General features: G+C 68.7%; 51 protein-coding genes (2 of these 51 cut by a window edge). 17 read left to right on the forward strand and 34 right to left on the reverse strand.

Annotation, left to right across the window (positions count from 1 at the left end):
- A protein-coding gene (locus tag AC07NF_RS00460) for a TonB-dependent receptor plug domain-containing protein (RefSeq protein WP_494632554.1) crosses the window boundary here: on the forward strand, window positions 1–3,083 show its 3' portion. The gene continues 553 nt to the left of window position 1, outside the view; 3,083 of the gene's 3,636 nt are visible here — the last part of the coding sequence; its start codon lies off the left edge, out of view; it ends in the stop codon at window positions 3,081–3,083.
- Between the two features lie 14 nt (window positions 3,084–3,097).
- Window positions 3,098–5,782 carry an exo-rhamnogalacturonan lyase family protein gene (locus tag AC07NF_RS00465; protein ID WP_494632553.1) on the forward strand — a complete coding sequence of 895 codons (2,685 nt, stop codon included), beginning with the start codon at window positions 3,098–3,100 and terminating at the stop codon, window positions 5,780–5,782.
- Here AC07NF_RS00465 and AC07NF_RS00470 read toward each other — a convergent pair.
- From AC07NF_RS00470 to AC07NF_RS00510, 9 genes are all read right to left on the reverse strand, one after another.
- Window positions 5,762–6,448: a DUF6250 domain-containing protein gene (locus tag AC07NF_RS00470; protein ID WP_494632552.1), complete on the reverse strand. Its 687-nt coding sequence runs from the start codon at window positions 6,446–6,448 to the stop codon at window positions 5,762–5,764. The genes AC07NF_RS00465 and AC07NF_RS00470 overlap by 21 nt on opposite strands.
- Window positions 6,445–7,827: a rhamnogalacturonidase gene (locus AC07NF_RS00475; RefSeq protein ID WP_494632551.1), complete on the reverse strand. Its 1,383-nt coding sequence runs from the start codon at window positions 7,825–7,827 to the stop codon at window positions 6,445–6,447. Before AC07NF_RS00475 ends, AC07NF_RS00470 begins: the two co-directional genes overlap by 4 nt.
- Window positions 7,824–8,735: an alpha/beta hydrolase gene (locus AC07NF_RS00480; protein WP_494632806.1), complete on the reverse strand. Its 912-nt coding sequence runs from the start codon at window positions 8,733–8,735 to the stop codon at window positions 7,824–7,826. Before AC07NF_RS00480 ends, AC07NF_RS00475 begins: the two co-directional genes overlap by 4 nt.
- A gap of 34 nt (window positions 8,736–8,769) precedes the next feature.
- Window positions 8,770–9,993 (reverse strand): rhamnogalacturonan acetylesterase, encoded by a 1,224-nt coding sequence (locus AC07NF_RS00485; protein ID WP_494632550.1) that lies wholly within the window; start codon window positions 9,991–9,993, stop codon window positions 8,770–8,772.
- Between the two features lie 99 nt (window positions 9,994–10,092).
- Window positions 10,093–10,929: a helix-turn-helix transcriptional regulator gene (locus AC07NF_RS00490; RefSeq protein WP_494632549.1), complete on the reverse strand. Its 837-nt coding sequence runs from the start codon at window positions 10,927–10,929 to the stop codon at window positions 10,093–10,095.
- Between the two features lie 7 nt (window positions 10,930–10,936).
- Window positions 10,937–11,920, reverse strand: a complete 984-nt coding sequence (locus AC07NF_RS00495) for an alpha/beta fold hydrolase (protein WP_494632547.1) — start codon at window positions 11,918–11,920, stop codon at window positions 10,937–10,939.
- The gene (locus AC07NF_RS00500) at window positions 11,917–12,078 is read right to left on the reverse strand and encodes a hypothetical protein (RefSeq protein WP_454716853.1); all 162 of its coding nucleotides are present in this window, start codon (window positions 12,076–12,078) and stop codon (window positions 11,917–11,919) included. The genes AC07NF_RS00495 and AC07NF_RS00500 overlap by 4 nt, the downstream gene beginning before the upstream one ends.
- 191 nt (window positions 12,079–12,269) lie before the next feature.
- Window positions 12,270–13,271, reverse strand: a complete 1,002-nt coding sequence (locus AC07NF_RS00505) for a flippase-like domain-containing protein (RefSeq protein ID WP_494632545.1) — start codon at window positions 13,269–13,271, stop codon at window positions 12,270–12,272.
- On the reverse strand, window positions 13,268–14,470 hold the full coding sequence (locus AC07NF_RS00510; protein ID WP_494632543.1) for a glycosyltransferase family 4 protein: 1,203 nt from the start codon (window positions 14,468–14,470) through the stop codon (window positions 13,268–13,270). Before AC07NF_RS00510 ends, AC07NF_RS00505 begins: the two co-directional genes overlap by 4 nt.
- A 395-nt stretch (window positions 14,471–14,865) precedes the next feature.
- Between AC07NF_RS00510 and AC07NF_RS00515 the strand changes: the two genes are divergently transcribed.
- Window positions 14,866–15,630 (forward strand): phosphocholine cytidylyltransferase family protein, encoded by a 765-nt coding sequence (locus tag AC07NF_RS00515; protein WP_494632542.1) that lies wholly within the window; start codon window positions 14,866–14,868, stop codon window positions 15,628–15,630.
- Window position 15,631: 1 nt separating this feature from the next.
- Here the strand turns inward: AC07NF_RS00515 and AC07NF_RS00520 are convergent, their stop codons facing one another.
- The 5 genes from AC07NF_RS00520 to AC07NF_RS00540 are packed head-to-tail and all read right to left on the reverse strand — an operon-like array spanning window position 15,632 to window position 20,265.
- Window positions 15,632–16,495, reverse strand: a complete 864-nt coding sequence (locus tag AC07NF_RS00520) for a nucleotidyltransferase family protein (RefSeq protein ID WP_494632541.1) — start codon at window positions 16,493–16,495, stop codon at window positions 15,632–15,634.
- Window positions 16,399–17,553, reverse strand: a complete 1,155-nt coding sequence (bcerS, locus tag AC07NF_RS00525) for a ceramide synthase (RefSeq protein ID WP_492811650.1) — start codon at window positions 17,551–17,553, stop codon at window positions 16,399–16,401. The genes AC07NF_RS00520 and bcerS overlap by 97 nt, the downstream gene beginning before the upstream one ends.
- Window positions 17,553–18,614 (reverse strand): LptF/LptG family permease, encoded by a 1,062-nt coding sequence (locus AC07NF_RS00530; protein ID WP_492811648.1) that lies wholly within the window; start codon window positions 18,612–18,614, stop codon window positions 17,553–17,555. Before AC07NF_RS00530 ends, bcerS begins: the two co-directional genes overlap by 1 nt.
- The gene (locus AC07NF_RS00535) at window positions 18,611–19,831 is read right to left on the reverse strand and encodes an LptF/LptG family permease (protein ID WP_492811646.1); all 1,221 of its coding nucleotides are present in this window, start codon (window positions 19,829–19,831) and stop codon (window positions 18,611–18,613) included. The genes AC07NF_RS00530 and AC07NF_RS00535 overlap by 4 nt, the downstream gene beginning before the upstream one ends.
- Complete coding sequence (locus AC07NF_RS00540; protein ID WP_492811644.1) at window positions 19,828–20,265, reverse strand: HIT family protein; 438 nt, start codon at window positions 20,263–20,265, stop codon at window positions 19,828–19,830. The genes AC07NF_RS00535 and AC07NF_RS00540 overlap by 4 nt, the downstream gene beginning before the upstream one ends.
- Window positions 20,266–20,326: 61 nt before the next feature.
- On the opposite strand from AC07NF_RS00540, the gene AC07NF_RS00545 reads away from it, so the two are divergent.
- Window positions 20,327–20,833: a DUF2141 domain-containing protein gene (locus AC07NF_RS00545; protein WP_494632536.1), complete on the forward strand. Its 507-nt coding sequence runs from the start codon at window positions 20,327–20,329 to the stop codon at window positions 20,831–20,833.
- Here the strand turns inward: AC07NF_RS00545 and AC07NF_RS00550 are convergent.
- The gene (locus AC07NF_RS00550; RefSeq protein ID WP_494632531.1) at window positions 20,823–21,710 is read right to left on the reverse strand and encodes a metallophosphoesterase family protein; all 888 of its coding nucleotides are present in this window, start codon (window positions 21,708–21,710) and stop codon (window positions 20,823–20,825) included. The two genes, AC07NF_RS00545 and AC07NF_RS00550, sit on opposite strands and share 11 nt — an antisense overlap.
- Before the next feature lie 77 nt (window positions 21,711–21,787).
- Between AC07NF_RS00550 and AC07NF_RS00555 the strand changes: the two genes are divergently transcribed.
- Genes AC07NF_RS00555 through AC07NF_RS00565 form a run of 3 tightly spaced genes read left to right on the forward strand, consistent with a single transcriptional unit; the run spans window position 21,788 to window position 24,707 of the window.
- Window positions 21,788–22,915: a CDP-alcohol phosphatidyltransferase family protein gene (locus tag AC07NF_RS00555; RefSeq protein WP_494632530.1), complete on the forward strand. Its 1,128-nt coding sequence runs from the start codon at window positions 21,788–21,790 to the stop codon at window positions 22,913–22,915.
- Window positions 22,834–23,829: a diacylglycerol/lipid kinase family protein gene (locus AC07NF_RS00560; protein WP_492811636.1), complete on the forward strand. Its 996-nt coding sequence runs from the start codon at window positions 22,834–22,836 to the stop codon at window positions 23,827–23,829. The genes AC07NF_RS00555 and AC07NF_RS00560 overlap by 82 nt, the downstream gene beginning before the upstream one ends.
- Window positions 23,826–24,707 (forward strand): hypothetical protein, encoded by an 882-nt coding sequence (locus AC07NF_RS00565; protein WP_494632528.1) that lies wholly within the window; start codon window positions 23,826–23,828, stop codon window positions 24,705–24,707. Before AC07NF_RS00560 ends, AC07NF_RS00565 begins: the two co-directional genes overlap by 4 nt.
- A 60-nt stretch (window positions 24,708–24,767) precedes the next feature.
- On the opposite strand, the gene spt is transcribed toward AC07NF_RS00565, so the two are convergent.
- The 7 genes from spt to lptC form a co-directional block, all read right to left on the reverse strand.
- On the reverse strand, window positions 24,768–25,982 hold the full coding sequence (gene spt / locus AC07NF_RS00570) for a serine palmitoyltransferase (RefSeq protein WP_492811634.1): 1,215 nt from the start codon (window positions 25,980–25,982) through the stop codon (window positions 24,768–24,770).
- Between the two features lie 3 nt (window positions 25,983–25,985).
- Complete coding sequence (locus AC07NF_RS00575) at window positions 25,986–26,237, reverse strand: acyl carrier protein (RefSeq protein WP_291873422.1); 252 nt, start codon at window positions 26,235–26,237, stop codon at window positions 25,986–25,988.
- A gap of 77 nt (window positions 26,238–26,314) precedes the next feature.
- Window positions 26,315–27,259, reverse strand: coding sequence for a ceramide reductase (cerR, locus tag AC07NF_RS00580; protein ID WP_492811633.1), 945 nt, complete (start codon window positions 27,257–27,259; stop codon window positions 26,315–26,317).
- Window positions 27,252–28,970 (reverse strand): fatty acyl-AMP ligase, encoded by a 1,719-nt coding sequence (locus AC07NF_RS00585; RefSeq protein WP_494632523.1) that lies wholly within the window; start codon window positions 28,968–28,970, stop codon window positions 27,252–27,254. Before AC07NF_RS00585 ends, cerR begins: the two co-directional genes overlap by 8 nt.
- Window positions 28,933–30,309, reverse strand: coding sequence for a lipopolysaccharide biosynthesis protein (locus tag AC07NF_RS00590; protein WP_494632519.1), 1,377 nt, complete (start codon window positions 30,307–30,309; stop codon window positions 28,933–28,935). Before AC07NF_RS00590 ends, AC07NF_RS00585 begins: the two co-directional genes overlap by 38 nt.
- Window positions 30,306–31,430, reverse strand: coding sequence for a CDP-glycerol glycerophosphotransferase family protein (locus AC07NF_RS00595; RefSeq protein ID WP_494632518.1), 1,125 nt, complete (start codon window positions 31,428–31,430; stop codon window positions 30,306–30,308). Before AC07NF_RS00595 ends, AC07NF_RS00590 begins: the two co-directional genes overlap by 4 nt.
- A 1-nt stretch (window position 31,431) precedes the next feature.
- A complete protein-coding gene (gene lptC, locus AC07NF_RS00600) occupies window positions 31,432–32,064 on the reverse strand; it encodes an LPS export ABC transporter periplasmic protein LptC (RefSeq protein WP_492811628.1) in 633 nt (210 codons plus the stop codon).
- Window positions 32,065–32,218: 154 nt separating this feature from the next.
- On the opposite strand from lptC, the gene AC07NF_RS00605 reads away from it, so the two are divergent.
- Genes AC07NF_RS00605 through AC07NF_RS00615 form a run of 3 tightly spaced genes read left to right on the forward strand, consistent with a single transcriptional unit; the run spans window position 32,219 to window position 35,237 of the window.
- Window positions 32,219–33,283 (forward strand): LLM class flavin-dependent oxidoreductase, encoded by a 1,065-nt coding sequence (locus AC07NF_RS00605; RefSeq protein ID WP_494632517.1) that lies wholly within the window; start codon window positions 32,219–32,221, stop codon window positions 33,281–33,283.
- The gene (locus AC07NF_RS00610) at window positions 33,280–33,903 is read left to right on the forward strand and encodes a cysteine hydrolase family protein (RefSeq protein ID WP_494632515.1); all 624 of its coding nucleotides are present in this window, start codon (window positions 33,280–33,282) and stop codon (window positions 33,901–33,903) included. Before AC07NF_RS00605 ends, AC07NF_RS00610 begins: the two co-directional genes overlap by 4 nt.
- On the forward strand, window positions 33,903–35,237 hold the full coding sequence (locus tag AC07NF_RS00615) for a zinc-binding metallopeptidase family protein (protein ID WP_494632512.1): 1,335 nt from the start codon (window positions 33,903–33,905) through the stop codon (window positions 35,235–35,237). Before AC07NF_RS00610 ends, AC07NF_RS00615 begins: the two co-directional genes overlap by 1 nt.
- Here the strand turns inward: AC07NF_RS00615 and AC07NF_RS00620 are convergent.
- Window positions 35,210–36,550 (reverse strand): DsbA family protein, encoded by a 1,341-nt coding sequence (locus tag AC07NF_RS00620; RefSeq protein WP_494632510.1) that lies wholly within the window; start codon window positions 36,548–36,550, stop codon window positions 35,210–35,212. The genes AC07NF_RS00615 and AC07NF_RS00620 overlap by 28 nt on opposite strands.
- A gap of 86 nt (window positions 36,551–36,636) precedes the next feature.
- Between AC07NF_RS00620 and AC07NF_RS00625 the strand changes: the two genes are divergently transcribed.
- Both AC07NF_RS00625 and AC07NF_RS00630 read left to right on the forward strand, forming a co-directional pair.
- Window positions 36,637–38,289, forward strand: coding sequence for a sulfatase-like hydrolase/transferase (locus AC07NF_RS00625; protein WP_494632508.1), 1,653 nt, complete (start codon window positions 36,637–36,639; stop codon window positions 38,287–38,289).
- Window positions 38,277–39,287 carry a formylglycine-generating enzyme family protein gene (locus AC07NF_RS00630; protein WP_494632506.1) on the forward strand — a complete coding sequence of 337 codons (1,011 nt, stop codon included), beginning with the start codon at window positions 38,277–38,279 and terminating at the stop codon, window positions 39,285–39,287. Before AC07NF_RS00625 ends, AC07NF_RS00630 begins: the two co-directional genes overlap by 13 nt.
- Here the strand turns inward: AC07NF_RS00630 and AC07NF_RS00635 are convergent.
- Both AC07NF_RS00635 and AC07NF_RS00640 read right to left on the reverse strand, forming a co-directional pair.
- On the reverse strand, window positions 39,284–39,763 hold the full coding sequence (locus AC07NF_RS00635) for a DUF1330 domain-containing protein (protein WP_494632503.1): 480 nt from the start codon (window positions 39,761–39,763) through the stop codon (window positions 39,284–39,286). The two genes, AC07NF_RS00630 and AC07NF_RS00635, sit on opposite strands and share 4 nt — an antisense overlap.
- Window positions 39,764–39,834: 71 nt before the next feature.
- Complete coding sequence (locus AC07NF_RS00640; RefSeq protein WP_494632502.1) at window positions 39,835–40,767, reverse strand: haloalkane dehalogenase; 933 nt, start codon at window positions 40,765–40,767, stop codon at window positions 39,835–39,837.
- A gap of 101 nt (window positions 40,768–40,868) precedes the next feature.
- On the opposite strand from AC07NF_RS00640, the gene AC07NF_RS00645 reads away from it, so the two are divergent.
- The 3 genes from AC07NF_RS00645 to egtB all read left to right on the forward strand — a co-directional run bounded on the left by AC07NF_RS00645 (window position 40,869) and on the right by egtB (window position 45,106).
- The gene (locus tag AC07NF_RS00645) at window positions 40,869–41,966 is read left to right on the forward strand and encodes an MBL fold metallo-hydrolase (RefSeq protein WP_494632500.1); all 1,098 of its coding nucleotides are present in this window, start codon (window positions 40,869–40,871) and stop codon (window positions 41,964–41,966) included.
- 59 nt (window positions 41,967–42,025) lie between these two features.
- On the forward strand, window positions 42,026–42,646 hold the full coding sequence (locus tag AC07NF_RS00650) for a TetR/AcrR family transcriptional regulator (protein WP_492811611.1): 621 nt from the start codon (window positions 42,026–42,028) through the stop codon (window positions 42,644–42,646).
- Window positions 42,647–42,943: 297 nt separating this feature from the next.
- Window positions 42,944–45,106 (forward strand): ergothioneine biosynthesis protein EgtB, encoded by a 2,163-nt coding sequence (gene egtB / locus AC07NF_RS00655; protein ID WP_494632498.1) that lies wholly within the window; start codon window positions 42,944–42,946, stop codon window positions 45,104–45,106.
- Window positions 45,107–45,198: 92 nt separating this feature from the next.
- Here the strand turns inward: egtB and AC07NF_RS00660 are convergent, their stop codons facing one another.
- Together AC07NF_RS00660 and AC07NF_RS00665 are read right to left on the reverse strand one after the other, a co-directional pair.
- The gene (locus AC07NF_RS00660; protein WP_492811609.1) at window positions 45,199–45,459 is read right to left on the reverse strand and encodes a con-10 family general stress protein; all 261 of its coding nucleotides are present in this window, start codon (window positions 45,457–45,459) and stop codon (window positions 45,199–45,201) included.
- On the reverse strand, window positions 45,443–45,580 hold the full coding sequence (locus AC07NF_RS00665; RefSeq protein WP_291873387.1) for a hypothetical protein: 138 nt from the start codon (window positions 45,578–45,580) through the stop codon (window positions 45,443–45,445). Before AC07NF_RS00665 ends, AC07NF_RS00660 begins: the two co-directional genes overlap by 17 nt.
- A gap of 118 nt (window positions 45,581–45,698) precedes the next feature.
- Here AC07NF_RS00665 and AC07NF_RS00670 point away from each other — a divergent pair, with 118 nt between their 5' ends.
- Entirely contained in the window at window positions 45,699–46,367 is a 669-nt protein-coding gene (locus AC07NF_RS00670) for a DUF1345 domain-containing protein (RefSeq protein ID WP_492811608.1), read from the forward strand.
- On the opposite strand, the gene AC07NF_RS00675 is transcribed toward AC07NF_RS00670, so the two are convergent.
- From AC07NF_RS00675 to AC07NF_RS00695, 5 genes are all read right to left on the reverse strand, one after another.
- Window positions 46,364–47,128, reverse strand: a complete 765-nt coding sequence (locus AC07NF_RS00675) for an EF-hand domain-containing protein (RefSeq protein WP_494632495.1) — start codon at window positions 47,126–47,128, stop codon at window positions 46,364–46,366. The genes AC07NF_RS00670 and AC07NF_RS00675 overlap by 4 nt on opposite strands.
- 140 nt (window positions 47,129–47,268) lie before the next feature.
- The gene (locus tag AC07NF_RS00680) at window positions 47,269–48,663 is read right to left on the reverse strand and encodes an ATP-binding protein (RefSeq protein WP_492811606.1); all 1,395 of its coding nucleotides are present in this window, start codon (window positions 48,661–48,663) and stop codon (window positions 47,269–47,271) included.
- Window positions 48,660–49,439, reverse strand: a complete 780-nt coding sequence (locus AC07NF_RS00685) for a response regulator (RefSeq protein ID WP_454716819.1) — start codon at window positions 49,437–49,439, stop codon at window positions 48,660–48,662. The genes AC07NF_RS00680 and AC07NF_RS00685 overlap by 4 nt, the downstream gene beginning before the upstream one ends.
- A gap of 182 nt (window positions 49,440–49,621) precedes the next feature.
- Window positions 49,622–50,332: an MBL fold metallo-hydrolase gene (locus tag AC07NF_RS00690; RefSeq protein WP_494632491.1), complete on the reverse strand. Its 711-nt coding sequence runs from the start codon at window positions 50,330–50,332 to the stop codon at window positions 49,622–49,624.
- 81 nt (window positions 50,333–50,413) lie between these two features.
- The gene (locus tag AC07NF_RS00695; protein ID WP_492811604.1) at window positions 50,414–51,997 is read right to left on the reverse strand and encodes an amino acid permease; all 1,584 of its coding nucleotides are present in this window, start codon (window positions 51,995–51,997) and stop codon (window positions 50,414–50,416) included.
- 179 nt (window positions 51,998–52,176) lie between these two features.
- Between AC07NF_RS00695 and hrpB the strand changes: the two genes are divergently transcribed.
- Complete coding sequence (hrpB, locus tag AC07NF_RS00700) at window positions 52,177–54,618, forward strand: ATP-dependent helicase HrpB (protein WP_494632489.1); 2,442 nt, start codon at window positions 52,177–52,179, stop codon at window positions 54,616–54,618.
- A 282-nt stretch (window positions 54,619–54,900) separates the two neighbouring features.
- Here the strand turns inward: hrpB and AC07NF_RS00705 are convergent, their stop codons facing one another.
- Window positions 54,901–55,692 (reverse strand): TrmH family RNA methyltransferase, encoded by a 792-nt coding sequence (locus AC07NF_RS00705; protein ID WP_494632488.1) that lies wholly within the window; start codon window positions 55,690–55,692, stop codon window positions 54,901–54,903.
- 5 nt (window positions 55,693–55,697) lie between these two features.
- Window positions 55,698–56,531: the 3' portion of an RsmD family RNA methyltransferase gene (locus AC07NF_RS00710; RefSeq protein ID WP_494632486.1), read on the reverse strand. The gene runs 78 nt beyond the window's last position; only the last 834 of its 912 coding nucleotides appear in the window; the start codon falls outside the window, past its right edge; it ends in the stop codon at window positions 55,698–55,700.

A 56,531-nucleotide genomic window follows, 5' to 3' on the forward strand; every position in this document is an offset into this window, starting at 1 on the left:
GCACGGGCCTCGACTTCAAGAAGCCCTTCATCTCGGTGCGCGGCGCGGCCGCCGGCAACACCCTGTCCAAGAAGTACGGTCCCGAGATCGGCGTCGTCGCCACGCGGAAGTTCTTCGACGACCGCCTGGGCGTGATGGGAAACATCAACTCGACCAAGCGCTACAACGACAGCCACGCCCTCAACAGCGCCGGTTCGAACAACCAGCAGGGCTATACGCGCTTCGCCGACTTCGACAATTCGCCCGACAAGACCTGGGCCTTTAATCCCGCGGCGACCAATGGTCCCGACGCTAGCACGCCGGTCGGCACCTGGGCCCTGGCCAGCGGTTCGGGCAATTTCAACGCCCCGACGCCGCTGGACATCGTCACCAAGTCGGCCAACGCCAAGACCAAGGCCGACTGTCTGGCGGCCTTCCCGCTGCTGACCGACGCCCAGCTGAATACGATCTCGCCGGGCACCAGCAACGCCAACCGCCAGGCGGCCCAAGCGGCGATGATCAACTCGCAGATCAGCTGCCTGAACCAGTGGAACGACTACGCGCCCAACCTGATCCGCGACCAGAACTGGTCGCAGTATGAGAAGCGGTTGGAGTGGGACCTGCGCCTGGACTACCGCGTCACCGACAACCTGACGATCTTCGGCAAGTATCAGGTCGCCAACCGCAGCCAGCATGAGGACAACCGCCAGCGCACGCGCGGCGGCATCACCTCGCTGGGCGTGGCCACCGCCAATCAGGTGACCTCGCCGCTGGTGACCAACACCTTCTATCCGACCGGCACGATCAACCCGCTCTCGCCGGTCGCCGGCTCGGGCTACTACATCTACAACAGCGGGATCCCGACGGGGGTGTCGGCGATCGACACGACGCCGGGGACGGTGGTCACCAACAACTCGTTCCCGATCTACGGCATCGCCGCCAACGTCATTCCGAGCTCGGTGAAGGTCGATAGCGCCCACCACCTGACCTCGTTCGACATCACCAATGCCGCCATCGGCATCGACCACATCGAGAACACCCAGGACTGGAAGACCAACTACCTGACCTACGGCGCCGACTACAATCGCGGGCCGCTGAACGTCGAGTTCCGGGGCGGCCGCACCGAGGCCAGCTACACACGCTACGACCGTCGTTTCGCGCGCAGCTACACCTACGGCAACGCCACCATGACGGCGTTGGAAAACGGCATCTGGGACATCAAGACCCCGGCCGGTTTCGACGAAACCAACATGACGAACTTCGTGCAGATGCTGGCCCCGACGGCGCCGGGCATGGCCAGCTACAGCGCCTTGTCGCGCCTGCAGTGGAACCCGCGGATCGTCGAGAGCGGCGAGGACCAGTACAAGCTGGACGTCAGCTATCTGACCGACGGCAAGATCCCGTTCTTCACCCGCTTCAAGATCGGCGGCTTCTATCGCGAAGCCAACACCGACTCGTGGGGCGCCGGCGGCTACACGCCCTCGGCCGGGGTGTTCGTGCCGACCATGGCGCTGCGCAGCGACGTCCGCGCCTGCGAGAACACGCCCACCACGACGGCGGCCAATGCCTGCGTCTACGGCTATGCGCCCAACCCGACCACGGGCAACACCTTCCTGTACGGCATCGAGACGGTGCCGCAGGCCAAGCTGATCTCGATCTTCCAGAACAGCCTGCAGGACAACTCGGGCGCCTTCATGAAGGGCTATGAGGGCACCAAGGGCCTGACGGTCTGGGACAGCATCGACGTTCCCAAGGCCTTCAGCGAACTGGCCAGCGCCGCCAACTACAACTTCGATTGCGTGAAGTCGTGCAAGGGCAGCGACGGCAAGGTCTACGACCAGCCGGTCAACAAGGCGCTGGAGAAGTACACGTCCTGGTACTGGATGGCCGAGTTCGAGCAGCAGCTGCCGCTGAACATGGAGCTGAACGGCAACCTGGGCATGCGCATGCTGAAGACCCAGGTGTCGGGCTCGGGCTATGTGGGCCTGACCTATACGCTCAAGACTCCGGCCTTCAACGCCGCCGACCCGACCAATCCGTTGGGATTCACTAGCGCCACCTTCACCAAGCCGGTCAGCATCAACCGCGAATATACGGGCTGGATGCCGGCCTATAACGCGGCCCTGTGGACCATCCCGGACAAGCTGGTGATCCGCTATTCGTGGGCCAAGACGATCGCCCCGCCGCCGCTGAACCGCCTGTTCCCGGCCGGCTCGTGCACCTATGACGAACGCCGCGAAGGCTTCCAGGACAGCGACGGCAGCGAGCAGGACATGGCCTGCGCCAACACCTTCGGCAATCCGGACCTCAAGCCCTATACGGCGACCAAGAACAACACCTCGATCGAGTGGTATCCCAACCGCGACACCTCGTTCAGCCTGGCCTACTACCGCCAGAAGGTGCGGATCGGCGCGCCGGTCCAGGTGCCGCTGAAGAACGGCAACATCTTCGCCGGCAGCGACGAGGTTGTTCCGGGCACCAACAAGAAGCTGTCCGACTACGAGTTCGGCGTGAACACCTTCATCAACGGTCCGGGCTATGTGCAGTCGGGCTGGGAGTTCGTGGCGCGGACGGCCTTCACGTTCCTGCCGTGGGAGTTCAAGCACACGGGCGTCGACTTCAACATCTCGACCACCAAGTCGGGCACGGCGGCGGCCTATATCGATCCGCTGACCGCGGAGTCGCTGGATCCGGCCGGCCAGTCCAAGTACTTCGCCAACCTGGTGCTGTGGTACGACGACAACGTCACCAAGATCCGGATCGCCTACCAGACCCGCGACCGGGTGCTGACCTGCATCTCGCCGTGCACCTCGACGGCCAGCTCGCCGGTCCGCAATTCGCCGAACACCAATGTCGGCAACTTCGTGGGCTTCCCGTACAATCCGGGCGAGCCGCTCTATTCGGAAAAGTACGAGTACCTGGACGCCAAGATCTCGCGGAAGATCAATCCGAACCTCGAGATCTATGCCGAAGGTCGCAACCTGCTGAACGCCGCGCGTCTCAGCGTCGGCTCCGAGCGGGCCGGCTTCGCCAACGCCCCGAACCCCTGGTCGGTGCAGTACGGCGGCTCGCGCTTCGCGATCGGCTTTGTCTACAAGAACTAGTTGGGAGTAGCTGCGTGACGGTATCGCGACGGGGTTTGCTGGGTTCGAGTTTGGTGATCCCCGTCGCGGCGCTGGCCGGAGGAGGTGTGGCGCAGGCCGCCAAGTCTCCGCCAGCCGCGACCGACTTCCACTGGCTGGGTGACGCCCCGCCGACCGCGCCCGGCGCGGCGGTCTGGGGCGCGCCCTGGCCACGCGGGGCGGTCAAGCCCAAGACGACCCTGACGGCGATCGCCGCCGACGGCCAGGCTCTGCCTCTGCAGACCTGGCCTTTGGCTTATTGGCCCGACGGTTCGCTGAAGTGGACGGGTCACGCGCTGGCGGGACCGGCTCCCAAGGGTTTCCAGGTCAAGCCGGGTAAGCCAATTACTCCTTCTAAGTCTGTCGCGGTGCGTGAGACGCCGGAGCGGATCGAGATCGCCGCCGGCGATCTCATCTGCCGGTTCGCGCGGACGGGTGGAGCGCTGATCGAGAGCGTCAGCCTGGCCGGCCGCGAGACCCTACGCGGCGGACGCCTCGTTGCCCTGAACCAGAACACCCCGCCCGGCGACCTGTCGCCGCGCGAGACCCAGGTCTTCGACGGCGCGATCGATGCGGTCACCATCGAGCAACGCGGTCCGGTGCGGGCGGTGGTCCGTTTCGAGGGCCGCCATCGCGGCGTGGGCCGGGACTGGCTGCCGTTCACCCTGCGCGTGGCGGTCGACGCCGACGGGCGGCTGACCCTGACCCACAGCTTCACGTTCGATGGCGACGGGAACAAGGACTTTATCGCGGGCCTGGGGATCCGTTTCGACGTCCCGCTGACCGACGAACTGCACAACCGCCATGTCCGCTTTGCCGGGGAAGGCGAGGGGATGTGGGGCGAGGCCGTCCGCAACATCCCCGGCTGGCAGCCGACCAAGTTCGCCTTGGCCGCCAAATTCCAGGACCAGCTGCGCGGCGAGCGCGTGCCGGACCTGGCTTCGATGGACGCCAAGACCCGCGACCAGTTGCTGACCGTGCCGGCCTGGAACGGCTACCGCCTGTTCCAGGGCGACGCCGACGCCTTCACAGTCGACAAGCGGACAAGCACCAAGAGCAGCTGGCTGCGCGCCGACCACGGCGGCCGCGCGCCGGGCCTGGGCTATGTCGGCGGCGTCTCGGGCGGGGTTGCGTTTGGCCTGCGCCACTTCTGGCAACGTCATCCGACGGGCCTGGAGATCGACGGCGCGACGACCGACGCCGCCACCGTGACCCTGTGGCTGTGGTCGCCTCAGGCGGGGGCCATGGACCTGCGCCACTACAGCGACAAGGCCCACGGCCTGGAGATCCAGTACGAGGACGTCGAGGAAGGCCACAGCACCCCGCTGGGGATCGCCCGCACCAACCAGGTCTTCCTGTGGCCCGTGGCTGCCACCCCGACGCGCGCGGCGCTGTCGGCCATGGCCAAGGCGACCACTGAGCCGGCCCTGCCGGTCGCCGCGCCGACCTACTACCAGAGCGTCGGCGCGTTCGGCGGCGTCTTCACCCCGGTCGACACCTCGACGCCGGTGAAGGCCAAGCTGGAGGCCGCCCACGAGCGCCTGCTGGGCTTCTATCAGCACGAGATCGAGCAGCGCCGCTGGTACGGGTTCTGGGACCACGGCGACGTGATGCACACCTACGACCAGGACCGGCACGTCTGGCGCTACGACGTCGGCGGCTATGCCTGGGCCAATAGCGAGCTGGTGCCGGACCTGTGGCTGTGGACCGCCTTCATGCGCACCGGCCGCGCCGACCTGTTCCGCATGGCCGAGGCCATGACCCGCCACACCGGCGAGGTCGACGTCCACCACCTGGGTCCGTTCAAGGGCCTGGGCTCGCGGCACAACGTCAGCCACTGGGGCGACGGCGCCAAGGAGGCGCGGATCAGCCAGTCGCTGCTGCGCCGTCACTACTATTACCTGACCGCCGACGAGCGGACCGGCGACCTGATGGCCGACCTGTACGACGGCGACCACGCGCTGCTGGCCGTCAATCCGGTGCGCAAGGTCGCGGCCAAGACCAAGTACCCGACCCAGGCCCGCAGTGGCCCGGACTGGTTCGCCTTCGCCAGCAACTGGCTGGTGGCCTGGGAGCGGACTGGGGATGCCAAGTGGCGGGACAAGATCGTCAAGGGTCTGGACGCCATCGCGGCCTCGTCCCACGGCATGTTCACCGGCCCGCCGTTCGGCTACGACCCGGCGACGGCGACCCTGTACGACCTCGGCACGGCCTTCACGACCAGCTACCACCTGGTGACGATCATGGGCGGGGCCGAGCTGGTGTTCGAGCTGGACGGGCTGATCGACGATCCGGCCTGGAGCAAGGCCTGGGTCCGCTTCTGCGCCTACTACAACGCGCCCCTGGCCGAGCGGCAAGCCGCCTTGGGACCAGCAGCCATCGACCGCCACTTCGCCTATCCCGTCTGGCACGCGCGCCTGACGGCCTGGGCGGCGGTGAAGCTGAAGGATCCGGTGCTGGCCAAGCGGGCCTGGACCGAGTTCCTGGCCAAGACCAAGACCGGCCAGGAAAACAGCCCCGAGCCGATCACCCGCGTGACCGGGACGGCGGTGCTGAACCCGATCGACGAGATGGAAGGCGTCTCGACCAACCAGTCGGCGCAGTGGGCGTTGAACCTGTTCGAGCTCTTGGCCCTGGTCGGCGACGCCGCGCCGGACAGCCTACCGGCCGGCTGGGAGTAGGCTGAAGACCTCGAACTGACGGACCCGCAGATGGCTCTGCGTGGTCCGCAGACCGAACCAGCCTCGGGTGTACGGCTCCAGGTCCTGGTGCTCGAACAGCCGGCGGCCGTCGCTCCAGTACTCGATGCGCTGGCCGTCGGCGATCAGACGCACGGTCGTCCAGCGGTTGGGTGTCAGCAGTTCGTCGGCCGCCGAGTGGTCGTGCTGCGGCAGCATCGGCCGATCGCCGGCGCGGCCGACATAACGCCGAAAACGGGTGCTGGTGTTCGTATTGCCGCCGTGGCCGACATAGTAGGTCTTCAGCGTGTCGTAGTCGGCGAAAGCGCCTGAGCGCGGGTGGTCCAGCGGCGAACCGCCATTGGCCTCGCGCGCCATCCAGAAGCAGTTCAGGTCGCTGACCCGGTCAAACGGCCCACCTTCCGAGACGGCCTGGGCCTGGTAGGTGATCGCGACCGGCCCGATCAGCTCCGGCTTGAACCAGGCGGTGAAGCCGGCCGGGGCGACGATGTCCAGAACACCACCCATGGTGGTCAAGGTCGCCGGCTTCTCGGCCTCGATCGCCCAGCGCTTCAGGTCGCGGACGCCGTCGGCATGCAGCCGCTTGCCCTGGCCCGCGAACGGCGTGGCGGCCAAGCCCGCTAGCACAGTGCGGCGGTCCAGGATCATGCATCGACCTCGCGAACGTTCTCGAGCAGACGCTCGGGACGGGCGTCCGGGGTCGTGGTCTCGATGGTCAGGTTGTCGATCTTCAGCCCGTCCACGTGCCGCGCCCACAGGCCATGGACCGGGGAGGGGCCGAACATGCTGGGCTCGGGATAGGCCTGCGGCAGGTCGCCCGGCCGTCGCTCCGCCCACTCCGCCGGCCCGCCGCCGCGATAGGACAGGCGGATGTTCGACAGGGTCACGTCCTGGATCGGCGAGTCCGGCAGGCCCGCGATCGTCGCGGCGTAGTCGGGCAGGACGTCGAAGGCCTCGATGTCGCGCAGCACGATGTTGCGCATCGCGCCCAGCGGCGTGCCCTCCGGCCCGCGCCGCCGATCGCCGACCCGCAGAAAGATCGGGGCGGTGGTCACCTCCTGCAGATGCAGGCGTTCGCAGACGATGTTCTCCATCGTGCCGCCGTCAACGACCTCCAAAGCGAGGCCGCGCGAGCGGACGAAGCGGCAATCTCGGATCGAGATGTCCTTGAAGCCGCCATTGGATTCCGTGCCCAGCTTGATACGGCCGGTGACGCGGTCCTGGTCGGGCGAGACCAGCTGGGTCCGGCCGAAGGTCCCGTCCAGCAAGGTGCCGAGATCAAAGCCGCTGACCTCGCAGTGCTCGATGGTCACGTCCTCAGTCGGGATCAGTTCGCCAAGCGCCAGGGAGCTCTTCAGCACGATGGCGTCGTCATTGGGCGTGTTGACCCGGCAGCCGCTGACCAGCACGCGCCGACAGGCGTCGATGTCCAGGCCGTCGCGGTTGGTGTCGACCACCAGGTCGCGCAGGGTCAGGTCCTCACAGCCCGTGGCCAGCACCGCGAAGTGGCCACCCTGGAAGATCGTCAGGCCCTCGATCCGCACCCGCTTGGCGCGCTTGAGGGCGATGGCCTTGTTGCCGAGGCCCGCCATGGCCTCGACCTGCGGCGACAGCTCGGCCATCGCTTCGGCCGAGAGGCCGGCCATGCTGAGCGGGAACTCGCCGGCCTGTTTCGTCCAGCGCGAGCCGGGACCTTCGCGGGTCAGGCCAGCGCCGTCGATGCGACCGGGACCCAGTATGGCGACATCCTCGACGTCCTCGCCCCAGATCAGGCTGTTGCGCCAGTGAGAGTGTCCGAAGTCCTGCCACAGGTCGTGCGGATTGGGCTCGGCGGCGTCATAGGTCCCGCCATGCAGGGCCGGATCGGCGGCCTCCAGCACGCAACCCTCTTCCAACTTCAGCGTCACGCCGCTGAGCAGGCGGATCGAGAACGACAGGTGGCGGCCGGCCGGCAGCACGACCTCGCCGCCGCCGCGCGCGTGGGCATGGACGATGGCGGCGTTGATCGTGTCGGTGATCAGCTTCACGCGTAGAGGCCGTGGCGCTTGAAAAAGGCGTCCAGGGCCAGGGCGACCGGCGCGATCTGGCCGCTGCGATCCTTCAGCCCGAAGCCGTGGCCGCCGACCTCCTGCAGGTGCATCTCGACCGGGATCTTCCTGGCGCGAAGGGCCTGCCACATCAGCATGCTGTTCTCGACCGGCACGGTCTTGTCATCGGCCGCCGCGGCGATGAACACCGGCGGCGTATCGGCCGGGGTGTTCAGCTCGACCGAGATCGCCTGGCGTTGGGCGTCCGTCGGGTTCGCGCCCAGAAGCTGCTTCAGCGATTGCCCGTGGGCGTAGGGCAGGGTTCCAGTGATCACCGGATAGAACAGACCGGCCGCGAACGGCCGGGTCGGCAGTTTGTCGGCCTCGTCGACCGGTGCGTAGGTCTCGCGGGCGAACTGGGTCGCCAAGCGCGCGGCGACGTGGCCGCCGGCCGAGAAGCCGATCGCCGCCACCTTGGCTGGATCGACGCCCAGCGACGGGGCGCGAGCACGGATCAGGCGCATGGCCCGCTGGGCGTCCTGCAAGGCGACGTCGGGACCGGCCGCCCAGCCGTCGGCGGGCAGGCGGTAGTCCATGACGAAGGCGGTAATCCCCAGGCTGGCCAGCCAGGCGTCGATCGATCCGCCGTTCTTGCCCACCGCCACGCGCACATAGCCGCCGCCGGGGATCATCAGCACCGCCGCGCCGTTCGGTTTGGCGGGCCGGCGCATGGTCAGCCAGGGCTTGGTCACGTTCAGGAAGGCCGTGTCGTTCGGATCGCCGCCGGGCGTGCGCAGGATCACGCTTTCGGTGACGGTGACCTTTTCGCCGCCGGGCGCCGCGCCGGGCCACAGGTCGACAGTCTCGACAGTGCTCTCGGCGGCGCGCGCCAGGGTCGGGGCCGCCATCAGCCCGGCGGCGAGGCCCAGCAGGGCGCGGCGGTCAGTTTCCACGGGGTATTTCCTGGCTGGACGCGGCGCTGGCGGGCACGGCGAAGGTCTCGGGCGAGGGCGGCTTGGCCGGATCGAAGGCCGGCACGTCCGTGGCGAGATGGGCGGCCAGGTCCGGAACATTGGCCCGGATGCCCTCGACCACGCAGCGCGCCAGCTGATAGGCGCCGTAGTTGTTGTGGTGGGTAGCGTCCTTGCCGCTGTCGTTGAAGGCCTTCCAGGCGTTGTCGGGGCCCAGGGCCTCGTAGAAGGCCGCGCTCATCGTGTGCAGGTCGATCAGCGGAACGTTCAGCGCCTGGGCCGTCTCGCGCACCGCCTGCGGATAGTCGCCGTGGGTGTTCACGATCTTGCCGGCCTCGTCGAATTTGCGGCGGTGCATGGAGGTGACCAGCACCGGCGTCGCGCCGCGTAGGCGCGCTTCGCCGACATAGGCGCGCAGATAGTCGCGATAGGTTGTGGCGGCCTCGACATAGGTCTGGGGCCAGTTCGGCTTCTGGTCGTTGTGGCCGAACTGGATCAGCAGCCAGTCGCCGCGCTTGATCTTGCTGAGGATCTTGTCGAAGCGCCGCTCAACCAGGAAAGCCTTGAGCGTCTCGCCGGACTCGGCCTGGTTGGAGACCGACAGGTCGGGCTTGAAGAAGCGCGGCAGCATCTGGCCCCAGCCGGCGGCGGGCTCGAAGCGCTGGTCGGTGACGGTGGAGTCGCCGGCCAGGAACACGGTCGGCACGGTGACGGCCTCGATCTTTAGCCGGCGCACGGCGGCGGTAGAGCCGCAGAACTCCAGGGTCAGCTTGTCGTCCCAGTCATAGCTGCCGTCCTCGCGCGCGTTCAGCGCCACGCGCTTGCCGCCCGGGGCGTTGGGCGGCGGCGGGGCCAGCTCGGGGCGGCGGACATTGACGACGATGGTCCGGGTTTCGGTCTTGCGGGCCGGGATGCGGACGGTCTCCAGCATCAGCCGCCGGGACTCGGCCTTGACCGTGGTCTCGGACGCCTTGTCGCCGCCCAGGTCCAGGGTGATCCGATAGTCGCCCTCGGGGACCTTCACCGAGAACAGCTTGCCGGGGCCCGGCTCGAAGCCGTGGCCGATGGCGGGGTCGTAAGCCCCGATGGACGTGGTGGTGAAATCGAAGGCCCACACGGGAGCGTCCTCCCTGGCGAGCGCGGCGCTCGGCGCGAGAACGAGGCCAGCCAGCAGCGTGCGCCGATCCAGGATCATGCCGCCTCCCTATCGCGTGCAGAGTCCGAGCGCTTTGGTAACGCCGCTGGGGGAGGGGTTCAATGTCAAAATGCAGGATATTATCCTGTCATGTGGGATTTATAGGGCGCTGCGAACGGAGCGCTGAAACTGGGCCGGCGTGCGATCGTAGTGCTGCTTGAACGCGGCGCTGAAGTGGCTGTGGCTGGAGAAGCCCAGGTCCAGGGCCAGGTTGGTCAGGTGGTCGTACTGGTCCAGCAGATCCAGCGCCCGCGCCAGGCGCAGCCGTAGCTGATACCGATAGAGGGGCACGCCCTCGACCTGTTGGAAGACTTGGGTCAAGTAGACCGGTGATACACCCACCTCGTCGGCGATCTCGGCCAGGGTCCAGCGGCGACCGAGGTCGGAGGCCAAAACCAGCTTGGCGCGGTCGACCAGCTTGGTGCGGCCCCAGCTGCCGGCGCTGGCGTGCGAGGTCCGTTCGCCGAGAGCCCGGCGCACCAGGGTGAGCGACAGGGTCTCGGCCTCCAGGGTCTCGATCGTCCCGCGCGTCAGGCTGTGGCGCAGCAGGGCGACCAGGGCCTGGGCGCGCGGGTCGATGCCGCGCCGCTGGGACTCGAAGGCGACCTCCGGCCCGCCGCGCGTCTGGTCCTTGGGCGCCAGTTCGGCCAACATGTCGGGGCTCAGCGACAGCGAGAGGCAGGCGTCGCCGCCGTCGACCGGATGGCTGACCCGGAAGCCCTCGTCGCCATTGAAGAACATCACCTGGTTGGGCTCGGCCACCGCGTCGCGGTCGCCGCCCAGGTGGTGCATGAAGACGCCGCGATAGGGGAAGACCAGGTGCGCGCCGTGGGCGCATTCCTCGCCGCTCTTGTGCCGGCACGCGCCGTCGCAGACCACGTCGTACAGCGACACGGTCGGCGTATCGAGCAGCTGCTGGACTGCGTATCCGCTCATGGCTTCCCTACGCGACCTTCCACAGCAGCCGCGCTTCCTCGGCGACGATATGGGGATACTCCTCGGGGAAGAACAGTTTGGCTTCCGCGATCCGGCGGATGTTTTCGACGCGGGGCAGAGTTCGGGCCAGGTACTCGCCGTCCGCCGGCGGAAAGATCGGGTCGCTCTGACCCCAGATGATCCGCACTGGGATGTCCAGCTGGCGCAGCGACGCCTCGACCCCGGCCAGCGGGTTGGGCTTCAGGCCCAAGGCGTAGCGGTTGGCCAGGTCCTTGCGCTCGATCGACTGCAGGATGGGGCCGAGGTACTGCTTCAGCGCCGCGTCGGTCGGGTGGGCGGGATTGGAAAAGCACATGCCGCCCAGGCCGTCGGGCGCGCGGGCCTTGGCCGGGTCCTTCAACCACGGCTCCAGCCACGCGTCGGGCCAGATGCCCATCTCGGCCAGTTCGAACACCGGGGTCAGGGCCGGCGGCGGGCTGTTGGTCTCGACATCGCAGTTGGTCAGCAGCAGCGAGCGCATGCGCTTGGGGTGGCTGACGGCGAACAGTTGCGCCACCGCGCCGCCGCTGTCGTTAGCGATCACGTCGACGGTGTCGACACCCAGGGCGTCGAGGAAGGCGATCAGCATCTTCACCTGGTCGGCGGGCGTGACGGACTTGCCTGGCAGCACCTCGGTGAAGCCCAGGCCCATGGAGTCGGGCGCCAGGCAGCGGCGATGCTTCTCGAGCCGATCGATGGCGCCGCGCCACTGGAAACTGCTCAGCGGAAAGCCGTGCAGGAACAGGGCGGCGGGGCCGGTCCCACGATCGATATAGGCCGTGCGGCCATAGGGCGTGGCCTGGAAGCGGCGCTCGCGGGTCCATCGCTCAGCGGCCTGGGCGTCATAGACGGCGTCCATCTGGTCGGCGCGAGCCTGAAGGCTCGACAGGGTCATGGCGACGAGGCAGGTCGAGGCGGTCAGCCAGCGGCGGCGGGTCATGTCGGTGGTCATTGGGCTCGGGCTTCCAGTCCGGTGATGGCGGCCTGGGCCTCGCCCAGCGCCAGGGCGCATTCCTGACAGCAGACCTCGACGGCCCGACCGCCGATGGTGACGGTGATGATGTCGGTCTCCAGCTCGCAGTCGCATGCGGCGCAGGTCTTCGCGTCCATAGGGCGCTCCATGGATTGTCCCCTGAGGGGATGTCTTGAAAGGACGTGATCGGGGGCGACGGACGCGGAACGGCCAGGGCGATCGCGATCCCGCCCGACCCGGCTCCGGTCGATCCGCTTCGTCGCGGCTAGGTCGTCAAAGGGAAGGGTGCATGGCTATCCGGCGGGGTTGCTGACCCGCCCGATAGACCTCAGGCGGGGGCCGCTTCGCTGTCGGATTCTTTAGCGATCGTCGCTTCGGGGCGGGTCGTGCGCCACAGCACCAGGCCGATGCCGCCCAGGACCAGCTCACGCAGGCGGCGCAGCAGCGACAGGGCCAGGGCCTGGTCGGGCTGCAGGCCCATGGCCCCGCCCAGCAGGAGGTAGCCGCCTTCCTGCACGCCCAGGGCGCCGGGAATGGCGAAGCCGACGACCTTGGCCGTCTGGGCCAGGCCCTCGACGATCAGGGCCTGCAGCAGGGTGGGGGTCAGGCCCAGGGCCCACATCGAGACATAGGTCTCGAACGCGCCGGCGATCCAGGCGGCCAGGTGCCAGGCCCAGGAGGCGAAGAGGTTATTGCGCTGGCGGCCGATGACGCGGAAGGCCTCGCCCAGTTCGCCGACCCGGCTGGCTAGGGCGGTCCAGCGTTGCGAGAACTGACCCAGGCGTCGGCCGACCCCGGCCTTGTGGGCGACATAGGCCGACGCGACGATGGCCACGATGATGCCGACCAGGGCCAGGCCCGCCTGGGCCAGGCGCGGGTCGTGCAGGGTGACCATGGCGACGATCAGGCTGGTCAGCACGAACATGACCAGGCCCACCGTGCCGGCCAGGACATCGACGATGCAGCTGGCGGTGGCCTCGGCCAGGGTCAGGCCGTTGCGGGCCGACAGCTTGGCCCGCACGACGTCGCCGCCGACCTGGGCGACGGGCAGCAGGGCGTTGACGGCTTCCTTGATGAAGCGGACGCGGAACAGGAACGACAGCGGCGGCCGACGATCGGGCGGCAGCAGGACCTGCCAGCTGACCGTGGCCAGGAAGGTGACGGGCAGGTGGGCGGCGATGACGATCAGCGTCTGCCAGCCCACCTGGGCCAGGATCTCACGGACCGCACCGACGCCGTGGGTGGCCAGCATGACCGCCAGCAGCCCGACGCCGATCGTCAGCAGCCAACCCCTGAGCGGTGAGGCCTTCTTCTCGACCTCTGCTGTCATGCCGCCGAGCGCGCGCGCAGCGTCGGGGCTGCGCCCAGGTCACGATAGACGTCCAGCACCGCGGCGCAGATGGCGTTCCAGTCGTAGCGAGCGCTGGAGACGCGGGCCGCGCGGCCCAGGCGGAGGCGGCGCATCGGCTCGTTGACCAGGGCCAGGATCGCGGCGGCATAGGTCTCTGCGTCCGCGCGCGGGGCCAACACGCCGTCCTGGCCGTGGGCGACCAGGGCGCTGGTGCTGGGCGCGCGCGGGCACAGCACGGCCAGGCCGGCGGCCATGCCTTCCAGCGTGGCGTTGCCGAAGGCCTCGGTCAGGCTGGGATTGAACAGGACGTCGGCGTTGGACACCGCGCGGCCCAGGTCCTGGCCGTCCAGGTGGCCGGTGAAGATGGCTTCGGGCAGACGTTCCTCCAGGAAGCTCCGCGCCGGACCGTCGCCGATAATCAGCGGCCGGATCGGTTGGCCGCGTAGGCGGACCATGGTTTCGGCCAGGACGTCCAGGCCTTTCTCCATGACCAGGCGGCCCAGGAAGGCGACGACGATCTCATTGTCGGCGATCCCCTGCGCCCGGCGCCACTCGGCATCGCGCCTGGCGGGCGAGAAGCGGTCGCGATCGACGCCGCGGCCCCAGACGGCGACGCGCTCACCCAGGCCTTGTTCACGCAGCAGGTCGGCGATCGGGGCGTTCGGGGCCAGCACGCGGTCGCAGCCGCGATAGAAGCCGTCCAGATAACGCTCGGCGCGAGGACGCAGCCAGTCGAGGCCGTAGTAGGAGAGGTAGGTCTCGAACCGGGTGTGCAGACTGGCGACCAGCGGCAGGCCCTGACGGCGCGCCCACTTGCCGGCCTGCGATCCCAGGATGTCGGGCGCCGAGAGGTGGACGGCGGTCGGCTGGAACTCGGCCAGGTCGGCGCGCAGGGCGCGGGTCAGGCCCAGGGCCAGGCGATACTCGCCGCGCCCCGGGATCGCCACCGACGGGGCCGAGACCAGCTGGCCGGCGGGCTCGAAGGCGGGCGTGTCGGTCGTCGGCGAATAGACCCGCACCTGGGCGCCCTGGCTGATCAGATAGGCCGACAGGCGGTTCAGGGCCTGGTTGGAGCCGTCTCGCGTGTAGTTGTAGTTGCCGGAGAATAGGGCCAGGCGCAGGCCTTGGGCTGGTTTTTCATCAGTGAACTGACGGCTGAATCTGTCCGCGCGCTGCACGACGCCTCCGTTGGTTACTCCGAGGCCCCCGCCCAATCCTCCGTATGACAATGGGCATATGGTGGAATGGTTCAGTTTCCGGAAGGGGCGCTTGTGTCGGAGAGCGGACAATCTTCAGGTCAAGCTGAACCCAAGCTGAACCATGAGGCGTGTCACAGGACGGGGACGGGAACTCGGCCCGACCGTCACCCGTTGGACGCGGTTTTGGAAAAAGCGCGCCCATGGTCTTTCGAGGGGGTTGCGCCGCGACGTCATGACAGGCTTCTGGCGGGCCGTGCGCACTTGCCGTAGGGCGGGTTCGTGCTCAGTTATGCGCTCGCGGCCGCCCAGGTCGCGGTCCGCGATTCCTAAAGGGGCGAATTAAGGCCCCGATCCAGCGAGATTTGTAGAACGTCATGCAGCCGGTCAAGACCCTCATCCTCAGCGCCGGTCAGGGCAAGCGACTGTCGCCGCTGACCGACGACCGGCCCAAGTGCCTGGTCGAGCTGGCCGGCAAGACGGTGCTGGAATGGCAGCTGCGCCACCTGCATCAGGCGGGCGTGACCGAGGCGGTGGTGGTCACCGGCTTCCGCGCTGACCTGGTCGAGGCCGAGGTCGCGCGCCTGAACCTGCCGGGCATGAGCATCCGCACGCTCTACAACCCGTTCTACAGCGTGACCGACAACCTCGCGACCTGCTGGCTGGCGCGTGAGGAGATGCGCGGCGGGCCGTTCATGATCCTTAATGGCGACACCCTGTTCGAGCCGGGCATCGCCGAGCGCCTGATCAGCGCCCCGGACGCGCCGATCACCGTGACCGTCGACCGCAAGGACGACGGCGTCTACGACAGCGACGATATGAAGGTGCTGACCGACGGCGACGCCCTGCGCGCCATCGGCAAGACGATCACCGAGTACGACGCGGAGTCGATCGGCTTCCTGCGCTTCAATGAAGAAGGCTCCAAGCTGTTCGTCGAGACCCTGGAAGGGCTGATGCGCACGCCGGAAGGCCTGAAGCGCTGGTACCTCAGCGTCATCAACGAGATCGCTCAAGCCCACGACGTTGTGCGCGTGCGCTCGATCCAGGGCCTGGAATGGTCCGAGATGGATTTCCCGGAAGACCTGATCCACAACCGCGCCCTGACGGCGCAGTGGGCGGCCAAGGAAACGGTCTCGGCCTGACCTAGGCGGTGGGCGAGGTTTCGCCCACCAACTCCCGCACCAGATCCAGGTCCGACGGCTTGTCGACATCGACAGCCGCCAGGCCGTCGTGCGCGCGCACGGCGGCGGCCTTGACGTCCGCCAGCTTGCCCAGCTTCAGCACGGCCTGGTCCAGGGTCAGCCAGTTCAGCAGGTAGCGGATCAGGAAGGACGGCCCCAGCATGGCGGCGATCTTCCAGGGCTGCTTGCGCAGCGCCTCGACCTTGCGCCAGGTCTCGACCACGCGCAGCGCGGTCTCGTTGCGCAGCAGGAAGAGGTTGCAGCCCGAATAGCGGCCGTCCTGGAAGCGCAGATAGGTGCGCTTGGTCTGCGGCGCGGCGGCTTGGACCCGCTCTTCCGGCGCCAGCAGCACGGCGACATCGGCCCAGTCAGGTGTGTCGGCCAGGAACTGGGTGATCCACTCGGGCTTGAGCAAAGCGTGGTCGACGGTGGTCACCACCAGCGGGAAGCCCAGCTGATGGGCGGCGTTCTCGACGCTCTGGCTGGGGCCCGAGGCGGTGGGCAGGATGACCACGCCGGCGTCGGCCAGGCGGGCCTTGATCGCCTCGTCATTGGCCGCGACGCCGATCGTCTCCGGACCCGCCGCGCGGACGGCGTCCAGCACCCGATCCAGCAAGGTCCGGCCTTCCAGCGTGATCAGCGCCTTGTGGCTGACCCCGGCATAGGCGGCGGCCGGATCGACCTCGCCGCCGCGCGAGCCGGCCAGGATCAGGGCCTTGAACGCGCCGCTCAAAGCGCCTTCTCGTAGAGGCGGTAGGTCTTGTAGTGCGTGCCGCCGACGTTCTCGGCGATGTGGGTCATGGCCTTGTTGGCCTCCAGCACCCACGAGATCTCGTAGCGATTGTAGCCCAGGCTCATCGCCATATCGCGACTGGCCTTCATCATCCAGAACGGCAGCATGCGGCCGCGCTGGGTGGAGGCGAACTTCTTCTTCACGCCCATCAGCGGGATGCGGGCCGACTTCACGCCCTTGACCTTCAGGCGCCACAGCAGCTTGGCCCAACCGAACGGCAGCAGCTTGCCCTTCAGGTCGGCGATGGCTTCGTTGACGTTGGGCAGGAAGACCACCACGCCGGCGGCCTCGCCATCGATCTCGGCGAACCAGATCAGGCGCTTGTCGATCACCTGTTTGAGGGCCTTGCCCAGCTGGGCGGTCTCGGCCTCGGTGGTGGGGGTGAAGCCCCAGTTCTCCCGCCAGGCGTCGTTGAGGATGTCCGTCAGCGTCTGGACCTCCTCGTCATAGCGCTTCATGTCCAGCTGGCGCAGGACGACGCCCGCCGGCAGGCCGCGCTTGACGCGGCGCTGGGCGATCTCGGGGATGTCGCCGGTCTCGTCGGCGCGATAGGCGAAGAGGTCCTGGGTCTTGGCGTAGCCCTGCTCCTCGACGCGCTTGCCGGCATAGGCCGGGTCGTGGCCCATCAGGATCATCGGCGGGGTGTCGAAGCCCCAGACCAGCAGGCCGACCTCTTCGTTGACCGACAGGTTGAACGGGCCGACCACGTGGGTGCGGCCGCGGGCGCGCAGCCAGTCCTCAGCGGCGCGGAACAGCACCTGGAAGATGGCCGCGTCGTCCTCGGCGGCGATCATGCCGAAGTGGCCGTCCAGGCGACCCGGGGTGGGCTGCGGCGTCAGCTGGTCGATCTGGGCGCTGATCCGACCCACGTCACGGCCGCCGCGCGTGGCCAGGAACAGCTGGACCTCGGCGTGAGCGAAGAATGGGTTGGTCTTGGGCGTCAGGGCCTCGGTCCGCTCCATGAACAGCGGCGTGATCCAGTTGGGATCCTTGGCGTTCAGGCGGGCGGGCAGGGCGATGAAGCGCTTCAGCTCGTCTGGCGTCTGGACGGGGATGACCTGCAGGTCGGCGTTCGCGGAGTCGAAAGGCATCACCCCTCCAGGGCAAGGAATGTGCGAATGGCGAGAGCGCCGAAGATCGCGGGGGCGGCCCAGACGGCCAGGATCGGGGACAGGGAGCCGGACTCGCCCAGGGCGGTCAGCATGCCGTTGGCCACCAGGAAGATCAGGCCGGCGGCCAGACCGCCGGTCAGCAGCATCGCGCCTTGGCCGCTGCGGAAGTTGGCCAGGGCGACGGGCGCGCTCAGCAGCAGCATGACCAGCGACACGAACGGCCCGGCGAAGGCCGCCTGCAGGTGGGTGGCGTAGAAGCTCTCCGGCCGGTCCGAAGCGCCGTTCTGCAGGGCGCGCTGGGCCGAGGCGGCGGTGGGCACGGCGTCGTCGCCGAACAGGCTCTGGACGTCACGGGGCCGCAGGCCGCTGGGCCAGCTGGTCGAGGCCGCCGTCGAGGTCTGGGCCAGGTCGCCGGTGAAGCGTGTGGTCTTGGGCTGGTCCAGGGTCCAGGCGCCGTTGGCGTACAGAGCCTTCGGAGACTCGACCTTCTCCATCAGGATGCCCTTGGGGTCGCGACGGAAGATGGTGACGTTGTCGATCTCGCGGCCGCTGGCCGAGGCGCTGGCCCCGATGACCAGGTCGGCGCCGGCGCGGAAGGTGCGCGGGGCGGGGACCTTGCGTTCGGCGACGGGGGTCGTGTTCTTCCACCAGTCGGCCAGGGTCGGATCGGCGCGGGGGGCCAGGTACTGGCCGCACAGGGCGTCCAGCAGCATCACCACGATAGCGGCGGGCACGGCCATGCCGACGATGCGATAGCCCGAGATGCCGGTGGCGCGCATGGCGACGACGGCGCTCTCGCGGGCCAGTCCCGAGAAGGCGAACAGGCCGCCGGCCAGCACCGCGATCGGGGCGACCTGCTCGAACAGGCGCGGCAGGCGCATGAAGGCGTAGTAGGCCACGCCGGCCATGCCTAAGCCTCGGTCGAGGATGTCGGGCGTCACGTCCAGCAGGTCCAGCACCTGCAGGATGGCCATCAGGATCAGCGCCGCACCGAGGATATGGGTGGCGATGGTCCGCAGGACGTAGAGCTGCAGTCTCATGCGGCTTGTCGCTTCTTTGGCAGGGGCAGGGCGCGAACGATGTTCGCCACGATCTTGTTGACCCGGCGGACCGTGCGCGAGACCGGGGTGTCGCCCGGTCGCGTGCGGCTGCCGACGAACAGCCAGACCGCCAAGGCCGCGAATACAGTGAAGGGGACCCAGATGGCCGGGAACGGCGCGAGCTTGCCGGCCTTGGCCAGGCCCTGGCCCATCAGCAGCGAGTGCTGGAAGGCCAGAAGCAGCAGGCCCGCCATCACCAGGCCAGGCGCGCGGTTGCCGCGCTTTGAGGCCAGGCCCAGCGGGAAGGCCAGCAGCGGCAGGAACGGCAGGAAGATCGCCCGCGCCCAGCGGCCGTAGAACTCGCTGAGCAGGTTCGCCTTGGGAACCACCGGGTTCGGCGAATGGGCTTGGCGGTACAGCTCGCCCAGGGTCAGCTCACGCTCGTCGCTGCCGCGATCGCGCAGCAGCACCGCGGCGGCGGCCAGCGGCGTTTGGGTGGTCAGGCTGTTGAAGGCCAGGTTGCGGTATTGGCCGTTGGCGTCGCGGGCGATGCGGCGGCCGTCCTTCAGGTCCATGGTGATGGTCTTGCCGCCGGTATCCAGCTTCAGGTCGGCCGAGGCGGCGGTGATGATCTCTTCCTGGCCGCGCGTGTCCAGGCGACGGATGAACACGCGCGTCAGGCGCTGGCCGGCCAGGTCGGCGCTATCGGCGGTGAGCAGCGAGCCCTTGTCGTCGATGAAAGCGCCGCCTGCCAATCGCCCGTTCCAGCCGGCGTTGATCGCCGCGTGCATGACGGCGCGATAGGCGTAGCGGCTGTAGGGCTGCATGTAGCCGAACACACCGACGCTGAAGACGCTGAGGAACACGGCGACGGCCAGGAACGGCGCGGCGATGCGCTCCAGCGACTGGCCGCTGGCCAGCAGGGCGTCGATCTCGGAGCCGTCCGACAGCTTGGTGATGACGATGAACAGCGCCACGAAGAACGCCACCGGCAGGGCCAGGCCCAGATAGTGCGGCACCAGGTTGGCGGCCAGCTGGGTGACGTAGCCGAAACGGGCGCTGCTCTGGGACAGCACGTCCAGCAGGCGCAGGACGCGCTCCAGCAGCAGGGCCACGACGGTGACGCCCAGGCAGCCGACCAGCGGCCAGACCAGCATGCGCAGCAGGTAGCGGTCGAGCAGCCGGATCGGTCCGGCGGTCAGGTCCTTGGCGCTCACGCTTGGACCCAGGCTTGCGCGAAGTCTTGGGCGAGGCGTTGCACGGCCTCGTCCGACAGGGCCACGGCCGCGCCCAGGGCGGGGGCGGCGGGCCAACCGGCGTCAGGGAAAGACTGCCCGTCATGCTCGCGAACGCCGTCGTAGCGCGGAAGCACGTGGAAATGGACGTCTTTGTCGACCATCATCAGCATGAGGTAATTGATCTTCTGGTAGGCGATCTTGGCTTTCAGAAGGCGCTCGATCCCGGCCACGGCGACCTGCAGGTCGGCGAAGGCGGCGGGACTCACGTCTGAGAAGGCCTGGACAGCTTCCTTGCACACAAGGACCAAAGACCCAAATGTCGGTTGCTTGGGACGAACCAGAATCAGCCAGTGATCGGTCTCCGCGACCTTCGAAGCGGGATAGCCGAACGCCAGGGCGGTGGGATTGGTCATGAGAAAGCCGGAACTTCAGGCGATATCACCTGCGCGTAACAATAAGGACGCGGCCTTTTAGATGAAAGTACGTTCCGTTCTCGTCGGCGTAATGTTCGCGATGATTGCGACGACGGGGACCCCGCGCGCCCAAGGCGTGGCTCGCGCGCTGGTCGACAAGGAGTGCGTGGGCCGCAAGACCGCCACCCGTCTGACCGTGCAGGTGGGGGCGCTGCGCTCGAACGCCGGCGACGTGGTGATCGTGGTCTATCCGGGCGATCCCAGCCGCTTCATGACCGCGCGCGGCAAGGTGGGACGCGCCAAGATCAAGACCTCGGCCCCGATGAGCCAGGCCTGCTTTTTCCTGCCGTCGCCCGAGGACGCCTATGCGGTCGAGGTCTATCACGACGCCGACGGCAACGGCGATCTGAGCCGCAGCCCGGGCGGCATGCCCACGGAGGGCTACGGTTTCTCGAACGACGCCCCGACCAAGTTCGCCTCGCCATCGTTCGACGCGGTGCGTTTCGGGGTCAAGCCGGTGGGCGAGACCACCATCCGCGTAAAGGTGCGCTACCCGTCTAGCCGCTGATGTCGGCCAGGCTGTAGCGGCCCAGCTCCGAGAGGCTCTCGCGCCCGGGTTCGACGCCACGCGCCACGACGCGAACGTGACGGCCTTCGATCTCGATCATGTGCCAGCGGGCGGGCGAGTGGCCGCGCGGCTGGGCCGAGGCCGATGGCACGCCCAGCACCGGGATGATCGCGCCGTTCGGGCCGGGAACCGAACCGATCAGGGCTTCGTGGGCGTGGCCGTGCAGGACCAGGTCGGCGCCGTGCCTGGCCAGGATCGCGCGAAGCTCCGCCTGGTCCTCGAGCTCCTTGCGCTTGGCCACCGCGCCCTTCTGCGGCGGATGGTGCAGCGTCACGAGGCGGAACAGATTCTTGTAGGCCGCATCGCCCAGCAGGGCGTCCAGGCGCTGCAGCTGCTCCTCGCCCAGGCGGCCCGTGGCCAGGTGCGGGGCGGTGCGGACGGCAGAACACAGGTTGAAGATCGCTGCCGGGCCGCGCACTCGCACCTGCGGGAAGACGGTCTCGCCCGCGTCGCCCAGCCAGGGCGTCCAGGTCGCGAAGCGTTCGACCTCGGCCGAGCCGGCCAGGGCGTCGTGATTGCCAGGACTGACGGTGAAGTCAGCCGGATTGCCCAACGTTTCCAGCCACGTGCGCGCGGCCGCGATCTCCGTACGCGAAGCAAAGTTGGTGAGATCGCCGCTGATCACCACATGATTGGGGCCAGCGGCCTTGAGGTCGGCGACCAGCGCCGCCAGCACTTCGGGCCTATGGACCTTGCGTTTCCGACGCCACGCGATGCGGCTCAGGAGGCGCTTGGTGAAGACGTCCTTCCACCGAAACGCGCCCGGCGGCGGCGGCAGGTGGGGGTCGGAGAGGTGGGCGATGCGATATATGGACAAGACGGTTCGGGTCGTTCTGGTCGAAGCGGGCGAAGCTGCGTATCAATCGGGTCGAGATTCAAGGGGTATATCTGTCTTTGAGCAGCGAAATTCATAACGGGCCGCGCGCTCTGACCGTCGGCGAAGCCGGCGGCCGCATCTGGGGCATGAGTTCGCCCGAGCGCCTGTCGCGCATCTATCGTCGTATCGGCCTGGTCGAGACGCCGGCCGTGGACCTGTCGAACGCCGTCGTGGCGGTCGACGCCGGCTGGGTGTTTGACGAGTCGCTGATCAAGGCCCTGGCCGGCCGCGAAGGCGCGGTGCTGGTGGACGACGCCGGCCGCGCCGTGGCGGTGCACGCGCCCGCCGACCTGGCCTATGCCGCCACCGAAGCGCTGAACGCCGGCCAGGATCCGTCGGGCCTGGACCCGCGCCTGGTGCGCCTGACCGCTCTGGAGCTGGGCTCGGCCTATAACAGCGCCCTGCGCAAGCGCGAGCCGCCGGTGCTGGAGCGCCTGACGCCGGAGACCGTCCGCGCTGTCGAGAAGCGCCTGTTCCAGGGCTCGTACAAGGGCGTCACCGACCTCGTCACCAAGTATGTCTGGCCGACCCCGGCCCGGGTCGTCACCCGCTGGGCGGCGATCGCCAAGATGACGCCGAACCAGGTGACCTTCATCGGCTTCCTGCTGACCCTGGCCGCCACCTGGCTGTTCTGGCATGGCCAGTTCGGTTGGGGCCTGGTCTGCGCCTGGATCATGACCTTCCTCGACACCGTCGACGGCAAGCTGGCCCGCGTGACCCTGACCTCGTCCAAGTGGGGCAATGTCTTCGATCACGGCATCGACCTGCTGCACCCGCCGTTCTGGTGGTGGGCGTGGTTCGTCGGCGTCGGCGTGGTCGGCCAGAAGATCCCGTATCCGGAGCTGAGCCTCTTCATCGTCATCGCCGGCTATGTCGCCCAGCGGGTGGAGGAGGGGATCTTCCTGTCCCTCTTCAAGCTGGAGATGCACGCCTGGCGGCCGTTCGACAGCTTCTTCCGCCTGATCACGGCGCGTCGGAACCCGAACCTGATCCTGATGACCGGCAGCGTCCTGGTGGGCCGTCCGGACGTCGGCTTCACCCTGGTGGCTATCTGGACCGCCGTGTGCTTCCTGGTGCACGCCGTCCAGATTCTGCAGGGGCTGGCCGCACCGAAGGGCTCGATCCAATCTTGGCTGTCGAAATGACGCGTATCGGGGTCGTCCGCAATCCGAAGAGCCACGGCAACCGGCTGCATCCGCCAGGGCCCACGCCAGAGGGCGTGATCCTGGTCGAGCCGTTCGGCCGCGACGCCCTGCGGACCGAGCTGGAGACCTTCGCCCGCGACGGCCTGGACCTGCTGGTCATCGACGGCGGCGACGGCACCGTGCGCGACGTCATCAGCCTGTTGCCGCACACCTTCGGCGAGAACCTGCCGATGCTGGCGGTGCTGCCCTCGGGCAAGACCAACGTGCTGGCCATCGACCTGGGCGCCCCCGACGACTGGCGGCTGGAAGAGGTGCTGATCGCCGCCCGCCGCGCCGAGCCGACGGTCAAGTCGCGTCCGCCGCTGCGCGTCACCTGGGCCGACGGCCATCGCCCCTGCCTGCAGGGTTTCTTCTTCGGCATCGGCGCGCCGGTGAAGGCCACGACCCTGGCCCAGCGGGTCCACAAGGTCGGCTTCTTCCATAACCTGGCCGTGGCCGTGACCATCGTCACCGCCGCGTTGCGGGCGGTGTTCGGCGGCAGTCGCGACGAATGGCGCGAAGGCGTGCCGGCCAAGATCGCCCTGGACGGCGAAGCCCAGCCCGAGGGCGAGCGCTTCGCGGTGCTGGCCACGGCGCTCAAGCGCCTGCCTTTCGGCGTTATGCCGTTCGGCGCGCCGCGCGAGGGACTGAAGTTGCTGGACGTCGACGCGCCCCCGCACCGGCTGCTGAAGGCCTTCCCGATGGTGCTGAGCGGCAAGGTCGTGCCGGCCCTGGAAGGCATGGGCTATCGCCGCCGCGACCCGCGCGAGATCAGCCTGGCCGGTGGTGCGCCGTTCGTGCTGGACGGCGAGGTGTTCGAGGGCGGCGAGCTGACCATCGGTTTGGGTCCGTCCCTGAGGTTCCTCGTCGGATGAGCCGCCTTCGCGACCTGGTCGCGGCCGAACTATCCGTTTCGACCCCCGCGCCGATCACCGCCTTCGCCGAGCATCTGGCGACGATCTTTCCAGACGCGCGGGCGGTGCTGTTCTACGGCTCGATCCTGCGGACCGGCGACCTGTCGGGGGTGCTGGACTACTACGTGCTGACCGAGACGCCGCCCAAGGGCTGGCGGGGGTTCTTCACGCGCATCCTGTGGCCTGACGTCAGCTATCACGAGCTGGAAGTGGGCGGCGAAGTGCTGCGGGCCAAGGTCGCCTCGATGACCCTGGGCCAGTTCCGCAAGACCGCCGGTGGCCGGGACTACGACACCACCATCTGGGCCCGCTTCGTCCAGCCCTGCGCCCTGATCTGGGCAGCAGACGGCGCGCGCGAGACGGTGATCGACGCCGTGACCGACGCCTGCTGTACGGCCGCCGGCTACGCCCAGGCCCTGGGCCCTGTCGGCGGCGCGCCGCAGGCCCTGTGGACCGCGCTGTTCCAGGAGACCTACAAGGCCGAGTTGCGGGTCGAGAAGGCCGGCCGCGAGGTCTCGATCCTGACCTTCGATCCGGGCCGATACGACCGCGTCATGGAGGCCGTACAGGCCGACCAGGGGGGCGCGCTGGGCGAGAGCGAGCGCAGCCGCGTCCGCAAGGTCTGGACGCCCCGCAAGCTGCTGGGCAAGCCGCTGAACGCCGCCCGGCTGATGAAGGCCTCCTTCACCTTCCAGGGCGCGGCGCGGTACGCCGCCTGGAAGATCGAGCGCCACACCGGCGTGGCCGTCGAGGTCACGCCTTGGCGCGAACGGCATCCGATCCTGGCGGCGCCCGGCGTGCTGCTGAAGGTCTGGAAGAGCCGGCGCAAGGCGGCCTGACAAACAAAAACGCCCGGAGCAGGAGCCCCGGACGTCTTCGTTTCAACTATGGGAACGCTGTCAGGCGCGGGCGCGCTTGAGAGGCTCAATGACGCCCAAGGCCGCACCGATTTCGGCGAAGGTCTTGAGGACGGCATCGATCTGCTCGTCGGTGTGGGCGGCGCTGACGCTGGCGCGCAGCAGCGGACGGCTGTCCGGCGTCGCGGGCGGCAGGGCCAGGTTCAGGTAGACGCCGGCCTGCAGCAGGCCGTTCCACATGGCGATGGCGCGCTCCTGGTCCGGCATGGTCGTGGCGACCACCGGGCTGGCCGTCGGGCCGGTGTGGAAGCCCATGGCGGTCAGGCCGTCATACAGGCGCTTGGCGTTGCGGTTCAGGCGGTCGCGCAGCTCGGGCTGCTCGATCATGCGACGCAGGGCGGTGATGGTCGAGGCGACCACGGCCGGCGGCAGCGAGGCGGTGAACATGTACGGACGGCAGACGACGCGCATGACGTCGAAGTCGTCGACGTTCGAGACGCAGAAGCCGCCGATGGCGCCCAGGCTCTTGGAGAAGGTGCCGACGATGAAGTCGACGTCGTCTTCGACGCCGGCGGCTTCGGCCAGGCCGCGACCCGTCGCGCCCAGCACGCCCATCGAGTGGGCTTCGTCGACCAGCAGGTAGCCGCCCAGCTCACGCTTCACGGCGGCGATTTCCTTCAGCGGCGCGACGTCGCCGATCATCGAATAGACGCCTTCGACCACGATCAGGCGCTCGCCGGGGGCGTCGCCCAGGCGGCGCAGGCGCTTGGCCAGGTCTTCGGGGTCGTTGTGGCGGAAGCGGATGACCTCGGCCTGGCCCAGACGCGAGGCGTCATAGATCGAGGCGTGGCTGTCGGCGTCCAGGATCAGGTGGTCGCCGCGACCCACCAGGGTCGACAGCACGCCCAGATTGGCCTGGTAGCCGGTCGTGAAGACCATGGCGTGCTTGCGGCCGTAGAACTTGGCCAGCTCGGTCTCGAGCTCGACGTGCGCCTCGAACGAACCGTTGGCGATGCGGGAACCGGTGGTGCCGGTGCCGCGTTCCTGGACCGCTTTGACCGAGGCGTCGATCGCCTGCTGGTCGAAGGTCAGGCCCAGATAGTTGTTGGTGCCCAGCAGGATGGTCGGGCGACCGTCGACGACGCCTTCGGTCGGCGAGATCACCTTGTCGAAGCGGACCTTGAAGGGGTCGGCGCCCGCGTCCTGAATGGCCTTGTACGCGTCGCGATAGGCCAGGTGCTTATCAAACAGCCCCATTCGTTAAGCCCTAGTCCGGAGATCGTTGATCAGTTTGGAAAGATCGCCAGCGGTCTCGACAGAGGCCAGGCGATCCAGGGGAACGGAGATGTCGAAGGTGTCTTCGAGCTCCATGATGATGTTCATGAGGGCCAGGGAGTCGACAGCGAGGTCACGGCCAATATGCGACTCTGCGCGCACTTCGACGGGCCGTCCTAGAACCTTGCTCGCAGCCACACCGATCTCGCGCAAGCTGAGATCCGTCACCGTTTCCATTCTAAATCAAACCTCCGGGAGCCCCACCCGTGACACTACTGTAACGGCGAGTCTGTCAGATTTCCGCCCTAATCGAATTAGGCGACGATATTTTCAGGCAACCAGCCCTCTGTACGGTACCAATCGACGGTATGAGCAAACCCATCGATCAGGCCGAACACGCTGGGTACTCCCTCAGCCATCGGAGCGCTAGATAGGGACCAATCGGCGTGAAGCAACTCCCGAACCTTGCCAGAACCGAAAACTGTCGGGGTTCCGGTGGCGAAAGACCAAGCGTCCGCTAGGGTTCCGGCGAATGCCAGCACCCCGTCGGGAAGCCTTGCCAGGCGCGGGTTTGCGCCCATTGTCGCACCCGCCGCGCTCATGATTTCCGCCCAAGTGTAACCGTCGCGCCGCACATCCGACAGCTCGACCAGGCCTGAAATCGGCTTTTTGCAGTAGCTTGCAAGCTTGGCCGCCGCGTCCTGGACGTGGATCATGGCGATCCGGGTGTCGGGCGACAGCACCGGCAGGACCGGACTTTTCGCCGCCAACTGGAACAGGGGCAGGGTCTCGGTGTCGCCAGGACCGTAGATGGCGGGCGGCCGCACGACCAGGGCGTCAGGCAGGACCTCGCGGACCGCGTCCTCGCCGGCGCGCTTGCTGGCGGCGTAGTTCGAGAGTTGCGGCTCGCGGGCGGCCAGGCTGGACACCAGGATGAACCGCGCGCCAGCAGCCTTAGCGGCCAGGGCGGCGGCGCGGGCCCCATCGCGGTTGACGGCGTTGAAGCCTTCCAGCGAGGCGGCCTTGATCAGCCCGGCCACGTGGATGACGACCTCGGCGCCATGAGCCAGGCGATCCAGCGCGCCGGGGGTCTTCAGGTCGCCGACGACGACCTCGACCTGGATGTCGCGCCAGAACGGGTGCACCGGATCACGGCGCACCAGGACGCGCGGCGTCCAGCCGTCCCGGGCCAGGGCGCGGACCAGGTGGCGGCCCAGGAAGCCCGTGGCGCCGGTGACGGCGACGATACGGTTAGTCACCGTAGTTTCCGGCCAGGTAAGCGACCTTGGCCTTCGAACGGCTCAGCTTGCCCGACGAGGTCTGGGGCAGGGCGTGGGCCCCGACCAGCTTGACCTTGGCCTCGACGCCATGGCGTGTGCGCAGCAGGGTGGTGACCTGCTCGACCAGGGCCGCGCGGGTGTCGGCGTCGCCGCCACGGGCCTGGACCAGCACCACGATCTGGTCTTCCGGCTCGGCGGGGATGGCGAAGGCGCAGACGTCGCCGCTACGCAGGCCGTCGATCTCGTGATCGGCGGTCCACTCCAGATCCTGCGGCCAGATGTTGCGGCCGTTCAGGATGATCAGGTCCTTGGCGCGGCCGGTGATGACGATCTCGTCCTCGATCTTGAAGCCGAGGTCGCCGGTGTCCAGCCAGCCGTCGGCCGACAGCACGCGGGCCGTCTCGTCCGGATTGGCGAAGTAGGCGCTCATGATCGAGGGGCCCTTGGCGAAGATGCGGCCGACGCCGCGCTCGGGGAGGACGGCGCCGTCGTCGTCGCGCACTTCCAGGAAGTGGTCGGGCAGGGCGGGGCCGCAGCGGGCGAAGTCGCGGGCGCGGTCCGAGCCTTCCGGCGCGTCGGCGGCGATCTTGTCACGCTCCAGGCGCTCGACATCCAGGGTCTCGGCGCGCAGGCCCTTGCCCAGCGGGGCCATCGACAGGGCCAGGGTCGCCTCGGCCATGCCGTAGCTGGCGACGAACGCCTTGGGCGAGAAGCCAGCCGGCTCAAAGGCTTCGACGAAGGCCTTCAGCGGCGGCATGCGGATCATGTCGCCGCCCAGGCCGGCGTTGCGCCAGCGCGACAGGTCGTAGGCGTCCAGCGGCTGGCCCTGCACGCGGCGGGCGCACAACTCGTAGCCGAAGGTGGGGCTGTAGGCGATCGTCGCGCCGTTGCGGCCGATCAGGTCGATCCACAGCAGGGGGCGGCGGACGAACGCGCCGGTGGGCAGCAGGTCGACCGTCATCTGGCAGGACAGCGGCGCCAGCAGGAAGCCGATCAGGCCCATGTCGTGATAGAGCGGCAGCCACGAGATGGCGCGGTCGCTGGGCACGACCTGCAGGCCGTCGCGGGTGATGGCCACGCAGTTAGCCATCAGGGCCTTGTGCAGCACCAGGACGCCGGTCGGGGTGCGGGTGCTGCCCGACGAGAACTGCAGGTAGCAGGGGTCTTCCGGGGTGATCGTCGGTAGCTGGGCGCCGCCGTCTTCCGGCAGGTCGGCCAGGACGCCGGCGAACTCCAGACCCGCGGCCTCGCCGATCTCGGCCACCCAGTCCTTCAGGCCGACCGGGCCGATCAGGATCTTGGCCTTTGCCGAGATCGCCAGGTTCTTGATCTGCTCGATATAGGCCGCGCGGCCGCCCAGCGGCGTGGGCAGGGCCATCGGCGCGGGCAGCAGGCCGGCATACTGGCAGGCGAAGAAGGCGCGCACGAAGTCGGCGTCGGTCTCGGCCAGCAGGGCCACGCTGTCGCCGACCTTGGCCCCGGTGGCCAGCAGGCGACGCGCCAGCACCAGCGCGTCCTCGCGCAGCTTGGCGTAGGGGATGGCTTCGACCAGCTCGCCGCGCAGCGAGTACAGGTTGACGCCCGTCTCACCCGTGGCGGCGAAGTCCAGCGCCTGGGTCAGGGTCGGGAAGTCGGCGAACCGGACAGTACGCTCAGACGCCGTGGGGGTGATCATAAGATAGTCTTTCATCGTCTTTGTCGGTGCGCGCGGAGCCTTCCTCCGTCGCGAGTCGGGCGAGCCTGTGACGCGCCATGAAATACATGCCCACGGCCATCGCCAAAGCGGACGCAACCAGCGCGGCGCCCGCGCCAGTCAGGCCAAAGGCGTTGATAAGGGGCGCGAGGGCCGCGAGATAGGCGATAACGACCACCAGGCGCACGGCCAAGGCCGCGCCGGCGGCGCGCATCGAGACCAGCATGGGCTCCAGCGGCAGGGACAGGATGGCGATGGCCGCGGCGGCCACCTGCCAGTTCATCACGCCGGCGGCGCCGCCGAACGCCTTGCCCATGACGATCTCGAGGATCCATTTGCCGGCGACCAGGCTGACCAGCAAGAGCACGCCGGCCGCGCCGCCGCCGATCAGGCCGATCTGCATGGCCAGCTTGGTCATGGCCTGCTGCCCGCCCGTCGTGCGCATCTTGGCCAGTTCGGGGTACATGGCGGGCACCATCAGGCGAGCCGGCTTGGCCATGCCGTCGGCGACCTGCTTGCCAATGCGCCAGTAGGCGGCCTGCACCGGACCCAGCATGGCGCCGACCACCAGGGTCAGCACGTGCGTGAAGCCGACATCGACCGTGCTGGAGAAGTTGGTGGCCATGGCGAAGCGCCACACGCCCGGCATGCCTTGGCTGGTCGGGCCGACCAGGGTGAAGCCCGTGAGCAGGCCGCGCTTGCTCAGGTCCCAGATCGCGATGCCGGCGATGTAGAAGAACGAGACGAAGGTGCCGGCCGCCCAGGCCAGCAGGAACCACTGGATCGGCGCATCGGTCACGGCGCAGATCGCGCAGCCGATCATCCGCACCAGCGAGCTGACCGCCTGCTGGGCCGCCAGGAAGCGGAAGCGGTCGAACAGGCGCAGCAGTCCGACGCCGGTGGCCGAGGTCATCACCCCGATTGAGAGAGCGTAGAGCGCGCCGAAGCCGATCACGTCGGCCGGCCATTGCAGCTGGCGCCAGAACAAGAAGGCGCCGGCCACGCCCAGGGCGGTGCCCAGGATCCCGCTGATCAGGTCCAGCAGCAGCGAGAGCCGCAGAACCTGGTGGAACTTGGGCTTGTCGCCCTCCATGGCGGGCGCCGTGCCATAGGTGATCAGAAGCTGCCAGGACTGGAAGTGCGCCACCTCGCCCAGGAACTGGGCGAAGGCGTTGATCAGCACCACCACGCCCATGGCTTCCTTGCCCAGGCTGCGAGCGGTGAGGGCGATATAGGCCAGGCCGACGACGGCGTTGACCACGCGGCCGCTCAGCAGCTGGCCGGCGTTGCTCAGCACCTTTTTGAGTGGCGAGGCAGGCTGGGGGGCGTCGGTCATGCCGCGCGTTCCAGCTTGTCGACGATGGCGCGGGCCGCGCGCACCGAGGCGGGCGTGTTGCTGACGTCGAAGGTCTCGTCGATGCCCCAGACCTGGGTCTCGCGATAGTCCTCGTGGGTGGCGAAGGCCTGGTCCAGTCCCTGGCCCAGGTGGTCGATAGTCTCCAGCACCGGACCATACAGCCAGTGGTGGAAGCTGGGATCGCCGCACCACGACGCGCCGCTGCTGTTGAGGAACAGGCAGGGCTTGGGCGTGCGCAGGAACTCGTAGACCTGGCTGGAGACGTCGCCGAGGTAGAGGTCGGCCGCCTTGGTGTAGGTCATGTCCGCCGCGGCCGGCCCGCCCAGGTCGATATGGATGCGCGGGTTTTCGGCGAAGGCCTTGAACGCGCCGCGCTCATCCATCGTCGCGGTTTCGAACAGGCGGATGTGCGGGGCGAAGATCAGGTTGTAGCGGTCGTTGGCCGCGAAATATTCCAGCACCTGCTGCCCCCACTTGGGCCAGGAGCCGAGCTCGCCGTGGAAGTGTGGGTTGTACAGCACCACCGGGCCGGGCTTGTCGAAGCGCGGAATGTCGCGCTGGGGCAACTCGTCGACCAGGTCGAACTTGGGGTAGCCGACCATGGCGCAGGTCTCTTCGGTGACCCAGCCCTCGTGCAGCATGCGGTCGTACTGCTTGCGGCCGGCGGCCATGACCAGGTCGAAGACCTTCAAGCGCGGCTCGAACGGCCCTTCGCGGTCGCCGGCCCCGTGCTGGGTGTAGACCAGCAGCGGATGGCGCACGCCGATGCGGCGGAGGAGGGCGGTGGTGCGCTCGGGCGTGATCACCGCGTCGTAGCGGGCCAGGCGCAGGGCGTTGGCGATCAGCATCGGCGCCTTGGGCGGCGCGCCGCTGCTTAAGCGGCGCAGCCAGGCCGGCGGTAGCAAAACGAGCTCGATCGGCGCGCCGCCCAGCTCGGCCAGCAGGCTGGCGACATAGTCGATCAGTTCGGGCGTGGTCGCGGCGATCTCGACCTTGATCGTCGGCCAGCGTCTGGCCATGGCGACGGCCACCGACAGGCTGTGCCAGACCTGATGGTGTTGCGCGATGTAGAGGAAGCAGACGCGTTTGGCGGCGGCCACGTCAGCGCCCGGGCTCCAGCCGCGTGCGGACCCGGCCTTTCAGCACGACGCGATCGCCCTTGTCGGTGACGTTGTAGCTGTTGGCCTGGGTGCTGCCCTTGGGGCCTTCGCCGGCGATGCCCGAATTGCCGCTGACCTCGCCGGTGCGCATGTCGATCAGCGCCTGCGGGGCGTCGAAGGTATAACCCTCGGCGCTGGTGATCTTGACGTCTTCCGACAGCAGCAGGGTGTGTTCGGCCTCGCGATAGAGGCCGGTCTTGGCGATCGCCTGGCTGGGATCGGCGGCGCCATAGCCGCGCACCAGCAGCGGGGCGGTCAGGCGCACCAGGTTCTGGTCCTTGGCGTCGCGCTCGGCGTGCTGGGCGGTGATCAGGAAGGCCCGGCCGTCCTTCAGCACGCCCGTGAAGCGCGGCTTGTCCAGCACCAGGGGCGTGTTGGCCGCCTGGGTCTGGAGCTTGTTCGAGGCGAAGCTGCGCAGCGCCGCCTGGCCGACCACGGCCACGCCGACGCCGATGGCGAAGACGGCCAGGGCGAAGCGCAGGCGACGGACCGGCGCCCGGCGGCGATTGCGGGCCCGTTCTGCGGCGCTTTCAACGGGGGGGACGGCGGAGACGCCATCGGTCTGGGTGAGCATTTGAGGAATGGATAGTCCTACGCCGCCGTTCGCCCAAGACCTTTGTTTTCCGGTGCGCGGTCCTGGCGCATGTAATTTGCCATGCAGATGGCGGTCGTTGACGTCCGGTCAAGTGCGGTTGTTTGCGTCACCGAAGCGCGTGATGATCCCCGCCATGTTCGATCGACCCGCGCAACACAAGGATTTCGGCGTCTTCCTGCCGGTGGCCAATGGCGGGTGGATCGTTTCCAAGACCACGCCCACGCTGGATGGGCTGTATGCCCAGAACCGCGCCGCCGCGATCAAGGCCGACGAGGTCGGCATGGATTTCGTGATGTCGATGGGCAAGTTTCGCGGCTTCGGCGGCGAGACCGACCACTGGGGGGCCTCGCTTGAGTCGGTGACCCTGATGGCCGCCATCGCCGAGGCGACCAAGCGCGTGCGCATCTGGGCCACGGTGCATCCGCTGCTGCAGAACCCGGCGGTGGCCGCCAAGATGATCGCTACCCTGGACCATATCAGCGGCGGCCGCGCCGGCCTGAACATCGTGGCCGGGGCCTACAAGGCCGAGTTCGACCAGATGAGCGCCTGGGACGATTCGTTGTCCCACGACGACCGCTACGGCCTGGCCGAGGAATGGACGACCATCGTCAAGCGGCTGTGGACCGAGGACAGCGTCGACTTCGCCGGCAAGTACTTCACGATAAAGGACTGCCAATCCAAGCCCAAGCCGTTGTCGGCGCCGCGTCCCGAGCTGATCTGCGCAGGCATGTCCGACCGGGGTTTCCAGTTCTCGGTGCGCGAGGCCGACGCCTGCTTCATTGGTGGGCGCTCGCGAGAAGAGCACCGCGAGGCCTCTCGTCGCGCCAAGGCCCTGGCGGCAGAGCTGGGCAAGACCGTCCGCACCTACGCCATGTGCACGATCATCCACGCCGAGAGCGACGCCGGGGCCGAGGGCCTGGTCCAGCGGTATGCCGAGGGCGCGGACATGGGCGCGATCGTCGCCATGCTGGCCAGCTGGGGCGTGCCGCCCGAGCGCCTTGACGCCGTGGCCCATAAGCAGGGCGCGTTCATGACCCAGACCATGGTCGGCTCGCCCGCCACCTGCCGCGAGCAGGTCGAGGCGTTCATGACCGAGTGCGAGCTGGACGGGCTGATGCTGATCTTCCCGGACTATGTGGAGGGGCTGTCGATGTTCGGGTCCGAAATCCTGCCGCAGCTGCGCACGGTGTTCTCGTGAGCCTCGAAGAGTGGATCGCGCCCGACCGCACGGCGCTGGTGATCGTCGACATGCAGGTCGATTTCGCCTTGCCCGAGGGGCTGAGCGGTCAGTGGGGGCTGGATCTCTCGACCGTGCCGGCGGCCCTGGCCGCGGCCGAGCGGTTGGCGGCGTCGGCCCGGGCGGCGGGCGTCCCGGTGGTGTTCGTGGGCCTGTTCACGACGCCGGAGACCGACTCCGACGCCTGGGACGAGCGGATGCGCCGGCGGGGCAACGACCCCGAGGCCGGCCCGGCGCTTTGCCGCGTTGGCGCGCGGGGCAGCGACTTCGTCGGTCCTCAGCCTCAACCGGATGAACTGGTCCTGCGCAAGACCCGCTACAGCCCGTTCTGGGACACCGACATCCATACCCAGCTGGAGATCCTGGACGTCGACACCCTGGTGATCGCCGGCCTGACGACCGAGTGCTGCGTCGCCGACACCGCCAAGGACGCCTTCAATCACGACTATCACGTGTTCATCGCCGCCGACGCCTGCACCGCCTACGAGCCCGACCTGCACGCCGGGGCGCTGAAGATGCTGGACCTGAACACCGCCATCCTGACCGACACGGCCAGCATCGCCGCGGCCTGGGAGGCCTGATGGTCACGCAAGCCGATCGGGATGCGATCGCCGCCGCCATCGACGAAGGCGAACTGACTGAGCTGGCCCTGACCCTGGGCAACATCCCCAGCCGCTCGGGCCAGGAGCGCGAGGCCGGCGACTTCGTCCACGACTGGATGGCGCGTGAGGGCTTCTCGCCGCGCAAGGTCGGGGCGACGCCGGAGCGCTTCAACGTCATCGGGACCTATGGCGGCCTGGGTGTGGGCAAGAACTTGCTGTTCACGGCGCACCTGGACACCGAGAGCCCCACGCGAAACCCCGATCTCGACGTTCACAAATACAGCGCCGCCACCCTGGCCGATCCGGAGTGGGAGCGCTGCTGGCTCGAGAACGGCGAACTGCGCGGCTATCCGATCGCCAATGATCGCGGACCGATGAGCTGCTTTCTGATCGCCGCCAAGGCGCTGAAGACCGCAGGCTACGGCCTGGCCGGGAAGATGTACCTGACCGCCTGTCCTGGCGAGATCGGGCCTGAACCGATCGAGGAGCACAGCGGGATCGCCTTCCTCGGCAAGGACATCGGCGCCCACTACCTGTTCCACCACGGCGGCGTCGCGCCGGACTACGCCATCGCCGCCGAGGGCTGTGATTTCGGCTGGACCAGCGTCGGCTGCGGCTATGCGGTGTTCCGCCTAAGGCTTTGGGGCGAGGGGACTTTCACCCCGCTGCTGCGCCATCCGGACGCGGCCGCCGATCATCCGAACCCGATCTACCGCGTCGGCAAGCTGACCGACGCCAGCCACGCCTGGACCCGCCAGTGGGAAGCCGCCAGCCGCTACGAAAGCGCCGGCGGGATCGCCGAGCCCAAGGTGCAGCTGTGCGCCATCCGGGGCGGCGTGCCGTTCCAGTTCGGCGACGGGACTGAGGTGGTCAGTCTCTATCTGGAAGTGGGCCTCAACCCGCGCCAGAAGGCCGCCGATGTTCAGCACGCCCTGGAGGCCATGGCCCGCGCGGCCGGCGTCGGGCGGGTCGAGGTCGAGGTGGTGGTCGTGCGTCACGGCTTTGAGGCCCAGGCTGACGAGGTCGCGCCGCTGGTCGGGGCGGTGGACGTCGCCACCCGGCTGGGTCTGGGCCACGCCGTCGAGCGCGCCAATCCGGTCTATTCCAGCATGTGGCGCGATCACAACGTCTTCAACATGCACCGCGTGCCGGCCATCACTACCGGTCCGCGCCGCTGGCGGCCGACGCCCAAGGACCTGGCCGACAGCGCCTTGGTCTACGCCCTGACGGCGCTGGAGATTTGCGGTCGGGCTGAGCTGGGCGAGGCGGCGAAGGGCTCTTCGGTCTATCCGGACAACCCGTTCGGCGCGTAGCCCCGCAGCGGCTCCATGGCCGCGCGGATGTCGTCCTCCAGCATCCACAGGCGGTCCTGGCCCCAGTGCGCAGGCTGGCCGCTGACCCGGAAGCTGGGCGCGCCCCAGACGCCGGCGTCCAGGAGGGCGGCGCGGTTGGTCTCGACCCGGTCGCGCCAGCTCCCGTCGGCCAGGGCTGCGGCGGTTTGAGCATCGGTCAGGCCCGCGCGACGGGCGACGGCGTAGAGGCCCTTGTCCTCGGCCAAGACGATGCCGTCCGCGAAGGCGGCCTTCAAGCCCAGCTCGGCGAACGACTCGCCCAGGCCCAGCGGGATCGCGTGATGGAGCACCGCCAGTGCCCGTTCTGCCCCCGCGCCGACCGGATCGACGATCTTGCCGAACGGCAGGCCCAGGCGCTCGGCTTCGCGCTTGCAGTCCAGGGCGATGTACAGGGTCTTCACGCGCGGCACGGCCAGGCCCCGCATCACCATTGGCAGGATCGGCTTGAGCTCAAGTGTCGCGCCATAGGCCTGGGCCAGCTGCCGGATGCGCGGCAGGACCAGCCAGGAATAGGGACTGCGGAACGAGAACCACAGCTCGATCGTGGGCGCGGGCAGACCCAGCGGCGGGCTGAGCGTCGGCTCCAGAGCCGGCGCCAGCGGCGGTGTTCCAGCTTCACGGTCCAGGCCCCGGTCGGCCAGGCGGCGCTCCAGCCAGCCCAGGCGGTCGACGCCCCAGAACCACTCGCCCTCGAAGTGGAACATGCCGCCCAGATAGTGGCCCAGGCGCGCGCGCTGGCTCTCGCCGGCGATCAGGATGTCGTCGACCAGGCGCGGGTCCTGGCCGCTGGCCCAGGCCGCCATGCCGGCTAGGGTGCGGGCATCGCCGGACCACAGGGCGGCGCCAGCGGCGGAGGCGACCTCTTCGAACCGGCCGCGTTCCAGGGCGTCGGCCAGCACGACCTGCAGCCGGCGCACGGCCTCGGGATCGGGCAGGGCGGCCTTGGCCGGGAAACCCAAGCCCCGGGCGCGCGCCAGGCGAGCGGCGTCACGCAGGCCGTAGTCGCGCAGGCGCTCGCGATCCGGCGCGGCCGAGTCCTCGGGCGGCGGGACCAGCCAGGTAACGATCTCGACGTTGTAGCGCGCCCGTAGCCTGGGCAGCATCTGGGCCGCCAGGTGCGAATAGGGATCGTCGGCCTGGTGGAAATAACGGACGGTGTGGCGCTCGCCCCGCACCGTGGCCTTGAAGGCCGCGAGGTCGCGCGCCAGCTTGCGCCGGGTCGGACTGGTCAGGGCGGCGGTCGCGCCGCGCATGAGGGTGGTGCGCAGGGACATGGCTGTCCTCCTCGTGTCGAGGGGAATGACATCTAGCGGCACGATGAATGTCAATATATGCTCTGACTCAAACAGGGAGGCGCGTGATGAAGGCCTGGAAGGGGCTCCTGGCGACAGTCGGGACGCTAGTCGTGGCCGGCGCGCTGGCCTGGCATTTCCGCTTCGACCTGATCATCCTGATCGCCAGGTCCAAGCAGCCCAAGGTCGAGGCCAACCAGCCGGTGACCTGGGTCCAGGGACCCGCGGCGCCGCCGGAAGGCCAGCGACCGCCCAACGTCGTGTTCATCCTGGCCGATGACCTGGGCTATAACGACATCACCCTGAACGGCGGCGGTGTCGCCGGCGGGACCGTGCCGACCCCGGCCATCGACTCGATCGCCCACCAAGGGGTGACTTTCGCCAACGGCTATAGCGGCAACGCCACCTGCGCCCCGTCGCGCGCGGCGATCATGACCGGCCGCTACGCCACCCGCTTCGGCTTCGAGTTCACCCCCACGCCGGTGGCCTTCTCGCGCGTGGTCGGCGGCCATGCGGGCGATCCGCTGCACCCCTCGCACTTCAACAAGGACGAGGTGAAGAACACGCCCAAGGACGACAACACCGAGGCGGTGCCGTCGACCGAGATCACCATCGCCGAGGCGCTGAAGACCCGCGGCTATCACACCATCCACCTGGGCAAATGGCATCTGGGTGGCGTGAAGGGCTCGCGGCCCGAGGACCAGGGCTTCGATGAGAGCCTGGGCTTCATGGCCGGCGCCGCGCTGTTCGCGCCGGTCGGCGACAAGTCCGTCGAGGAGTCGCGCCAGGACTGGGACCCGATCGACAAGTTCCTGTGGGGCGCCTTGCCGTTCGCCGTGCAGTACAACGGCGGCAAGATGTTCCATCCGTCGACCTACATGACCGACTACCTGACGGACGAGGCGGTCAAGGCGATCGACGCCAACAAGAACCGGCCGTTCTTCCTCTATCTGGCCTACAACGCCGTCCATACGCCCTTGCAGGCGCCCAAGGCGGACTATGACGCCCTGAGCCAGATCAAGGACCACCGGATGCGGGTCTACGCCGCCATGGTCCGCAACCTCGATCGCAACATCGGCCGCGTGCTGCAGACGCTGAAGGACAAGGGCCTGGACGACAACACCCTTGTGATCTTCACCTCCGACAACGGCGGCGCGAACTATATCGGCCTGCCCGACATCAACCGGCCGTATCGCGGCTGGAAGGCGACCTTCTTCGAGGGCGGCATCCACGTGCCGTTCCTGCTACGCTGGCCCAACCAGCTGCCGGCCGGCGCGGTCTATCGCAGCCCCGTGGGCCACGTGGACATCTTCGCCACCGCTGCGGGCGCGGCTGGCGCGGCCGCGCCCAAGGACCGGGTGATGGACGGCGTCGACCTGGTGCCGTTCGTGAAGGGGCAGGCGTCTGGCGATCCGCACAAGGCCATCTACTGGCGCTCGGGCCGCTACAAGACCGTGCTGGCCGGCGGCTGGAAGCTGCAGGTCGCCCAGGAGCCAAACCGAACCTGGCTGTTCGACTTGTCGACTGATCCGACCGAACGCCACGACCTGTCCAAGGCCCGGCCCGACAAGCTGCGCGAGCTCCAGGCGACCTTGGCCCAGCTGGATGGCCAGATGGTCAAGCCAGCCTGGCCGTCGCTGATCTCGGGCGCCTTCTATATCGACCATCCGGGCGGTCAGAAGTCCAAGCCCAGTGACGAGTACGTCTATTGGGACAACTAAGGGCGGTCTCGGTCCTGGCGGCCCTGGCGCTGACGGCGTGCAAGCCGGCGCCCAAGGCTTGCCTGGCCGACCTGCCGATTGCGGATCCAGCCCACCGCACGGTTGGCATGGTCCGGCTGTCGGGCGGCGACTTCCTGATGGGCGCGGCGCCGCTGCGATCTGAGGAGGGGCCGCCCCAGGCGGTGAAGGTCGCACCGTTCTGGATCGACCGCACCGAGGTCACCAATGCCGCCTTCGCGCGGTTCGTCGAAGCCACGGGCTATCGCACCGTGGCCGAGCGGCCGCTCGATCCCGCGCGCTACGCCCAGCTGTCGGCGGCGCAGCGGCGTCCGGCCTCGCTTGTCTTCGTCGGGGGGACGAAGGCGGCGAGGTCGGACGATCCCTCACAGTGGTGGCAGGTGGTCCCGGGCGCTGACTGGCGGCATCCGACGGGGCCGCGTTCGGACATCAAAGGCAAGGACGCCTGGCCGGTCGTCCACATCGCCTGGGAGGACGCCATGGCCTACGCCAAATGGCTGGGCCGCGATCTGCCGACCGAGGCCGAGTGGGAATATGCCGCGCGCGGTGGCCTGATCGGCAAGCGCTACGCCTGGGGCAACCAGCCGCAGGACGCTCAGCATCGCAAGGCCAACACCTGGCAAGGGCCGTTCCCGGCGCAGGACCTGGGGACCGACGGCTACAAGGCCAGCCCGGCGCCGGTCGGCTGCTACCCGCCCAACGGCTATGGCCTGGTCGATATGGCTGGCAACGTCTGGGAGTGGACCAAGGACTGGTTCCGTCCGGGCCTGGAACCCGCTGAGGTGGTCGAGACCGGCGGTCCGCCGCAGGCGCGGGCGCTGGACCCCGACGAGCCCAACACGCCCAAGCACGTGGTCAAGGGCGGCTCGTTCCTGTGCACCGACGACTTCTGCTTCCGATACCGGCCCGCCGCGCGCACGCCGGGGCCGCCCGACAGCGGGGCCTCGCACGTCGGCTTCCGCACGGTGCTGCGGGATTAGTTGAGGGCGCCTGCCAGCTCCGGCTTCCACATCCGGTCGTCATTGTGCAGGCCGCGCGGCTCGAAGCCCTGCGCGGGCCGCGTGCGGATGTTCAGCTGACCAGCCAGACCGGCTTTCCGGTGATGCTCGATGGCGTGCATCTCGGGCGAGACGGCCATGGCCTGGAAGGCGGCCAGCGAGGGGTATTCGGCCAGGGCCACCGCGTCCCACAGGTCGTCGACCTCGCCCAGCAAGAGGCCGGTGACCGCGCCGCTGTAACGGATTCGCCCGCCCAGGGCCTCGATCAGGCCGGTGACGACCGCGCCGTAGCGGCCATAGGCGTCGCGACCCGACAGCTCGGCGTCCGAGCCGTCGGCATACTCGGCCTTTTCCTTGAACTTCAACAGGTTGACCATCACGAAAGGACCGTCATCCGGCGCGCCGAAGAAGTCTTCGAACTGGTCGGAGGACGGGAAGACGGCGTTGACAACCTTCATTCAGCGGGCTCCGCGAACGCTTTGGATCGCGCTGTGAGCGGCGCGACCCCAAAACGGGGTATACGGTGAAGTTAGACGGTTTCCAGCGCATCCGAACTGGAAACGGGTAGCGACCCCGCCAGGGCGTCCAGCAGGGCGGCGATTTCGCCCGGGCTGTCCTCCTGGACAAAGTGCCCACCCTTGAGCGTCGTGTGGGCGACGTTTTTTGCCCCGGGTACGCGGCTCTGGAACACGGTCTCGCCGCCGCGCGTGATCGGGTCGGCGTCGCTGAAGGCGGTGACGAACGGCTTGTCGAAGCGCTCCAAGACCTGCCAGGCGGCCTTGTTCTCGGCCACCGAGGCGTGCTCGGGCGTGATCGGCACCAGGGCGGGGAAGATCCGCGCGCCTTCCTTGTAGGTCTCGTCGGGGAAGGGGGCGTCATAGGCGGCGCGCTCGGCGTCGGTAAGGTCCCGCGCCGTGCCGCCGTTCAGGATGAAGCCGATCGGCAACTCCGGCACGTTCTGGCTGAAGTTCAGCCAGGCCTCGAAACCCTCGCTCTTGCCCGCGCCGATCGGCAGGCCGGTGTTGGAGACGACCACGGCGGCGAACCGCTCGGGGAAGGCCGCCACCAGCCGCAAGCCGATCAGCCCACCCCAGTCCTGGCAGAACAGGACGATGTCGGTCAGTTCGTTGCGGACCAGCCAGTCGCTCATCCACTCGACGTGCCGCTCGTAGGTGTAGTCGGCGCGGGCGGCCGGCTTGTCCGAGCGGCCGAAACCCACCAGGTCCGGCGCGATCGCCCGGCGGCCGCGCTTGGTCAGGTCGGCGATCACGTGGCGGTACAGATAGGCCCACGAGGGCTCGCCGTGCATCAGCAGGATCGGCCGCTGGTCCTTGGGGCCCTCATCCACGTGGTGGATGCGCAGCGCCGTGCCGTCGGCGTCGAACACCGGGGTGTAGCGCGGCGCATAGGGCCAGTCGGCCAATCCCTGGAACCGATCATCCGGCGTCCGCAACACGTCCATGGCGTTTCCTCCCGTCCGCTTGGCGGATTCATATTGACACTATGAGTGTCATTATGTGGTCTTTCGGTCAAGGCTGGCGGTCAAGAAGGGGAGGAACCGGCATGCGCAAGGTCTGGATCGGTCTTGGCGTCGTGGGGGCCATTGCTGTGCTGGTCGCCGGCGGCGGCTGGCTGCTGCGGGGGCGCCTGGCCGAGGCGGGGATGAGCAAGGTCTATCGGCAGATCATGGCCGAGGATCCGATCGCGGCGCTGCCGGACGGGCTGCATGTCGGCCTTTGCGGCTCGGGCTCGCCGATGGCTGACCCGACGCGGTCAGGGCCTTGCGTGGCGGTGGTGGCGGGCAAGGACCTGTTCGTCGTCGACTCTGGGCCGGGCTCGACCCGCAACCTGCTGCTGATGAACCTGCCGCCGCCGCGCGTCTCGGACGTGTTCCTGACCCACTACCACTCCGACCACATCGGCGATCTGGGCGAGCTGATGCTGCAACGCTGGGCGGCCGGAGCGGCCAAGGCGCCGCTGCCGATCCACGGTCCGCCGGGCCTGGAGCCGGTGGTCAACGGCTTCCAGCAGGCCTATGGCCCCGATCGCGGCTACCGCATCGCCCACCATGGCGAGACCGTCGCGCCACCGTCGGGCTTCGGCGGGACGCCTCATGCGTTTACCGCCGATCCCAACGCGCCCGACGTGCTGGTGCTGGAAAAGCCGGGCCTGAAGGTCTGGGCCTTCCCAGTGTCGCACCACCCGGTCGAGGGGGCGGTCGGCTACCGCTTCGAATACAAGGGTCGCAGCGTCGTGATCAGCGGCGACACCGGCCCGTCAGAGCGCCTGGTCCGCGCCGCCAAGGGCGCCGACCTGCTGCTGCACGAGGGCCTGGCGCCGAACCTGGTGGCCGACCAGCGCGCGGCGGCCCTGGCGGCGGGGCGCGAGAACTACGCCCGCATCTTCCACGATATCTTGAGCTACCACACCCCGCCCGAGGTCGCCGCGCGCGAGGCCAAGGACGCCGGGGTCAAGGCGCTGATGTTCTACCACATCATCCCGCCGCTGCCGGTCAAGGCGCTGGAAGGGCCGTTCCTAGGACGCTCGCGGGCTATCTTCGGCGGGCCGTTGAAGGTTGGCCACGACGGCGACTTCGCCTCGCTGCCGGCGGGTAGCTCGGACATCTTATGGTCGAACAGGCTGAACCTCCTGCCGTTTTGAGGTGGCCGAGCGCGCGCGAGCGGTCTACTCAAAGCACAGCAGCAGGGAGAAGCCGGGTCGTGAGCGCCGCCAAGCGCCAAGTCCATCCAGACGTCGAGGCCCCTTCCGAGGATGGCCGTCGCCGTCGCTCGCAGGACAGCCGGGCCCGTATCGTCGCCGCCATGCTGGAGCTGGTCCGCGAGGGCGATCCCTCGCCGTCGGCCGAACTGGTCGCGACCCGCGCCGATGTTGGCCTGCGCACGGTCTTCCGCCACTTCAAGGACCTCGAGAGCCTGTACCGCGAAATGTCGGCGGTGATCGAGGCCGAGCTGATGGCCCTGGTGTATACGCCCTTCAAGGGCATTACCTGGCGCGAGCGGGTGCTAGAGCTGGTCGAGCGTAGGGGCGGGGCCTACGAGAAGGTCGGGCCGTTCAAGCGGGCCTCCGAGGCGCACCGCCACCATTCGCCGGCCCTGGCGCTGGACAACGCCAAGATGGTCGAGATCTCGCGCGAGATCCTGCGCCGCCAGTTGCCGCCGGAACTGGCCAAGGACCGCGTCCGCTTCGAGGCCATCGACCTGCTGCTCAGCTTCGACGCCTGGAACCGGCTGCGCCGCGACCAGGAGCTGTCGCCCAAGCGCGCCACCGAAGTGCTGCAGGCGATGATCGACGCGCTGCTGGACGCACCGCTGGCCGATTAGCTTTTGATGGGGTGGGATCGCCGGTCGGAGCTGCTCAATTCTCCGACCGGCAGGTCCGTCGACGTAAGGGGCTGCCGACGTCCTCCACTACGTAGACGTCTCCGCAAACCGGCTCCCTCCAAGGTTTCTGCGCTCGATTTGAGTTTTTCCGTTCAAGCCTTGCGTGTCGGCTCCTGTCACATCCTGGCAGCAGCGCGCGGGTAGCGTCCTTGTCATGGACGGGCGGAACACCGAAGTTCCGGGAACGTTGTCGTCGCCTGGGCTGAAGCTTGGCCCGCTCTTCCCGCAGGAGTGCTCATGACCCCGGACGATATGCCCGCGATGACCATCGCGGAATGTTCCGTTGAAGCGCTCGTCGATCGCTACCAGATGGTGCGCCGGCGCACCGAGACCCTGGCCGCGCCCCTGTCGCCCGAGGACCAGTCGGCTCAGTCGATGCCGGACGCCAGCCCGACCAAGTGGCATCGGGGCCATACGACCTGGTTCTTCGAGACCTTCCTGCTGACGCCGTTCCTGCCGGGCTACGCGGTCTATGACCCGGCGTTCGGCTATCTGTTCAATTCGTACTACGAGGCCGTCGGCCCGCGTCAGCCGCGTCCGCAGCGGGGCCTGCTGACCCGGCCATCGGCTCAGACGGTCGGGGCCTATCGCGCCCATGTCGACGCGGCCATGGTGCGCCTGCTGGAAGGGCCGCTGACGCCCGAGATCCGCGAACGCGTCGAACTGGGCCTGAACCATGAGGAGCAGCACCAGGAACTGATCCTGATGGACATCCTGCATCTCTTCGCCCAGTCGCCGCTGAGCCCGGCCTACCAGCCTGGCGCCGCGCCTGTGCGGCAAGACCCCGGCCCGCAGCGCTTCCATCGCTTCGCCGGCGGCCTGGTCGAGATCGGCGCCTGCGAGGCGGGCTTCGCTTTCGACAACGAGCGTCCGCGCCACAAGACCTATGTCGCCCCGTTCCGCCTGTCGGACCGCCTGGTGACCAATGGCGAGTGGCTGGCCTTCATCGAGGCCGGCGGCTACGGCCGCGCCGACCTGTGGCTGTCCGAGGGCTGGGCCAAGGTCAACGAAGAGAGCTGGGAGGCTCCCGGCTACTGGCGCCGCGACGAGACCGGCGCCTGGACCACCATGACCCTGCGCGGCCGCCATCCGGTGGATCCGAACGCGCCGGTCGTCCACGTCAGCTACTACGAAGCCGCCGCCTACGCCGCCTGGAGCGGCCGTCGCCTGCCGACCGAGGCCGAGTGGGAGGCCGCCGCCACCGCCAGCGGTATGACTGCCCTGCGCCAGCTCTACGGCGGCGCCTGGCAGTGGACCGCCAGCGCCTACAGCCCCTATCCCGGCTTCAAGCCCGGTCCCGGCGCGCTGGGCGAGTACAACGGCAAGTTCATGGTCAGCCAGATGACCCTGCGTGGCGGCTGCGAGGCCACGCCGCCTGGCCACACGCGGGCGACCTATCGCAACTTCTTCCACCCCGGCAGCCGCTGGATGTTGGCCGGCCTGCGCCTGGCCGACGACGACCGCTTGAGCGAGGTCAAGCCGGGGGATGCGTTCCTAGACGAGGCGATCGCGGGCTTGTCGGCGTCGCCGAAGACCCTGCCGGCCAAGTACTTCTACGACGCCGAGGGCTCGCGCCTGTTCGAGGCGATCTGCGAGTTGCCGGAATACTACCTGACCCGCACCGAGACGGCGCTGCTACGCCAGATCGCGCCGCAGATCGCCGCCCGCATCCCGGACGGCGCGGCCCTGGTCGAGTTCGGCAGCGGGGCCAGCACCAAGACCCGCATCGTGCTGGACGCCGCGCCGCAGATCGCCGTCTACGCCCCGATCGACATCAGCCCGACCGCCTTGGACGAAGCCGCCGCCAGTTTGCGCCAAGCTTACCCGAACCTGACCGTGGCCCCGCTGGTCGACGATTTCACCAAGGCCATGACCTTGCCGCAAGGCGCCAAGGGTCACACGCCGGTCGGCTTCTTTCCCGGCTCGACGATCGGCAACTTCGCGCCGGACGAGGCCGAGGCGCTGCTGCGTCAGGCGCGGGTGCTGCTGGGTGAGGGTTCGCTGTTCATCGTCGGGGCCGACGTCGCCAAGGATCCGGCCGTGCTGATCCCGGCCTATGACGACGCGCAGGGCGTGACGGCGGCGTTCAACCGCAACGTCCTGGTCCACATCAACCGTGAACTGGGCGGGACCTTCGATCCCGAGGCCTTCGCGCACAAGGCGGTGTGGAACGCGGAAGAGAGCCGCATCGAGATGCATCTGGAGAGCACGCGCGACCAGATCGTCATGGTCGGCGACTATGGCTTCCGGTTCGCCGCCGGCGAGACCATCCACACCGAGAACTCGTACAAGTACCCGGCCGAGGCCTTCGAGGCGATCGCCCGGCGCGCCGGTTGGACCGTGGCCCAACGCTGGGTCAGCGAGGATCCGACCTTCGCGGTCTACGCCCTGACCGCCTGAGGCGGTCAGGCGCTATGCCTGCCATACACGCGCGAAAACGCGCCGGTTCCGAAGATCGGGACCGGCGCGTTAAGTTCGTTTCCGCCGCTCTCTTAGAGAGCGCGTTCGCCGGGACGACCGCCGCGCGAGGACGAACCGCCCTTGCGTCCGGCGTTCGCCGCCAGGTCTCGATCCTTGGCGAAGCTGCGCTTTTCGCTGGGCACGCTAGCTCCGCCCTTCCTGGCGATTTCGCGGCGGCGTTCCGGGTCCATGGCGGCGAAACCGCGACGACCGCGGGGACGTTCGCTATCGATGTCCATGTGGGGGCTCCTAGTCGGGTCTGTACTGGGCGGACGTTTAGGTCGCGGCGCCATAGGGACGGTCGTCCCCTGGATCGACCGGCGGCGAGGTGGGGGGCTCCTCGACGGGGATGACGCCAGGCTCGTACTCGGGCGGTTTGGGCTCGGGCGGAGGCGGGGCGTCTGGGTCGGTCACTGGTGTCGTTTCCTGAGCGTTCCGGTGAAGTAACCAGCGAAGACGCTTTCGGTTCACGCCCAGATCACACTAATTACGCCGCACCGGGACGAGCCGGCGGTTAAGGAGTCGTCGGAGAATGGCCCGCAAGTCCAAGCAGATGGTCGATCGCGCCGCGTCCCACTGGCGTTTGGCCGCCGGTTTCGTCGCCGGAATAATCAGTTGGAGCGCGGCGAAATATTTTGGCGCGCCGAAGGGATCGCACCTGTTGCTGGGCTGGGACGCCGCCGCCCTGGTCTATCTGTTCACGACGTGGTTGCTGTTTCTCAAGGCCGACGAGGCCGAGGTTCGCTCGCGCGCTGCTCAGGAAGACGAGGGCGTGCCGATCCTGCTGCTGATCGTCCTGGCCGCCATCGTCGCCAGCCTGGGGGCGGTGGTCGACGCCATGATCGCCGTCAAGAACGCCGCCGACGCGACCAAGGCCTTCATCGGCGTCTGCGCCGGCATGACGCTGGTGCTGTCGTGGCTGGTGCTGCAGTCGGCCTTTGTCCTGCACTACGCCCATCGCCACTTCGGCGACGGGAAAGGGAAGGGCGGCATCGGCTTCCCGGGCGAGCCGCCGACCAGCTACATGGACTTCGCCTATCTGGGCTTCAGCGTGGGGGCGACGTTCCAGGTCTCGGACAACAGCATCCTGACCTCGAAGCTGCGCAAGTTGGTCACCGCCCACGCCGCGGCGGCCTATTTCTACAACACCGCCATCCTGGCCCTGGGCATCAACATCATCGCCAGCCTGATCGGCGGCTAGCCGCGGCGGCCCATCCCACCGCCGTGGCCTCCACGGCCCCCGCGACCGCCGCCACGACCCGCACCCTTGCCCTTGTTGCCCTTGGCGCCGGGGCGCAGGCCCGTCTGGGCCGGGGTCTTGGGCAGTTCCTCCAGCTTCAGGACGCCGTCCTTGTCGGTGTCGAGCAGGGCGAAGCGGGTCTTGGCGGCCTTGGCCGCCTCGTCCCTGGTGATGCGGCGATCGAAGTTGCCGTCCGAAGCCATGACCGGCTCGGGCTCGGCGATCAAGCCGAACAGGGCCGCGCCCTGCAGGACATTGGTCCCCTGCGGACGCCGGCGCGGGGCGTCATCGCCGCCGCCATCCTCGCCCGGACCCTGGCCCATCGGTCCGCGCCGCATCGCGCCGGGCGCGGGCAGGCCGACGATCTCGGGCGCGATGCGGGTTTCGTAGGTCGAGACCTCGAAGCCGTCGATGACGCCGTTCTTGTCGGTATCGACCACGGCGAAGAACCGCAGGGCGTCGGCCACGAACTCGTCGCGGCTCAGTGCGCCGTCATGATTGGCGTCCGCGCCGTCGAACCAGGCCTTGACGGGGTAGGGGGCGCCGGGCGGGGCGCGGAAGGGCTCGCCGGCCGGGCTGATGAACAGCTGCGGGCCACGCATCGGACCAGCGTCCTCTCCTGGCGGCCCGCCCCGTCCGTGTGGCCGCTCCGGCGGCGCCGAAGCGCACGCGGCCAGCGAAACGGCGAGGATGGCAGTCAGGCCGAGCGAGCGAAGGGTCATGCGCCAAGGATCTCCAGTCAGTCGGGCTTTGAAGCCCATCTGGATGTCCCGGCGATGTCAGGCTTGGCCATGAGCCTTGCGCGGCGGCAACATCCGCCCCGGTTCCGCCGCAAAGCGCCGCCGAACCTTGCTGAAGCCTATCAGGCCGGCAGGAAGACGCAGGCGCGCAGGCCGCCGCCCGTGCGGTTGTGCAGGGTCACGTCGCCGCCGTGGGCGCGGGCCAGCGAGCGGACGACCGCCAGGCCCAGGCCGATGCCGCCCGTTTCCCGATTGCGCGAGGGCTCGCCGCGATAGAAGGGCTCGAACACCCGTTCCTGCTCGTTGGCGGGGATGCCTGGGCCGTCGTCCTCGATCTCGATGATCGCCATGTGCCCCTCGGCATAGACCCGGCCACGGGCCACGCCGCCGTACTTCAGGGCGTTGTCGACCAGATTGGTGACGAGACGCTTGAGAGCGACGGGGTCGCCCTCGATCACTACCTTCTCGGAGCGGTCGACCGTGGTGTCGCCGCCGGTCTCGGCGGCCTCGTCCATCACGCTTTCCAGCAGCGAGGACAGCTCCAGCTTGGTGCGCTCGGCCGGGCGGCTGGTGTCGCGCACGAAGCCCAGGGTGGCGGCGATCATCGCCTCCATCTGGTCGATGTCGGCCGCCAGCTTGGGGCGGACGTCGTCGGGCGTGGACTCGATGCGGAACTTCAGGCGGGTCAGGGGCGTGCGCAGGTCGTGGGCGATGGCCCCGACCATGGCCGTGCGGTCCTCGACGTAACGGCGCAGGCGCTCCTGCATCATGTTGAAGGCGGTGGCGGCGGCCAGCACCTCGCTGGAGCCGGACATGTTCAGCGGCGGCGTGCGCGGGTCCTTGCCCAGACGCTCGGCGGCGTCGGCGAAGGCGGTGATCGGCTGGGCCAGGCGGCGGGCGAACAGCCACGCCAGCGGCGTCACGGCGGCCACCGACAGCAACAGGATCAACAGCACGCGCTGCTGCCAGCTGTCGAAGCGGAAGAAGGTCGGCTTGGGCTCGACGATCAGCCAGTGGCCGTCGCTCTGGCGAACGCCCAGCTTGAAGTCGCCGAACATCAGCTGCTCGTCCTTGCCCTGCGGGCGACCGCCGGGCTCGCGGGCGAAAGGCTCGCGCGCCCGGTTCGGGGGCGGCGTGGGGTCGGACTTGGGCGGGGTGACGGGCTGGCGACGCACGAAGAAGCGCGGGCCGTTGTCGATCTGGATTTCGATGCGATTGACCGGGACGTCCAGCAGGCGGCTCATCTCGGCCTTGAACTCGGCGCGGCGAGGGTTGTCCGGGCCGATGGCGCGGACCGAGCCGTGATGCTTGACCACCAGGGCGCGGCCGTCGCGCGTGGGGACCGACTGGCCCGACTTGAGGGCGCGCGCGATCTCGCTGGACCGGTAGAACTCCGGCGGGGGCGGGGGCAGGTTGAAGATAACCGCGATCGAGATCAGCTGGGCCGCCACCAGGGTGATGATGACGAGACCCAGGGCCTGGACGAACAGCGGCGCGCCGCGCCGGAGCAGGGTCATGGGGTGCGGACGACCTTTGCGGTGAACATGTAGCCTTCGCTGCGGATCGTGCGGATCAGCTCGCTGCCGCCGCCGTCGTCCAGCTTGCGGCGCAGACGGCTGATCTGGACGTCTATGGCGCGGTCATAGGCGTCGCTGTCGCGGCCACGGGCCAGGTCCAGCAGTTGGTCGCGGGTCAGGACCCGCTGCGGACGTTCGACGAAGGCGCGCAGCAGCGAGAACTCGCCGCTGGAGAGGTTGACCACCACCGACTGCGGCGAGCGCAGTTCGCGGCGGACCAGGTCCAGGCGCCAGCCGGCGAACTCGCAGGCCGCGCCCATGGCGTCGTCCACCGCACGCGGCTCCTGGCGGCGGCGCAGCACGGCGCGAACGCGGGCCAGCAGTTCACGGGGATTGCAGGGCTTGGGCAGGTAGTCGTCGGCGCCGAGCTCCAGGCCGACGATGCGGTCGGTCTCTTCGCCCATGGCCGACAGCATGATGATGGCCGGACCGTCGGCGCCGGCCGACAGGCGGCGGCAGATGGCCAGGCCGTCCTCGCCGGGCAGCATGACGTCCAGCACGATCAGGTCGATCGGGCCGCGCGCCAGAACCTGCTCCATGGTGCGGGCGTCCTGCGCCGTCTCGACCGCGTAGCCGTGACGGGTGAGGAAGTCGGAGACGACGTCGCGGATGCCCGGATCGTCATCAACGATCAGGATGCGGGGGGCCGCGCCGCGCGGAGCGTCGATGTCGCCTTGGCCCGTGGTCCCTGGGACGGTGTTCTGGACATTTTCCATGCGTCGTTCCTGTCACGCCCCCGTCACGCTCAGATTTCACGCCTGAAACAGCGACGCAACCCGGTCGTGCGATCTGATGTCGCACCGGCGGGCCGCTTTCCCCCACCCTAAGCGGGCCGACGGCGTTGAGGCTCGGCCCGTTTTAGCCCCCCTTGAGCGGGTCGGGCCTCGATGATCGCCCCCTAGCCAGGCGAGTGGTTCTTTGGAGCCTGGTAGGCGCTCCCCTGAGCTTGCATCGCCGCGACCACCCGATCCCCGACGAACGGATTGTTGCGCCGCTCGGCCCCGAAGGTCGACATCGGCCCGTGGCCCGGCACGAAGCGGACATCCTCGCCCAGCGGCCACAGCTTCTGGGTGATCGAGTCGATCAGGTCCTGGTGATTGCCGCGCGGAAAGTCGGTGCGGCCGATCGAGCCCTGGAACAGCACGTCGCCGACCTGGGCGAACTTGGTCTCGCGGTGGAAGAACACCACGTGGCCGGGCGTGTGGCCGGGACAGTGGAAGACCTCGAATTCCGTCTCGCCCAGGGTGACGGTGTCGCCGTCCTTCAGCCAGCGGTCGGTGACGAAGATCCGGGCCTCGGGCATGCCGTACATCTCGCCGGACTGCTGGATCTGGTCGATCCAGAACTGGTCGTCCTCGTGCGGGCCCTCGATGGGAACGCCGGTGCGGACCTTCAGCTCGGCCGCGCCGCCGGCGTGGTCCATGTGACCGTGGGTGATCCAGATCTTCTCCAGGGTCAGGCCCTTGTCGGCGATGGCCTTGAGCAGGCGGTCGACCTCGCCGCCCGGATCGATCACGGCGGCCTTCATGGTCTTGGCGCACCAGACGATCGTGCAGTTCTGCTGCAGCGGGGTGACCGGGGCGATCACGGCGCCGATGGGCATGGTCATGGGACCTGACTCCAAAAGAAAAGGGCGGGAGCCGAAGCGCCCACCCTCTTTGACCTAAAGCCTAGTGGCCGCAGATCAAGATCATTCCGCGCCGGGCAGGCCGGTAGGCGGAGCGTCGTCGTCCAGTTCGTGGACTTCGCCGCGCAGGCCCTTGCCGACGTGGCTTTTGCGGAAGCCGTAGGCGAAGTAGATCACCAGGCCGATCGCGCCCCAGACGGGCAGCACGGCCATCGCCTCGAAGGGCAGGTTGAAGTACAGCACCGCGCAGCCGAGCATGGCGATCGGGGCGATGACCCACACCAGCGGCGTCTTGAACGGACGCGGACGGTTCGGATCCTTCACGCGCAGCACCATCACGGCGATCGACACCATGAAGAAGGCGAACAGCGTGCCCGAGTTCGAGATGTCGGCCAGCTGACCCACCGGGAAGAAGGCGGCGGCGATGGCGACGCAGACGCCCGTGAAGATGGTGACGATGTAAGGCGTCTTCCACTTCGGGTGGATGGTGGCGAAGCTCTGCGGCAGCAGGCCGTCGCGGGCCATGACGAAGAAGATCCGGGTCTGGCCGTAGATCATCATCAGGATGACCGAGGGCAGGGCCAGGTTGGCGGCCAGGCCCAGCAGGTTGCCCAGGACCGGGAAGTTGATCTGGCGCAGGACGTGGGCCAGGGCCTCGTTCGAGCAGACCAGCTGTTCCTTGTTGGCGGCCAGGTTGCAGGCGGCGGTGAAGGCGGCCGAGCCGGGCTGGACGATCGAGCCGTCCAGGCCATGCACCGGCTGAGCGCCGACAGCGCCGATCGCGCCAGCGGCGACCAGCAGATAGAAGATGGTGCAGAGGGCCAGCGAGCCGATCAGGCCGATCGGAACGTTGCGCTGCGGGTCCTTGGTCTCTTCGGCGGCCGTCGAGACGGCGTCGAAGCCGACGTAAGCAAAGAAGATCGAGGCGGCCGCGCCGACCACGCCCATGCCGGTGGTGCCGGTCGGGCCGAACCAGCCGTTCGGGGTGAAGGGCGAGAAGTTGCCGGTCTTCAGCACCGGCAGGGCCATGACGACGAACACGGTCAGGGCGGTGACCTTGATGGCCACCAGGACGGCGTTGACGCGGGCGCTTTCGGTGGTGCCGATGACCAGCAGGGCGGTCACGGCCAGGGCCACGATGATGGCCGGGACGTTGACGATGCCGGCGCTGAAGTCGGCCACCGGCACGAAGCCGTTCATGGACCAGGCGGGACCGTGTCGCAGGGCGTCAGGCCAGTGGAATCCGAGCGCGTTCTCGATCAATCCCAGGAAGTAGCCGGACCAGCCGACCGACACAGCGCTGGCGGCGACCGCATATTCCAGGATCAGCGCCCAGCCGACCATCCAGGCCAGCAGCTCGCCCATGACGGCGTAGGAATAGGTGTAGGCCGAGCCCGAGACCGGGACCATCGAGGCCAGTTCGGAGTAGCAGAGCGCGGCGAAGGCGCAGACGGCGCCGGCGATCACGAACGACCACATCATGCCCGGGCCGGCCTTCTGGGCGGCGGCGGCGGTCAGAACGAAGATACCCGTACCGATGATCGCGCCGACACCCAGCAGCGTCAGCTGGATGGGACCAAGCGAGCGGTGAAGGGATTTTTTCTCAGCCGTCGCTAGGATCGCATCAAGCGATTTAACGCGCCACATAGTTCCTCCTGATAGGCAAGACTCCCCCCGGGGGTCGCCTTTAGAAAATTTTGCGGACCGTGACCCGTTTATGAGCATGGGGTCAAGGTCGAGCAGCGGATGCGCGTAAATGTTCTCCGCGCCCCTGGCTAGTCCAGCGCTGCTTGGCGGCGGGGGCGGCTGCGGCTAAAGCGGGCGCGATGTTGCCCATTTTCGAGGCCCTTCCGGCGCTGAAAGGCGCCCTTGCCCAGCGGAAGACCGCTGTTCTCGTCGCGCCGCCCGGTGCGGGCAAGACCACGGCCGTTCCCTTGGCGTTGTTGGAAGAGCCGTGGGTTCAGGGCGGCAAGATCATCGTCCTGGAGCCCCGGCGCCTCGCCGCCCGCGCCGCCGCCTCGCGCATGGCCGCCAATCTCGGCGAATCCGTCGGCGAAACGGTCGGCTTCCGTGTGCGCCTGCAGTCGAAGGTCTCGGCGAAAACGCGGATTGAGGTGGTCACTGAAGGCGTCTTCACACGGATGATTCTCGACGACCCGGGCCTGGACGGTGTCGCCGCCGTCCTGTTCGACGAGTTCCACGAGCGCAGCCTGGACGCTGACTTGGGCCTGGCCTTCGCGCGCGACGTGCAGAGCGTGCTGCGCGACGACCTGCGCCTGCTGGTCATGTCGGCCACCTTGGACGGCGCCCGGATCTCGGCTCTGCTGAACGACGCGCCGGTGGTCGAGAGCCAGGGGCAGATGTTCCCGGTCGACACCCGCTATTTGGGGCGCGACGAACGCCAGCGCCTGGAAGAGCGCGTCGGCCGCGCCGTCGAACGGGCCTTGGCGGAGGAGGGCGGCTCGATCCTGGTCTTCCTGCCGGGCCAGGGCGAGATCCGCCGCGCCGAGAGCTGGCTGAACGAGCGCCTGCGCCGGCCGGACGTCGATATCGCGCCCCTGTATGGCGCGCTGGAGCCCGCCGCCCAGGACCGCGCCATCAGCCCGTCGCCCGTCGGTCGGCGCAAGGTGGTGCTGGCCACCTCGATCGCCGAGACCAGCCTGACCATCGAGGGCGTCCGGGTCGTCATCGACGCCGGCCAGGCCCGCGTGCCGCGTTACGATCCGGCCTCGGGCATCACTCGCCTGGAAACCGTCCGCGTCAGCCGCGCCGCCGCCGACCAGCGCCGAGGCCGCGCCGGCCGCACCGAGCCTGGCGTCTGCTACCGCCTGTGGGACGAGCCCGAGACCCGGTCGCTGCCGGCCTTCGCGCGACCCGAGATCCTGGAGGCCGATCTCTCGCGCTTGGCCTTGGACCTGGCCCGCTGGGGCTCGCGCGATCCGTCGGGCCTGACCTTCCTGGACCCGCCGCCGGCCGCCGCTTTCGCCGAGGCGCGGACCTTGCTGACCCGCATCCAGGCGCTGGACGGGCAGGGCGACCTGACCGCCCACGGCAAGGCCCTGGCCGAGATGCCGCTGCCGCCGCGCTTGGCCCACATGGTCGTTCGCGCAGCCGCATCCGGGCAGGCCCGCGAGGCCGCCGAGATCGCCGCCGCACTGACCGAGCAAGGCTTGGGCGGCAAGGATGTCGATCTGCGCCGGCGGCTGGAGAACCTGCATCGCGACCGCTCGCCAAGAAGCCGCGACGCCATGGCCCTGATCGAACGCTGGAGCCGCGCGGCGGGCCGTTCCTCCGGCGCCAAGGCGCTGGAGACCGGCCTGATGCTGGCCGAGGCCTATCCGGAGCGGGTGGCCAAGGCGCGCGGCAAGCCGGGCGAGTTCCAGCTGGCCGGCGGGCGCGGCGTCTATCTGGAACCGACCGATCCCCTGGCCCGCGAGGCTTGGCTGGCGGTGGGCGAGCTGGGCGGCGGCGACAGTCGTGACCGCATCCTGCTGGCCGCCGCCGTCGACGAGGCCGACCTGCGCGAGACGTTCGCCGACCGCCTGGTCGCCGAGGACCGCCTGGAGACCGCCGGCGGCAAGGTCCGCGCCAAGCGCCTGCTGCGCCTGGGCCGGCTGGTGCTGGAAGAGCGGCTGATCGAGAACCCCGACCCGGCCATGATCGCCGGCGCGCTGATGGATCAGGTCCGCGCCGACGGCCTCTCGACCCTGCGCCTGGGGAAGGGCGTCGAGGGCTTCCGTAGCCGGGTCGCCTTCCTGCGGGCGTTGGACGAGACGGCCTGGCCCGACCTGTCGGACGCCGCCCTGATCGACCGCCTGGACGAATGGCTCGAGCCGCTGCTGCACGGCCGCTCGTCGCTGGCCAGCGTCGATGAAAGCAGCCTGGACGGCGCGATCCGCGCGCTGGTCGCCTGGGACTTGCAGCAAAAGGTCGACGCCATGCTGCCGGCCCGCTTCACGGCGCCGACCGGCACCACGGTGGCCATCGACTACGCCGCCGACGCAGGCCCGCGCATCGACATCCGCGTGCAGGAGCTGTTCGGCCTGACCGAACACCCCAGCATCGCCGGCGGCAAGGTGCCCCTGGTACTGTCGCTGCTGTCGCCCGGCCACAAGCCGATCCAGATCACCCGCGACCTGCCCGGCTTCTGGAAGGGCTCCTGGCGCGAGGTGAAGGTCGAAATGAAGGGTCGTTATCCCCGCCACGTCTGGCCGGATGACCCGGCCAACACAGCGCCGACGACGCGGGCCAAGCCGCGCGGGACCTGAGGGGCCGCTTTCGACCCGTTGTAGACATTGCTCCCGGCAACCTTGAGGCGTAGCGTCGTTGGCGCGAACTTGGGAGGACCGCCGATGTTCCCGATGTGGGTGTATTTCGCCGTTGCGCTCGCGATTGCGGGAATCGCTTTCGCTATCGCGCCGTTCGCTCAAGGGCTCGGTACGATGTTCGTCATAGGGGCGACCACCCTGTGGGCCGCCTTTTCCGCGTACCACGGCGCAAGAAGGCGCTAGCAATAGCTGGCGCTTCCCACCCGTTCCCGCCGTTTAGCGCTACCCCGTGACCGTGTAGATCATGATCCCCGTGGCCACCGACAGGTTCAGGCTGTCGGCGCGGCCGCGCATCGGGATCTTGACGTTGACGTCGCAGGCGGCGGCCAGTTCGGGCGGCAGGCCCTGCTGCTCGTTGCCCATCAGGATCAGCGACGGCTTCACGTAGTCGGCGGACTTGTGGTCGACGGTGGCGGTCAGCAGGGTGCCGACCACGCTGCCGGGCCAGGTCTCGCGCCAGGCCAGGAACTCGGCGATCGTGGCCTTGGCGATCTTCACCGCGAAGATCGAGCCCATGGTCGCCCGCACACCCTCGACCGAGTAGGGGTCGACGCAGTCGCCGACCAGGATCACCCCGCCACAGCCGGCCGCGTCGGCGGTGCGGATGACGGTGCCCAGGTTGCCCGGATCGCGGACGGCCTGCATGGCCACCCAGCACGGCGCGCTCTCGGGCACGATGGCCGACAGCGGCGTGTAGACCTGTTGGAAGACGGCGACCACGGCCTGCGGGTTATCGCGGCGCGAGACCTTTTCCAGGATCTCACGATTGACCTCGATGACCTCGCCGCCGGCCTTCAGGCACGAGGCGACGGCCTTCTTCAGCATTGGGTGGTCGGCCGCGTCGGGGCCGTACATGACGATCTTGGGCGCGTGGCCGCAGTCGATCGCCTCGATGACGATCTTCAGGCCCTCGGCCAGGAACAGGCCGCTCTCCTCGCGCTCCTTGCGCATGTGCAGGGCGCGGACGGCCTTGACGGTGTTGTTGGTTAGGGAGGTGACGGTTTTGGCGTTCATGTCCCTCAGCCCTCCGAAGACCAGCGGGCGAAGAACGACAGGCCGATCTGGCGGTCGCCCTTTTCCTCGACCAGCGACAGCTCGCCCCAGTCGATGACGCCGCCTCGGCCTTCCAGTTCCTGCGCCAGCAGGCCCGACATCGCCGCGCCCGAGACGCGGGCGGCATAGGCGTTCATCAGCAGGAACGAGGCGTCCGTTGAGAGCAGGGCGGCGCAGTCCTTAGTCAGGGCGGCCAGGTCCTCGAACAGGCGCCAGACCTCGCCGTCGGCGCCGCGGCCGAACTTGGGCGGGTCCAGGATGATGCCGTCATAGGTGTTGCCGCGCCGGACCTCGCGGGCCACGAACTTGCGGGCGTCCTCGACGATCCAGCGGATCGGCTTGTCGGCCAGGCCGGCGAAGGCGGCGTTCTCGCGCGCGAACCCGACGGACTTCTTGGAGGCATCGACGTGGGTGACGGCCGCGCCGGCGGCGGCGCAGACCAGCGAGGCAACGCCGGTATAGCCGAACAGATTCAAGATCTTCGGCTGAGGGCCTGAGACGCTGCACAGCGCCCGGACGCGCTCGTCCTGCCAGGCCCAGTTGGCGGCCTGCTCGGGGAAGAAGGCCAGGTGGCGGAACGGCGTGAACTGGCCGTGGAACTTGGCGCCGCCCCAGGCCAGATCGAACTTCTCGATCGGCTTGCCCTTGAAGCGCCAGCGGCCGGCCTCGTCCTCGTCGCTGGGATCGAAGACGGCGTCGGCATTGTCCCAGACCTTCTGGTCCAGGCGCGGGACCCAGAAGCACTGCGGCTCGGGGCGAACGACCGTGTAGCGGCCGTAGCGCTCGAGCTTCTTGCCGTT

It is taken from the genome of Caulobacter sp. GW821-FHT10A06, assembly GCF_059415805.1.

Bases quoted from the DNA above. Each gene is read 5' to 3' on its own strand.
- AC07NF_RS00470 (WP_494632552.1), bottom strand. From the start codon at position 6,448: ATGATCCTGGACCGCCGCACTGTGCTAGCGGGCTTGGCCGCCACGCCG.
- AC07NF_RS00480 (WP_494632806.1), bottom strand. From the start codon at position 8,735: ATGGCGGCCCCGACCCTGGCGCGCGCCGCCGAGAGCACTGTCGAGACT.
- AC07NF_RS00485 (WP_494632550.1), bottom strand. From the start codon at position 9,993: ATGATCCTGGATCGGCGCACGCTGCTGGCTGGCCTCGTTCTCGCGCCG.
- AC07NF_RS00490 (WP_494632549.1), bottom strand. From the start codon at position 10,929: ATGAGCGGATACGCAGTCCAGCAGCTGCTCGATACGCCGACCGTGTCG.
- AC07NF_RS00495 (WP_494632547.1), bottom strand. From the start codon at position 11,920: ATGACCACCGACATGACCCGCCGCCGCTGGCTGACCGCCTCGACCTGC.
- AC07NF_RS00500 (WP_454716853.1), bottom strand. From the start codon at position 12,078: ATGGACGCGAAGACCTGCGCCGCATGCGACTGCGAGCTGGAGACCGAC.
- AC07NF_RS00505 (WP_494632545.1), bottom strand. From the start codon at position 13,271: ATGACAGCAGAGGTCGAGAAGAAGGCCTCACCGCTCAGGGGTTGGCTG.
- AC07NF_RS00515 (WP_494632542.1), top strand. From the start codon at position 14,866: ATGCAGCCGGTCAAGACCCTCATCCTCAGCGCCGGTCAGGGCAAGCGA.
- bcerS (WP_492811650.1), bottom strand. From the start codon at position 17,553: ATGCCTTTCGACTCCGCGAACGCCGACCTGCAGGTCATCCCCGTCCAG.
- AC07NF_RS00530 (WP_492811648.1), bottom strand. From the start codon at position 18,614: ATGAGACTGCAGCTCTACGTCCTGCGGACCATCGCCACCCATATCCTC.
- AC07NF_RS00540 (WP_492811644.1), bottom strand. From the start codon at position 20,265: ATGACCAATCCCACCGCCCTGGCGTTCGGCTATCCCGCTTCGAAGGTC.
- AC07NF_RS00545 (WP_494632536.1), top strand. From the start codon at position 20,327: ATGAAAGTACGTTCCGTTCTCGTCGGCGTAATGTTCGCGATGATTGCG.
- AC07NF_RS00565 (WP_494632528.1), top strand. From the start codon at position 23,826: ATGAGCCGCCTTCGCGACCTGGTCGCGGCCGAACTATCCGTTTCGACC.
- spt (WP_492811634.1), bottom strand. From the start codon at position 25,982: ATGGGGCTGTTTGATAAGCACCTGGCCTATCGCGACGCGTACAAGGCC.
- AC07NF_RS00575 (WP_291873422.1), bottom strand. From the start codon at position 26,237: ATGGAAACGGTGACGGATCTCAGCTTGCGCGAGATCGGTGTGGCTGCG.
- AC07NF_RS00585 (WP_494632523.1), bottom strand. From the start codon at position 28,970: ATGAAAGACTATCTTATGATCACCCCCACGGCGTCTGAGCGTACTGTC.
- AC07NF_RS00590 (WP_494632519.1), bottom strand. From the start codon at position 30,309: ATGACCGACGCCCCCCAGCCTGCCTCGCCACTCAAAAAGGTGCTGAGC.
- lptC (WP_492811628.1), bottom strand. From the start codon at position 32,064: ATGCTCACCCAGACCGATGGCGTCTCCGCCGTCCCCCCCGTTGAAAGC.
- AC07NF_RS00605 (WP_494632517.1), top strand. From the start codon at position 32,219: ATGTTCGATCGACCCGCGCAACACAAGGATTTCGGCGTCTTCCTGCCG.
- AC07NF_RS00615 (WP_494632512.1), top strand. From the start codon at position 33,903: ATGGTCACGCAAGCCGATCGGGATGCGATCGCCGCCGCCATCGACGAA.
- AC07NF_RS00620 (WP_494632510.1), bottom strand. From the start codon at position 36,550: ATGTCCCTGCGCACCACCCTCATGCGCGGCGCGACCGCCGCCCTGACC.
- AC07NF_RS00625 (WP_494632508.1), top strand. From the start codon at position 36,637: ATGAAGGCCTGGAAGGGGCTCCTGGCGACAGTCGGGACGCTAGTCGTG.
- AC07NF_RS00635 (WP_494632503.1), bottom strand. From the start codon at position 39,763: ATGAAGGTTGTCAACGCCGTCTTCCCGTCCTCCGACCAGTTCGAAGAC.
- AC07NF_RS00640 (WP_494632502.1), bottom strand. From the start codon at position 40,767: ATGGACGTGTTGCGGACGCCGGATGATCGGTTCCAGGGATTGGCCGAC.
- AC07NF_RS00645 (WP_494632500.1), top strand. From the start codon at position 40,869: ATGCGCAAGGTCTGGATCGGTCTTGGCGTCGTGGGGGCCATTGCTGTG.
- egtB (WP_494632498.1), top strand. From the start codon at position 42,944: ATGACCCCGGACGATATGCCCGCGATGACCATCGCGGAATGTTCCGTT.
- AC07NF_RS00660 (WP_492811609.1), bottom strand. From the start codon at position 45,459: ATGGCGCCGCGACCTAAACGTCCGCCCAGTACAGACCCGACTAGGAGC.
- AC07NF_RS00670 (WP_492811608.1), top strand. From the start codon at position 45,699: ATGGCCCGCAAGTCCAAGCAGATGGTCGATCGCGCCGCGTCCCACTGG.
- AC07NF_RS00675 (WP_494632495.1), bottom strand. From the start codon at position 47,128: ATGACCCTTCGCTCGCTCGGCCTGACTGCCATCCTCGCCGTTTCGCTG.
- AC07NF_RS00680 (WP_492811606.1), bottom strand. From the start codon at position 48,663: ATGACCCTGCTCCGGCGCGGCGCGCCGCTGTTCGTCCAGGCCCTGGGT.
- AC07NF_RS00685 (WP_454716819.1), bottom strand. From the start codon at position 49,439: ATGGAAAATGTCCAGAACACCGTCCCAGGGACCACGGGCCAAGGCGAC.
- AC07NF_RS00690 (WP_494632491.1), bottom strand. From the start codon at position 50,332: ATGACCATGCCCATCGGCGCCGTGATCGCCCCGGTCACCCCGCTGCAG.
- AC07NF_RS00695 (WP_492811604.1), bottom strand. From the start codon at position 51,997: ATGTGGCGCGTTAAATCGCTTGATGCGATCCTAGCGACGGCTGAGAAA.
- hrpB (WP_494632489.1), top strand. From the start codon at position 52,177: ATGTTGCCCATTTTCGAGGCCCTTCCGGCGCTGAAAGGCGCCCTTGCC.
- AC07NF_RS00705 (WP_494632488.1), bottom strand. From the start codon at position 55,692: ATGAACGCCAAAACCGTCACCTCCCTAACCAACAACACCGTCAAGGCC.